We start from the raw sequence: 57671 nt of genomic DNA, 5'->3' as shown, positions 1-57671 counted from the left end.
GCGGGTTGATGTTGTCGACACCTATCCCCGTAAGCGTGGTTTGCAACATTTCCCGAATGGCGGCTACCAGATTGTTGAGCGGCTGGTCATCGCGGTAAAATGGTGCCGCCGTCCGGACGCGCTGATAAAGCCTATCGGTGCCGGGCGCACGGCCGCCTTCGTCAGGCTGCATGTCGTAAGCCTGCGCGGCGCTCATGATCTCGATTGCGAGAATGGTTTCCAGGTTGCCGATAATCGAAAGCGTCTTGTCGGCGGCGGCGGTGGCGTGAGTCAATATATCCTCCTGCAAGGCGGAGGTGATGCCGCCATCGAGGCTGGCGGGGGCGGCGAGGCGGCGGTTTTCCGCGGCAAGCGCTGCGGCGGTGTACTGGATGATCATGAAACCGGAACAGACACCATCACCTTCCGCCAGAAAGGCGGGCAGCCCGCTGACAAGCGGGTTGACGAGCCGGTCGATACGCCGCTCGGAAATCGCCGCGAGTTCGGCTGCGGCCGTTGCCAGCCCATCCATGGCAAGCCCGAGCGACGCACCGACGGCGTGGGCCTGGGAGTGGACCTCGGGCGACTGCGGCGTGCCGCCGACGACCGGGTTGTCCGTGACACTCGCGAGTTCGCGGTCTACGACGTCCGCGATCTGCGCGACGCTGTCGCGAACGGCGCCGTGCACCTGCGGCACGGCGCGCAGGCTAAGCGGATCCTGCGTGCGGGATCCGGCTGACCGGGCAAGCAGCGGGCTTGCCGCCAGAAGCTGGCGCAGGTTTGCGCCGACAGTCTGGATGCCGGGCGAGCTGCGCAGTGCCAGCGGCCCTGCGGCGAAGGGATCGGCCTGCGCGCCAAGGTTTTCATAGCTCATTGCTGCTGCCGCATCGGCCCATTCAAGGAGCGAAGCCGTGCGCGCAAGCGCGAGGCTGGCGAGGCCGGTGGCGCAGGGTGTGCCGTTGACGAGGCTGAGCCCTTCCTTCGCCTGCAGAACCATGGGTTCGAGGCTAAGCTTTGCGAGCCCCTGCCGGCCGCTGATGAGTTCGCCCCCATGGCGGGCCCGGCCTTCGCCGATCAGCACCAGCCCTATGGCCGCGGCATGGGTGAGGTAACCCACCGAGCCCTTTGACGGAATAACGGGAAGAATATCGCCATTCAGCAGGGCGAGCAGCGCTTCGACCGTTTTGACCTGCACGCCGGAATAACCATGCGCGAAGTTGTTGATCTGGGCGGCCATGATGGCCCGTGTTTCTTCGCGCCCGAGCGGTTCGCCGACGCCGCAGGAGTGGCTGAGCAGGATGTTGCGGGAAAGAGCCTGCTGCTGTGGGATGTCTACAATCACATCGCAGAGCGCGCCGACACCTGTGTTGATGCCGTAACCGCGCACCCGTTTTTCGACGAGCGCATCGACGACGGCGCGGGCTTCGGCAATGCGCCGCCACGCTTTGTCCGACAGGGAAAGCGTGGCGCCTTTTGCAACAGCGGCGATCTCTTGCCAGGTGAGGGGACGATCGATGGTGATCGTGTCAGCCATGCTGGCCTTCCCCCGCACCCGCGCGGCGTTCCACGAAACGGGCGACATAATCATTTGCGGGGCTGTTGAGAATCTGATCCGGCGTTCCAACCTGCACCAGTTTGCCGTCCTTCAGGATCGCGATCTGTGCGCCGATGCGGAGCGCCTCGTCGAGATCGTGGGTGATGAAAACGATGGTCTTGTGCAGGTTCTTTTCGAGCTGCAGCAACTGGTCCTGCATGTCGGCGCGGATCAAGGGGTCGAGCGCCGAAAAGGCCTCGTCCATCAGTATGACGTCGGTATCGGCCGCGAGTGCCCGGGCCAGACCGACGCGCTGCTTCATGCCGCCGGAAAGCTGGTGCGGAAACTTGTCCTCATAGCCGGAAAGGCCGACGGTCTCGATCCACTTCATGCCGATGGGCCGTGCGTGGGCCTTGGTCAGCCCGCGCACGCGCTGGCCATAAACGACGTTCTGCAAGACGGTGCGGTGCGGCATCAGACCGAAATTCTGGAACACCATGCTGACGCGTCGGTTGCGGAAGTCGCGCAGGTCTTTGGGCTTCAGTGCTAGAACATTGTCGCCGCCGACGAGAATCTCGCCGCTTGTCGGTTCGATCAGCCGGTTGATGTGGCGCACCAGCGTCGACTTGCCGGAACCAGAGAGGCCCATGATCACGAAAATGCGGCCGGCTTCGATGTCGAGGCTGACATTGTCGAGGCCGACGCTGCATCCCGTTTTTGCCAGGATTTCGCTTTTTTCCGCGCCCTGCTGGGCCATGGTCAGCGCAGCTTTCCAGTTGCCGCCGAATATCTTGGACACGTTGCGGATATGGATATCAGTCATTGCCCATTTCCTTCCGGCTGGATCGACCGAAACCCTGGGTGATGCGATCGAGCACGATTGCGAGAATAACGATGCCGAGACCTGCTTCGAGGCCCTTGCCGACATCGAGCGTCTGGATGCCGTTCAGAACCTGCTCGCCAAGGCCGCGCGCGCCGATCATCGAGGCGACGACGACCATGGAGAGCGCCATCATGATCGTCTGGTTGAGGCCGGCCATGATCGTGGGCGTGGCGAGCGGCAATTCGACGCCGAAGAGGATTTGTCTCGGGCTGCCGCCAAATGCGGTCGCCGCCTCCACCACTTCCCGGTCCACCTGCCGGATGCCGAGATCGGTCAGGCGGATCAGCGGCGGCACGGCATAAACGATGGTGGCCAGTACGGCCGGGACCTTGCCGAGGCCGAAAAGCATGATGGCGGGAATGAGATAGACGAAGCTCGGCATGGTCTGCATGACATCGAGTATCGGCAGGGTGATGCGCCGAGCCCATTCGCTTTTGGCAAGCAGGATACCCATGGGTACCCCGATGACGATGGAAATGAGGCTGGCAATCAGCATCAGCGCCAGCGTCTGCATCGTCAGGTCCCAGAGACCGAGCGCGCCGACGATGAACAGCATCACCGCCACCATGATGACGAGCGAAATCTTCTTCGACGCGAACCAGGCGAGCACCAGGAAGACCAGAAAAATGGCCCACCACGGCAGACCGCGCAGCACCCATTCCACAAAGAGGATCGCCTGCAGGATCGTCTGCGAGATCGCCTTGAAAACGGAGCCGTAATTCACCACCAGCGAGCGCACGATCTCATTGATCGGGCCGCGGATGGAAATATGGAAAACTTCAGGAAACATTGGTGTCGTCCTCGCGCCTGCCGACCCCATGTGCGGTAGCCGGCCCCTGTCCTGACGGGAAAAGGCGCGCCGGAAGCCCGGCGCGCGTGCGATGTTTACTTGACGGCGGCTTCGATACGCGCCTTGGCGTCGGCAGAAACCCAGCTGCCCCAGACATCGCTCTTGGTCTGAAGGAAGGTTTTGGCGGCGGCTGTCGCATCGACCTGCTTGTCGGTCATGTAGGCGAGGCTGGCGTTGATCTCCGTCAACGGGAAGGTCGCCTTTTCAAGGATCGCAATGATCTCCGGTGCTTCCTTCGCAAAGGTGCTGTTCACGCCATAGGCCACCTCGACGGAGGGGAAGGCGCAACCGGCGTCGCGCTTTCCATCGGCGCTCGTCAGTTCCTTCCAGCAAGCGTCGCTATAGGCCGGCTCCTGCAGCTGGATGAGCTTGTATTTGCCCATGATTGCCGTCGGGCTCCAGTAATAGAACAGCATCGGTTCGCCCTGGAGATAGGCGGCGGCAATTGCGGCGTCGAGAGCGGTGCCGGTGCCGGGCCGGAAGTTCACATAGTTTGCTTCCAGCTTGTAGGCCTGCAGCTTTGCGGTGTTGACGCCTTCGCAGGTCCAGCCCGAGGGGCAATTGAGGAAGCGGCCCTTGGCGGGCTCTTCCGGATCCTTGAACAGTTCAACGATCTTCGGGTCGGAAAGCTGGTCGACGTTCTTCAGGTCCGGAGCTTTGGCTTCGATGCCTTTCGCCGGGTCGCCCTTGACCAGATACTCCGGCACGAACCAGCCTTCGGCGGCGCCGACGAAGGTCTTGCCGACCGATGTTACCTGTCCGGCTTCCGCAGCCTTGTTCCAGACGTCGGAGCGGCCGATCCATTCTTCAGCAAAGATCTGCACGTCGTTATTGGCGGTTGCCTGTTCCAGCGTCACGGAGTTACCGGGAATGGAATCGACCTTGCAATCATAGCCCTTGGAGAGGATTTCCTTCATGACTTCGGTGATGAAAGCGCCGCTTTCCCAGTCGATGCCGGCGAAGGTGATGGTCTTTCCAGCGGCGCAATAGCCTTCTGCTCTCGCTGACCCGGCATAGGCTCCCATGATAAGCGCGGTGGTGGCCAGCGCGATTTTCAACTTTGAATTCAGCATTGCATTCCCCTTTTGGTTTGATGATTGGCAAGTTGCTGGCATGCGTTTTGTGATTTCAGCCGGGCGTGCCCTGGGCAGATGTCTACCCCTGAGCGCGGCGGTCATTGGTGCATTTCATGTCCCTGCGAAATCGGCGGTCGGGCGCTCGTCGAATCAACGTGGAATTGGATGTTCGCCTTGAAGCGGTATGCTGGAAGTTCACTATACAACTTTGAAAAATTCGCATGGGACGCGCGTATCGGCGACGTTGGGTCGAACGCGCCTGCGCTGGTTGGTTCTGAAAAGGGTGAGCTTTCAGCACATATTGCCTAGGCGCGCCATCAAATACAGCTTCGCCTTCGGCATGGCAGCCGCTGCCCTTGCGCTGGGCGGGCATTTGAGTATCGCCACGGCCATCGGCGCGAGACCTGCTGTTGCCAGAGATCGAGTCTTCGCTCGCCATTATTTTCCCCTCAAGTTGTATATGTAACTTCACACATTTGCGAAAGACAAGCAAGGCGGGATGTGATAATTTTGTGCTTGTGCGGATTCTGGCTGCGTTTTGTGCAGTCGCCCGATTTTTAGGAGTTTCAATGCTGTCCGTCATCGAAAACGAGTTTCCTGTCTCGGGCGATCGCTCCTCCCTGCCGCTGTATGAGCGAGTGAAAGAACAGATCAAGGAAAAGATCGCCGGCGGAGAGTGGTTGACGAACCACAGGATACCCTCCGAAAACGAAATCGTGGACATGCTGGGTGTCAGTCGGATGACGGCGAACCGAGCGCTGCGGGAGTTGGCAACCGAGGGGGTGATCGTTCGTGTGCAGGGGCGCGGGTCTTTTGTCGCCCCGAAAAAGCGAAGCGCTGGCATGATGGGCGTGCGCAACATTGCCGACGAGATCAAGGAGCGCGGTTCGACGCATCGACCGAGCCTGATCCTTGCCCAGACGGAAGTTTGCGGTCCCGATCTCGCAACGGCGCTGGAGATCGCCGTGGGAGCGAAGGTTTTTCACTCCATCATTGTCCACCACGAAGACGATGTGCCGATCCAGCTTGAAGATCGCTTCGTCAATGCGGAGATCGCTCCAGATTATCTGATGCAGGATTTCAATACGCTCACCCCGAATGCCTATTTGACAGCGGCGGCGCCAATTTCGCGAACAGAGCAATTCATCGAGGCCGCGTCGCCCCAGCCCTGGGAGTGCAAATTGATGGCCATAAGCCGAAACGAGCCTTGCCTTCTCGTGCGCCGCAGAACCTGGTCATCGAGCCGCGCCGTCACATCCGTACGGCTGCTCTACCCCGGTTCCCGATATCGGCTTGAAAGTCAGGAATAGAGGTCCGCGGCCGCGTGCCTTGATGCCTATGCCAGCAGTCCGCGCATAATCAGTTCGAGATGAATCTTGAGAACAGCCTGCCTGTCCAGAATGCGCCGGTCGTTGAAAATCAGCCGAAACACCAACGTTCCAACCATGGGCGACATCACGACCTTGGCGAGTTCGGGGGGATTAGCCCTGAACCTTTTTTTCGCCACGCCCTCCTCCAGGATCGTATCGATGCGCGCAAAGACCGGCGCCATCATCGTGTCATAGTGCTGGTCGATGAGATCCGGGAATTTTGCGCCTTCCGCGACGATTAGACGAAACAGTTCCCGCATTTTTCTGTTGTCGACGAGTGAGTCGAACAGGAATTCGAGCAGCAGGCGAAGCTGCTCGACGGGATCGTCTGACTTATGCGTATAGGCGCTGAACGTCTCCCGGAACGGCATGGAGGCACGTTTTACCATGGCCTCGAAAAGCGCCTCCTTGGTTTCGAAATAGACGTAGACCGTGCCTTTCGTCACTCCCACCCGTTCCGCGATGTCCTCCACCCGGGTCGCGGTAAATCCCCTTTTGGTGAATTCCTCGAATGCTGCATCGAGAATTTGCAGCGGACGTTGTATCTTCTGTTCAGCACGTGTCAGCTTTGCTTTCGGCATGGCCCCGGATCCTTCTGTTTTCGACGCGCGCCCTTCCGTCCGTCGCGATTGGCGGAAGTGAGAGACGGGTTTGCCTATAGCACCGGCGCAAAAACCGGAACGATTTTTGTGAAGGCGCGCACATGCTTCGCTATGCCGGACCATTGCCAATGCGCCCGCAGGTATGTGCCGGACGACGAGGGAATGATCATTCGGGAACCCGTGCGGATGCTCCGCACAGCTCCCCGATCAGCAGCATAAGAATTTCATTGACTATTCAGTCAGTCAAATATTATAGGATGAGGCGAAAATCAAGAGGTCACCATGAGAACCATTCTTATCGCGGCGGCGCTTGGCGGCATTTTCGCCCTGTCGTCCTGCAGCAATGACGAGCCGCCCGCCGAAAAGCCGCTTCGCACCGTCGATGTGGTCGCGGTTGAGAAAAAGCCCGTCGATCGCGGTAGCGTCATCACGGGCGAAGTAAAGGCGCGAGTCCAAACGGATCTATCCTTCCGGGTCAGCGGCAAGATCACCGAGCGGCTGGTGGATGTGGGCGCACGGGTCAAGACCGGGCAATTGCTTGCCCGCATGGATCCCGAAGAGCAAAAGGCCGATCTCGATGTCGCCTTGGCCAACCTGCAATCTGCGGAGGCGCAGCAGACGCAGGCGCAATTGACGTTCGATCGTCAACAAAGCCTTTTCAAGACGCAGGTGACCTCGCGTTCGGCGGTCGACAAGGCCCAGGAAACCCTGCTCACGACGCAGGGTGCGGTAAGATCGGCGCAGGCGCAGCTCGATACGGCGCGGGATGCGTTGTCCTACACCGAACTCAGGGCCGATGCGGACGGCGTTATCACGGCCCGCAATGTCGAGGTCGGCCAGGTCGCGCAGGCCGCCCAGCTTGTCTTCACGCTGGCGCATGACGGGCCGCGCGATGCGGTCTTCGACGTCTACGAATCCCTCTTCCTCGAACGCGATATCGACAATCTCGTCAATGTCAGCCTCCTGTCGAATCCTGCCCAAACGATAGCGGCGCCCGTGCGTGAGATTTCGCCGACGATCGATCCGGACAATGGAACGATCAGGGTCAAGGTCGGTCTCAACGGCGATATGACCATGCCGCTCGGCGCGCCCGTATCCGGCCATTTCCGCTTCAGGCAGATCGATGCGATCGAGCTTCCGTGGTCGGCAATGGCCTCGCAGGATGGCGCCCCCGCTGTCTGGCTGGTCGATCCGCGATCGTCGGAAGTCGCCATGCGACCGGTTCAGGTCGCCGATTACGAGACCGGTCAATTCGTCGTCACGGATGGGCTCAATCCGGGTGATCTCGTCGTCACCGTCGGTACCAAATTTCTTCGCACCGGTGAAAAGGTCGCCTATGAAAAGGGGCAGGCACAATAATGTTCAGGATAAACAGAAGTTTGTTTTTGTTGCTCCCCGTAATCGCGCTCTCGTCCTGCCAGGAAAAGCAGGAGGCGGCGGCTGAAGCGCCACGCCCGGTGCTCTCCGTTGTCGTGGAAGAAAGGCCGGCCGATGCATTGCGGCTGACGGGCACGGTGGAATCGCGTGTTCAGACAGATCTTGGTTTTCGCGTTCTCGGACGCATCATCGCCCGCAACGTCGATGTGGCCGATCTGGTCAAGAAAGGCGACGTGGTGGCCTCAATCGATCCGCTTGCGCTGGAACTGTCAGTGAAAAGCGCGCAGTCCGATCTTTCCAATGCCGAAGCGCAGCTCGCCAATGCGGTGACGACGGAACAGCGCCAGCGTGTGCTGGCCGAAGCCCGCAGCGGCACGGAAGCGGCACTGGAAGAGGCGGAACAGGCCACGCGCACGGCCAACGCATCCGTCGCCAAGGCCCGCGCCAATCTTGACAAGGCCGAGGAGCAGCTGGGTTATGCGCAGCTGCGTGCGGAATTCGACGGTGTGGTGACCGCCACGTCGGGCGAAATCGGCCAGGTCGTTTCCGCCGGCCAGACGGTGGTGACCATCGCCCGCCCGGAAGTGCGCGACGTGGTGGTGGATGTTCCGCAATTTGCGGCGCAGCGGCTGGAAATCGGCTCGACCTTTGAGATCGCCCTGCAACTCGATCCGAAAATCCACACGACCGGTGTGGTGCGCGAGATTGCTCCGGAAGCGGAAACGGCAACGCGCACACGCCGCACAAAGATCAGCCTGCAGGATGCGCCGCAGGCATTCCGGCTCGGATCCGTCGTCACGGCTCTGGCGCTTACCGCCTCCGAACCGCAGATCACGCTTCCCGCTTCTGCGCTGTTGAAAACCGATACCGGCTGGGGCGTCTGGATCGTTAATGCCGATACGGCGACGGTGACCTACCGCCCGGTCACGATAGAAGGCGAGCCGGCCGAGGGCGGCAGCGTGCGCATTACCGGCGGTGTCAAGCCCGGCGAGCGTGTTGCCAGCGCCGGGGTGCACAAGCTTAAGGATGGACAAGCCATCAGGATCGATCAGGAGGTCCGTCAGTGAAGAAATTCAATCTTTCCGACTGGGCGCTCGAACACCGTTCGCTCGTCTGGTACTTCATGCTGGTCTTCGTTCTCGCCGGCGTTTTCTCCTATCTCAATCTTGGTCGCGAGGAAGATCCGAATTTCACCATCAAGACCATGGTGATCAGTGCGCAATGGCCGGGCGCTTCCGCCGAGGAAGTGACCCGTCAAGTGACAGACAGGATCGAGAAGAAGCTCGAGGAACTCGACAATCTCGATCATCTGCGTAGCCAGACGGTGGCCGGCCGCACCACGATCTTTGTGGAACTGGTGCCGGAAACCAAGGCACGCAACGTCGAACCCACCTGGGTGCGGGTGCGCAACATGATCGGCGATATCAAGGGAGAATTTCCGTCCGGTGTCGTCGGCCCCTTCTTCAACGACCGCTTCGGCGACGTCTATGGTAATATCTATGCCTTCACCAGCGACGGTCTCAGCCAGCGGCAATTACGCGATCTTGTCGAGGATGCCCGCGCCAAGGTGCTGACCGTCGAAAATATCGGTAAGGTCGACGTCATCGGCGCGCAGGATGAGGCAATCTATCTGGAGTTTTCCACACGCCAGATCGCGGCTCTCGGCATCGACCAGCAGTCGATCATCAAGACGCTGCAATCCCAGAACGCCGTCACGCAATCCGGCTTCGTTAATGCCGGGCCGGAGCGCGTGGCCCTGCGGGTCAGCGGCCAGTTCACCTCGGAAGACAGCCTGCGGTCCATCAATCTGCGCGTTAACAACCGCTTCTTCCCGCTGACGGAAGTGGCGACGATCCGGCGCGGTTATGTCGATCCGCCATCCTCGCTGTTCCGTTTCAACGGCCAGCCGGCCATCGGCCTTGCGATCGGCATGAAAACCGGCGCGAATCTCCTGCATTTCGGCGAGGCGCTGGATGCGCAGATGAAGCGCGTCGTCGCGGATCTGCCTGTCGGCGTCGATGTACACCGGGTGTCCGACCAGCCGGCCGTCGTTGATGAAGCTGTTTCCGGCTTTACCTCTGCGCTTTTCGAGGCCATCGCCATCGTTCTCGTCATCAGCTTCATCAGCCTTGGTCTCAGGGCTGGCATGGTGGTTGCCGTCTCGATCCCGCTCGTGCTGGCGATTACCTTCGTCTACATGGAATATACGGGCATTTCGCTGCAACGTATCTCGCTGGGTGCGCTCATCATCGCGCTTGGGCTTCTGGTCGATGATGCGATGATCGCGGTGGAGATGATGGTGGCGCGGCTCGAGGTGGGAGACGATCTCAGGAAAGCAGCGACCTATGTCTACACCTCCACCGCCTTTCCGATGCTGACCGGCACGCTGGTCACCGTCGCCGGCTTCATACCCGTTGGCCTGAACAACAGTGCGGCCGGCGAATTCACGTTCACGCTTTTTGTGGTGATCGCCGTTTCCCTGATCGTGTCATGGATCGTCGCAGTTTTGTTCACGCCATTGCTCGGGGTGACGATCCTGCCGAAGACGATGAAGTCTCATCATGAAAAGAAGGGGCGATTTGCCTCGGCCTTTTCCTGGCTTCTTGGTCGGGCGCTGCGCTGGCGCTGGGTGACGATTGTCGCCACGGTGGCGTTGTTTGCCCTGTCCATCGGCGGCATGAGCCTGGTGCAGCAGCAGTTCTTCCCGTCATCCGACCGCGTGGAGCTTATCGTCGACTGGAACCTGCCGCAGAACAGCTCGATTGCCGAAACCAACCGGCAGATGGCCAAGTTCGAGCAGGATATGTTGGCCAAAAATCCGGATGTCGATCACTGGACGACCTATGTCGGTGAGGGCGCGCCGCGTTTCATCCTGTCCTTCGACGTGCAGACGCCGGACGTGACCTTTGGCCAGACGGTCATCGTCACCAAGGGGCTGGATGTGCGTGACAAGGTGCGTGCCGAATTACAGGCTTATCTGGACCGTACATTCATCGGCACCGACGCCTTCGTGAAATTGCTCGATATCGGCCCGCCGGTCGGCAAACCGGTGCAATATCGCCTGAGCGGCCCCGACATCCAGAAAGTCCGCGAGCTCGGGCAGCAATTGTCGGGCATTGTCGGCGAACACCGGCTGCTGTCCAATCTGGTCATGGACTGGAACGAGCCGACACGCGTGGTCAAGGTCGATGTTCTCCAGGATAAGGCCCGCCAGCTCGGGGTTTCCTCGGAAGATATCGCCAATGCCATGAACAGCATTGTCGAGGGTTCCACCGTTACCCAGGTTCGGGATGACATCTATCTCGTTAATGTGGTGGCGCGGGCGCAGCTGGCGGAGCGTGGGTCCATCGAGACCCTGCAGAACCTGCAATTGCCGGCGACGAACGGCAAGGCCGTACCGCTCTCGGCCATTGCCAATTTCCGCTATGAGCTGGAACAGCCGACCATCTGGCGTCGCGACCGAATCCCGACGGTCACCGTCAAGGCCGCCATTATTGGCCCGACCCAGCCTGCGACGATTGTGGAACAGCTGAAGCCGAAACTCGAGGCTTTCGAGAAGATGCTGCCCGTGGGTTATAAGCTGGAGACGGGAGGCTCTGTTGAATCCAGCGCGGATTCGCAAGCGCCGATCGTTGCGGTGGTACCTCTTATGCTGTTTGCAATGGCAACGATCCTCATGGTTCAGCTGCAAAGTTTCAGCCGGTTATTCCTGGTCTTCGCCGTGGCGCCAACGGCCCTCATCGGCGTGGTGGTGGCGCTGCTTTTCTCCAATGCGCCGATGGGGTTCGTCGCCATTCTCGGCGTGCTGGCGTTGATCGGTATTCTCATCCGCAACTCGGTCATCCTCGTGGTGCAGATCGAGCATCTGAGGAGCGAGGGTGTGTCGGCCTGGCACGCCGTCATCGAGGCGACCGAGCACCGCATGCGGCCGATCATGCTGACGGCGGCGGCAGCCACACTTGCCCTCATTCCCATCTCCCGGGAGATTTTCTGGGGGCCGATGGCCTATGCGATGATGGGTGGTATCGTCGTGGGCACGGCGCTGACGCTGCTTTTCCTGCCGGCGCTTTATGTTGCGTGGTTCCGCATTCCGCGTGAGGATGACAAGCCGGAAGGACACGACGTCACGGCCTGATATCGGAAACGGAGTGAGGGCGTCATGCCCTCACTCCCATAAAAATATCCGCCATCGTTGTTCCCATGGGCAGGATGATGTTAGGAAGGTCGGCTTAGCCGCGAGAGCGGCGGCCGTCCTTTCGTTTCTGGACGGTCGCGTGATCTCGCCTATCGAATCTGCTGTGTCGCGCCTTGCAAAATCCTTCAGGATTTCGTGCCGATATTGCCGATCATATTAGGGTGCCGGAGGGTTTGAATATGGGCGGGTTGTCGGATTGGCTAACAGAGGCACAGCCGATCAATCGCAAGAATGCCGCGGAAGCGGTGTTCGATGATATCCGTTCCGCCATCACTTCGGGTCAGCTTGCGGTCGGTACCCGATTGCCTGCCGAGTCCAATCTGGCACTGCGATATGGCGTCAGCCGTCCGATCATCCGCGAGGCGCTGCGCTCGCTTCAGACCCTGGGCCTGACGCAGACCCGCACCGGCAGCGGCACCTATGTGATGACGCCGACACCGCCTTCGGAATTGAGTTACGGTGCCTATTCCGCCCGCGATCTGATCGAGGCCCGGCCCTTCATCGAAGTGCCGGCCGCCGGCTGGGCGGCGGTGAGGCGCACGGATGCGCAACTGGCCGCCCTTCTGGACCTCTGCGACCGGATGGACGCCGAAGAGAGGCCGCATCCCTGGGTGTTGCTCGACGGGCAATTTCACTGCGCCATCGCGGAAGCTTCGGCCAACGGACTATTCGCCAAGGTGGTGGCCGATGCCCGCGAAGCGCTTTCCCAGCAGTCCGAGATGGTCAATCTGATGGCGGGCCGCCGTGTCGCCTCGAATTTCGAGCACCGCCGGATCGTCGAAGCGATCCGGCGGAATTCAGCACCCGAGGCGCGTGAGGCGATGGAGCTTCACCTCGGCCAGGTGAAGCAGGTGGTGACGACGATCATCGGCGAAGATCGGCTTCGCCAGCCGTAACGGTAACCGCGGGCAGGTTGGCAAGATGCCGCGGGCTCAGCGCCTGCTGCAATTGCGCTTCCGTTAGGTAACCCCGTTCCAGAACCACCTGCGGCACGGTACGGCCGCTGGCAAGCGCCTCCTTCGCCACGTCAGTCGCGGCGTAATAACCGATCAGCGGATTGAGTGCGGTGGCGAGACCGATCGATTCTTCCACACGCTGCGCCATGATGCCGGGGTTTGCGACGATGCCCTCGACGCAGCGTTCCGCCAAAGTGCGGCAGGCGGCGCTGAGCTGGCTGATGCTCTGTGACAATGCCCGCACGATGATCGGCTCGAAAGCGTTCAGCTGCAACTGCCCGGCTTCGGCGGCCATGGTGATGGTGATGTCATTGCCGATCACCGCATAGGCCACCTGGTTGACCACTTCGGGAATGACCGGATTGATCTTGCCCGGCATGATGCTGGAACCCGCCTGAACGGAGGGCAGGGTGATCTCACCGATGCCGGCGCGCGGACCGGAGGAGAGCAGGCGAAGGTCGTTGCAGGTCTTCGACAGCTTGACGGCAACGCGTTTCAGCACGCCGGAAAGGTGCACGAAGGCACCGGGGTCCTGTGTGGCTTCGATCAGGTCGGCAGCCGTCACGAGCGGCCTTCCCGTCAGTTCCGCCAGATGCTGGCAGGCGAGCGCTGCATAACCGCGCGGTGCATTCAGCCCGGTGCCGATGGCGGTGGCGCCGAGATTGATTTCGTGCAGGAGTGCTGCGGATTCGATGAGACGCGCCTGATCTTCTCCCAGCATCACCACGAAGGTACGGAATTCCTGGCCGAGCGTCATCGGCACGGCGTCCTGCAATTGGGTGCGGCCGATCTTGATGAAGCCGGCAAATTCCTGCGCCTTGCGGTCGAAAGCGTCCTTCAGAACGCCCATGGAAGCCGCCAGATCATCGATCGCCTCGATCAGGCCGACATTGATCGCGGTCGGATAAGCGTCGTTGGTCGATTGGCTGAGATTGACATGGTCATTCGGGTGAAGCCGGGCATAATCGCCTTTCTCGTGACCAAGCAGCTCAAGCGCGCGGTTGGCGATGACCTCATTGGCGTTCATGTTGGTGGAGGTACCGGCGCCGCCCTGGATTTCATCCACCACGAATTGCTCATGCAGCGAGCCGGCGCGGATTTCGCGGCAGGCTTCCGCGATCGCTTCCATGCGTTCGGCATCGATGAGGCCGAGCTCGTGATTTGCGCGTGCGGCCGCCTCCTTCACATAGGCCAGTCCCCGGACGAGATAAGGGTTGTGGCCTATGGTCACCCCGGTGATCTTGAAGTTTTCCACAGCGCGCGCCGTGTGCACGCCCCAATAGACATCCGCCGGAATTTCCTTCGTCCCGAGCAAATCATGCTCCTTGCGCGTCACGCTCACTCTTTCCTCCACTGGCTTTTAAGTGTTGTAATATCTGTAAAGCTGTCTTACAGATTTTTCGACTTTAAACTTGGTGGAGGAGAAGGTCAATCATGTCGAATACCCTTGACGAGCGGCATTATCTGCCATTATGACGGCAAAAATCTGTCATGCAGCTTTACAGCATGTTTGCATTCGCTGGCATATTTCCAGCATTGGGGACGACGCCAGTTCCACTTTGATTTCCGGCTTATTGCCGACTACAAGCGTTTTATCGGGAGGATAAATCCATGCATTCTGGAAAAACGGCACCCGCCGAACGTGAGGTCTTCGTCGAAGAGGATCTCGGTTATCATAAAGCCCTGAAGCCGCGCCAAATCCAGATGATCGCCATCGGCGGCGCCATCGGCACGGGTCTGTTTCTGGGTGCCGGTGGGCGTCTCGCGCAGGCTGGTCCGGCGCTGGTTTTCGTTTATGCGCTTTGCGGCTTCTTCGCGTTTCTGGTGCTGCGCGCGCTCGGTGAGCTGATCATGCATCGCCCGAGCTCCGGCTCCTTTGTGTCCTATGCGCGCGAGTTCTACGGCGAGAAGATGGCCTTTGCAGCCGGCTGGATGTATTGGCTCAACTGGGCCATGACCTCGGTGGCCGATGTCACCGCTGTTGCGCTTTATATGAATTTCTTCAAGCAATACGTGCCGTGGCTTGCGGGTATCGACCAGTGGGTCTTCGCGATGACGGCGCTGGTGGTCGTGCTGGCGATGAACATGCTGTCGGTGAAGGTGTTCGGCGAACTGGAGTTCTGGTTCAGCCTGATCAAGGTGCTGGCTCTCGCGATCTTCCTCGTCGTCGGCATTTATTTCGTCATTTTCGGTACGCCCATCGAGGGCCACGTCACCGGCTTCAGCCTCATCACTGACAATGGCGGCTTTTTCCCCAACGGTATTCTTCCAGCCTTCGTCATCATTCAGGGTGTGGTTTTTGCCTATGCGTCGATCGAGTTGATTGGTACGGCAGCAGGCGAAACCGAAGACCCGCGCAAGGTCATGCCGCGCGCCATCCGCGCGGTGGTTCTGCGCCTCGTCGTCTTTTACGTCGGCTCCGTGCTGCTGTTCACGCTGCTTCTGCCCTATACCGCCTACAAGGCCGGCGAGAGCCCCTTCGTCACCTTCTTCGGCTCCATCGGTGTAGAGGGCGCTGACGTGATCATGAACCTCGTCGTGCTGACAGCCGTGCTCTCCTCGCTCAATGCCGGCCTGTATTCCACAGGCCGCATTCTCCACTCCATGGCGGTTTCCGGCTCGGCCCCGGCAGCGTTGGCGAAGATGAACAAGAATGGCGTGCCCTATGGGGGCATCGCGGTTACCGCCGTCGTTACCGTATTCGGCGTCGCGCTCAATGCCGTTGTCCCCTCCGCCGCGTTCGAAATCGCACTTAACCTGTCAGCGCTTGGCATCATCTGCGCCTGGGCCGTTATCGTGCTCTGCCAGCTGAAGCTCTGGCAGCTGTCGCAGCGCGGTGAGATCGTGCGTCCGGATTTCTGCATGTTCGGCGCGCCCTATACCGGCATCCTCACACTCATCTTCCTTTTCGGTGTCCTTGTGCTGATGGCGTTTGACTATCCTGTCGGCTCCTGGACCATCGCCTCGCTGATTGTCATCATTCCAGCGCTCGTCATCGGCTGGTATCTGTTGCGTGATCGCATCTACCGCCTCGCGGACGAGCGTGCGGGAGCGATACAGTGAGCGGGCAGGGCGCAACGCCTCTGGTGGCGGTCATCGCCACCGGCGGCACCATCGCTAGCCGGCGTGGCGCCGATGGCGCAAGCCAGCCCAGCCTTTCGGGTGAGGACCTGCTGGCGCTGGTTCCGCAGATCAACGCCCGGCTGAAGCCGGTCGATTTGATGGCGAAGGATTCCTCAAGCCTGACATTGGCGGACATGCAGCGCATCAGTGATGCGGTGGGAATGGAGCTTGATGATCCCGCCGTTGCCGGCATCGTGGTTCTGCATGGCACCGACGCCATGGAGGAATCCTCGCTGCTCGTACATTTGCAGCGGGCCATCACAAAGCCGGTGGTCTTCACCGGCGCGCAGTTTACCGCAGACCATAAGGACGCGGACGGACCGGCCAATCTGGCCAAGGCCATAGAAACAGCGCTCGATCACGCGAATGCCGCAAAAGGTGTGCTCCTTTCCTTCGGCGGCCGCTGTCTGCCGGCCTGGGGGCTTTACAAGCTGAGCGCGGACGAGGCGGATGCCTTCCGCTCGGCCCGGCCAATGGTGGCTGCCGCAACGCTGCGGCTTTCCGCCCCGGTAACCGATCAGCGCGTCGATATCGTCGCCATTCATCCCGGCTGTGACGCCACCCATATCGATGCAAGCCTGCAGGTGGGCGCGAAAGGCATCGTTCTTGCCGCACTTGGTTCCGGCAATGCCAATCCGCGTATCGCCGAAGCCGTGAAGCGCTGCGCAGAACGCGGCGTTCCCGTCATCGTTTCCAGCCGCGTGCCGGAAGGGCGGCTCGTGGCAAGTTACGGCGGCGGTGGCGGCGGGCATGACCTTGTCGCAGCGGGCGCCGTGCATTCATCCACCCTTCGTCCCGGACAGGCCCGCATTTTGCTGGCCGCGCTGCTTGCCAGTAAAAGCCCGGCGGAAACCATCGTTTCCGCTTTCGGTGACAGCCGGCTTGCTTAGAGCACTTCCAGGAAAAGTGGACCCCGGTTTCCCGTCCGGAGATGCGTCAAGACTCTAAGTAGCGGTAGCGATGCCCGCAACCGGCGGGCATAAAATTCCTATAGGATTCCTATTTTATTCCATCTGTGGCCGTCTCGAACCTTTATGCGGTTCGGGTGCATTCTTCTGTTCGGGAAGGGATGGTGTTCCCTTTCCAGCCAGAAAGATTGAAAAGCGACGTCCCACATGACGGCGCTTTTCTTCCTGTACGGCTCCTCGATTAAAAAGGAGTCCCATCGATGATGGATGTTGTTCTGATTGGTGCAGCCACGGTGTTTTTCGCCCTCTGCTTTGCCTATACGCGCGCCTGCGACCGGCTTTAGACGGAGGCTGCGATGACATTCGACTATATCTTGAGCGGTGCTGTCACGGTCTTTATCGCCGCCTATCTCACCTATGCTCTCATTCGCCCCGAACGCTTCTGATCGGGAAGCGGCGGCTATTGAAAGTTAAAGTACCATGACCCTCAATGGATGGTTTCAGATTCTGCTGTTTTGCGGGATCATTTTTGCGCTGGTGAAGCCGCTCGGCTTCTATATGGCGCGTGTCTTTAATGGCGACCGCACCCTGCTGTCGCCGGTTCTCGCACCCGTAGAGCGTGGCCTCTATGCCCTTGCAGGAACAAGCGAGCGCGAGGAACAGCACTGGACGACTTATGCTTTCTCCATGCTTCTCTTCAACCTCTTCGGCTTTGCCCTGCTTTACGCCTTGATGCGCTTTCAGGCCGTGCTGCCCTACAATCCGCAGGCGATGCCGGCCGTCGGGCCTGAATTGTCCTTCAATACGGCGGTCAGCTTCGTCACCAACACCAACTGGCAGAACTATGGCGGGGAAAGCACCCTGTCCTATCTGACCCAGATGGCCGGTCTCACCGTGCAGAACTTCGTCTCTGCCGCAACAGGCATGGCCATAGCCATCGGCCTCATCCGCGCTTTTTCGCGTGCTTCCGGCAAGGCGATCGGCAATTTCTGGGTGGATATGGTCCGCGCGACCCTCTACGTGCTTTTACCCTTCTGCATCGTGCTGACCCTCGTTTACGTCTGGCTCGGCGTGCCACAGACGCTCGGCGCCTATGTTAATGCGCAGACGCTGGAAGGCGCAAAGCAGACCATTGCCGTCGGGCCCGTGGCGTCGCAATTGGCGATCAAGATGTTGGGCACCAATGGCGGCGGCTTCTTCAGTGCCAATTCCGCGCACCCGTTCGAAAACCCCAACGCCATTTCCAACATGATCCAGATGGTGTCGATCTTCGCCATCGGGGCAGCCTTCACCAATGTTTTCGGCCGCATGGTCGGCAACCAGCGTCAGGGCTGGGCGATCCTCGCCGCCATGGGCGTGCTGTTCATCGCCGGCGTCGCCGTCACCTATTGGGCGGAAGCGGCTGGAAATCCGCTGATGCATGGCTTCGGTCTTGCCGGCGGCAATATGGAGGGCAAGGAGGCCCGTTTCGGCGTGGCGCTCTCGTCGCTCTTCGCGGTCATCACCACCGCGGCCTCGTGCGGTGCGGTCAATGCCATGCATGGCAGCTTCACGGCGCTGGGTGGTCTAATCCCGCTTATCAATATGCAACTGGGCGAAGTGATCGTCGGCGGTGTCGGCGCGGGTTTTTACGGCATTCTGCTCTTCATCGTCATCGCCATCTTCGTGGCAGGGCTGATGGTTGGGCGGACGCCGGAATATCTCGGCAAGAAGATCGAGGCCAAGGAAATGAAGATGGCGGTTCTGGCCATTCTCTGCCTGCCGCTCGCCATGCTTTTCTTCACGGCAATGGCCACTGTTCTGCCTTCGGCCGTAGCGTCGATAGGAACGGCGGGGCCGCACGGCTTCTCCGAAATCCTCTATGCCTATACCTCGGCGGCCGCCAATAACGGATCCGCCTTCGGCGGGCTTACCGGCAATACGACCTGGTACAACATCACGCTTGGTTTCGGCATGTTGATGGGCCGTTTTCTGGTTATCATTCCAGCACTCGCCATTGCCGGTTCCTTGGTCGCCAAGAAGACCGTTCCGGCCTCGGCTGGCACCTTCCCGACGGATGGCCCGCTTTTCGTTGGTCTGCTGGTCGGCACGATCCTGATTGTCGGCGGCCTTACCTTCCTGCCTGCGCTAGCGCTCGGCCCCGTTGCCGAACATCTGGCGATGGCGGTAGGCCAGGTCTTCTGAGGTGATGCCATGAACGACGACAAATCCCGAAGTAACCGCGTCGTTTCCATCCGGAAAGGCGCTCCCGGCAGGGGGAGCGCGACGCCCGGCGGCTGGTGCGCTTCCAATGTCATTCTCGCGATGATGGCGGCTCTTGTCGCCGCCGTCGTCGCTCTCGAAGTTATCACGGGCTGATCGATCTTTATCGGTCGCCCCGTTTCAAACGCTGGAGCCTCTTCATGAGCCAGTCCAAACAAGCGAGCATCCTCGATTCTCGCATTCTCGTTCCGGCCATCGCCGCCGCATTCAAAAAACTCAATCCGCGCACATTGGCCCGCAACCCGGTCATGTTCGTGGTCGCGACGGTGTCGGTGCTGACAACAGTGCTGTTCATCCGCGATTTCATCATGGGTGGCGACAATCTCGGGTTTTCCTTCCAGATCAATCTCTGGCTCTGGTTCACCGTATTGTTCGCCAATTTCGCGGAAGCCGTCGCCGAAGGGCGCGGCAAGGCGCAGGCGGATTCACTGCGCCGGACCCGCACCGAAACCCAGGCGAAACTGCTCACCGGCGATGACCGCAGCCAGTATAAGATGGTGGCGGGCGCCGGCCTGAAGGTGAACGATGTCGTTCTCGTCGAGGCCGGCGATATCATTCCCTCCGACGGAGAGGTCATCGAAGGTGTCGCCTCCGTCAACGAGGCGGCAATCACCGGCGAATCCGCTCCCGTCATCCGTGAATCCGGCGGTGATCGCTCTGCCGTCACCGGCGGTACGCAGGTGCTGTCGGACTGGATCAGGGTTCGCATCACGGCCGCCGCGGGCTCCACCTTCCTTGACCGGATGATTTCGCTGGTTGAGGGTGCTGAACGCCAGAAGACGCCGAACGAGATCGCGCTCAACATTCTGCTCGCCGGCATGACGCTGATTTTCGTGCTGGCCACCGCGACCATTCCGAGCTTTGCATCCTATGCCGGCGGTTCCATCCCCATCATCGTGCTGGTGGCGCTGTTCGTGACGCTTATCCCCACCACTATCGGTGCTCTTCTCTCTGCCATCGGCATTGCCGGTATGGACAGGCTGGTGCGTTTCAACGTGCTCGCCATGTCCGGCCGCGCCGTCGAGGCGGCCGGCGATGTGGATACGTTGTTGCTGGACAAGACCGGCACCATCACGCTTGGTAACCGGCAGGCAACCGAATTCCGCCCCGTTGCCGGCGTTTCCGAGCAGGAACTGGCCGATGCAGCGCAGCTTGCCTCCCTTGCCGACGAAACGCCGGAAGGCCGTTCCATCGTGGTTCTCGCCAAGGAAAAATACGGCATCCGCGCCCGTGACATGCAGAAACTGCATGCGAATTTCGTACCCTTCACCGCCCAGACCCGCATGAGCGGTGTCGATTTTGAGGGCTCCTCCATCCGCAAGGGCGCAGTCGACGCCGTTCTCGCCTACGTCAACGGCGGCGCTTCGCAACAGGGCAATGCGGCGGTTGCCGTCAAAACCGAAACGGACGCCGCACGCGGCATCCGGACAATTGCGGAAGAGATCGCCAAGACAGGCGGCACGCCGCTCGCCGTCGTGCGGGATGGAAAGCTGCTCGGCGTCGTGCAGCTGAAGGATATCGTGAAGGGTGGCATTCGCGAGCGTTTCGCGGAGCTTCGGCGCATGGGCATCCGCACCGTGATGATCACCGGCGACAATCCGATGACGGCCGCCGCCATCGCAGCGGAAGCCGGCGTCGATGATTTCCTCGCCCAGGCGACACCGGAAAACAAGCTGGAGCTTATCCGCGAGGAACAGGCCAAGGGCAAGCTTGTCGCCATGTGCGGCGATGGCACCAACGACGCGCCGGCGCTGGCGCAGGCCGATGTCGGCGTTGCCATGAATACCGGCACGGTGGCGGCACGTGAGGCGGGCAATATGGTCGATCTCGACAGCGATCCGACCAAGCTCATCGAGATCGTCGAAATCGGCAAGCAATTGCTGATGACGCGCGGGGCGCTGACGACGTTCTCCATCGCCAACGATATCGCAAAATATTTTGCCATCATCCCGGCAATGTTCCTGGCGCTCTATCCGCAGCTTGGCGTCCTGAACGTCATGGGGCTCTCGACACCGCAGAGCGCCATCCTCTCTGCCATCATCTTCAACGCGCTCATCATTATCGCGTTGATCCCGCTGTCGCTGAAAGGCGTCAAATATCGGCCGATCGGCGCGGGCGCGCTGCTGTCGCGCAATCTGGTCATTTATGGCTTCGGCGGCATCATCGTTCCCTTCATCGGCATCAAGGCCATCGACCTCACTATTACGGCGCTCGGTCTTGCTTGAGGAGTAAAGACAATGTTTAGACAGTTTCGTCCCGCACTGGTGCTGATCCTTGCCACCACGGCCATCACCGGCCTCGCCTATCCGCTGGGCATGACGGGCCTCGCACAGGCGATCTTTCCCGTTCAGGCCAATGGCAGCCTGATCGAGAAGAATGGCACTGTCGTCGGATCGCAATTGATCGGGCAGGCTTTCTCCGGCGAGAAATATTTCCATGGCAGGCCGTCGGCCGCCGGCGACGGCTACAATGCTGCTTCGTCTTCCGGCTCCAACCTCGGTCCGACGAGCGCAAAGCTCATTGACCGGGTGAAGCAGGATTACGAGGCGGCGAAAACCGAAAATCCGACAGCTGAGGTGCCGGCCGATCTGGTGACGGCCTCGGGCAGCGGCCTTGATCCGCATGTTTCGCCAGAGGCCGCCTATTTCCAGGTTCCGCGTGTCGCCAGGGCAAGGGGCATGGATGAGGCCGCACTTCGCGCTATCGTAGAACGCCATGTGGAAGGACCGGAACTCGGATTTATGGGAGAGCCGGTCGTGAATGTGCTGGCGCTCAACATGGCTCTTGACGCAGCCGGCTCATGAACTGAAATGGCTATGGCTTGTTCGCAAGCCATAGCCTCGACCACTGGTGGGTTCAATGCCTGACGATATCAGCAATATGCCAAGCCGACCATCGCCCGATGCGCTGCTGGAACACGCCCGGCGCGAGGCGCGGGGCCGGCTGAAGATTTTTTTAGGGGCGGCGCCCGGCGTCGGCAAGACCTATGAAATGCTGATGTCCGGCCGTGCGAAGCTGGCGGATGGTGTCGACACCGTCATCGGCGTTGTGGAAACGCACGGCCGCAAGGAAACCGAAACGCTGGTGCAGGGCTTCGAGATCGTTGCGCGAAAGCGCATCGATTATCGCGGCCAGACGCTGGAGGAGATGGATCTCGACGCCATTCTCGCCCGTCGTCCCGCCTTGGTTCTGGTCGATGAACTTGCCCACACCAATGCCGCCGGCAGCCGCCACCCCAAGCGCTACATGGACGTTCAGGAAATTCTGGCGCAGGGAATCGACGTCTATACGACGCTGAACATCCAGCATGTCGAAAGCCTGAACGATGTCGTTGCGCAGATCACCCGCATCCGTGTTCGTGAAACGGTGCCCGATAGCATCATCGACCGGGCCGACGATGTCGAAATAATCGATATTACGCCAGACGACCTGATCAAACGGCTGCAGGATGGCAAGGTTTACCTGCCCCGCACCGCCCGGCGTGCCATCGAGAATTATTTCTCGCGCGGCAATCTGACGGCGCTGCGGGAGCTTGCGCTCCGGCGCACCGCGCAACGGGTGGATGAGCAATTGCTCAACCACATGCAGTCCCACGCCATTTCCGGCCCTTGGGCGGCAGGAGACAGGGTTCTGGTCTGCCTTGACCATGGCAGCAACGGCCCGGGGCTGGTGCGTTATGCCCGCCGGCAGGCGGATCGCCTACGCGCGCCCTGGACGGCACTGCATCTCGATACGCCGCGTTCGCAACAATTGTCAGAGTTGGAGAAGGACCGGCTGGCTGGCGCGATGCGGCTTGCCCAGCAGCTCGGCGGCGAGACGGTGACCCTGCCGGCGCTTGATCTCACGCGGGAAATCGTCTCCTACGCCAACGCCAATAATTTCACCCACATCATCATCGGCCGCCCGCGAAAATCCTGGTGGCAGCGGATTTTTCAGCGTTCGCTGACGCATGATCTGATCGACCATGCGGGCGATATCAGCGTTCATGTCATTTCCGGTGATAAAAAAGAAGAGAAACTGGGCCAGGCCGCAAAGCCGGCCTCGGCGCAATCGCATCCTTCTATACGACCATATCTTAACAGCACCCTGTTCGTCGGTTTGGCGATCGTGGCCGGCATCGTGCTGGACCAGACACTCGATGTCAGAAATCTGGCGCTGGTATTCCTGATGGCGGTTCTGGCCGCCGCCGTACGCGGCGGGCTGGGGCCAGCGCTTTATGCTTCCCTGCTCGGCGCTTTTGCATTCAATTTTTTCTTCCTCGAGCCGCGTTACACCCTGACTGTTCGCGATCCGGAAAGTGTCGTGGCGCTGCTGTTTTATCTCGGCGTGGCGCTTGTCGCCTCCAATCTCACGGCGGCCGTGCAAAGACAGGCCGCCGCCGCGCGGGCAAGAGCGCGAACGACGGAAGATTTATATCTGTTCTCCAAGAAGCTTTCGGTGACGGGAACGCTGGACGACGTGCTGTGGGCGGCTGCTTTCCAGATGGCCTCGATGCTGAAGGTTCGGATCGTTCTGCTTTTACCGGAAAACAATACGATCATGGTCAAGGCGGGATATCCGCCGGACGATACGCTGGTGGATGCCGATATTGCCGCCGCGCAATGGGCCTGGGAACATAACAAGGCCGCTGGCAGGGGCGCGGATACGCTTCCTGGCGCCAAGCGGCTTTACCTGCCCCTGCGCACCGGCAGCGGCGCCGTCGGCGTGGTGGGACTGGACGATGACCGGCTCGGTCCGCTTCTGACGCCGGAACAGCAGCGGCTGTTCGATGCCCTGGCCGATCAGGCGGCGCTCGCTATCGAGCGAATCCAGCTTGTCTCGGATGTCGACCGGGCAAGGCTTGCGGCGGAAACCGACCGGCTGCGCACCGCGCTCCTGACGTCCATTTCCCACGACCTTAAAACACCGCTTGCGGCCATTCTGGGTTCGGCCGGAACGTTGAAGGATTTCGCCGAGGACATCCCGCCGGATGCGCGCGCCGAACTGCTTTCGACGATCATTGAGGAATCCGAGCGGCTGAACCGGTTCATCTCCAATCTTCTTGATATGACGCGGATCGGCTCGGGCGCGATGGAGCCGAATTACGGTCTGCATTTCTTGGGCGATATGGTTGGAACCGCGCTGTCGCGCGCCGCCAAAATCGTCGCCAGGCATGAGATTGTTCTGGATATTCCCTCCGACCTGCCGATGCTGAAGGTCGATCCCGTGCTTTTCGAACAGGTCCTGTTCAATCTCATCGACAATGCCGCCAAATACGCTCCCGAACATACCGCCATCGAGATTCGCGGCTGGCGGCAGGGCAAGAATATCTTCCTCTCCGTGGCCGATGCGGGACCGGGTATTCCACCTGACGATACGGAGCGGGTGTTTGACAGCTTCTACCGCGTGCGCAAGGCGGATCATGTGCAGGCCGGAACCGGCCTGGGACTATCCATCTGCAAGGGGTTTATCGAGGCCATGGGCGGTTCGATCCACGCGGAAAACAGGTCAGGCCGTACCGGTGCGCAATTTACCGTCAGTCTGCCGATTTCCTCCGGAGCTCCGGTGATCGATCATGATTAAGGCGCGATTGCCGACGACAAGCGATCATGCCGCTGAAGGAGATCGGGAATGACCAATTCCGCCGTTCGTATTCTGATCGTCGACGACGAACCGCCGATCCGCAAGCTTTTGCGTGTAGGGCTGTCGACCCAAGAATATGCGGTGAGCGAGGCGATGAACGCCAAGGTCGCCATGGAGTTGGTCAGCGAGGACAAGCCCGATCTCGTCGTTCTCGATCTCGGCCTGCCGGATATGTCGGGGCATGATCTTCTGGCGAAATGGCGCGGCGAAGGGCTGGCGCTGCCGGTCATCATCCTCTCCAGCCGCACGGATGAGGCGGGTATCGTCAAGGCGCTGGAGCTGGGGGCCGATGACTACATCACCAAGCCTTTCGGCATGAACGAACTCGTCGCCCGCATCCGTGTCGCCCTGCGCCATCGTCTGCAAAGCCAGGGGGAGAGGCCGGTGTTTCAGACCGGTGATCTTTCTGTCGATCTGGTCAGGCGTATCGTCAAGGTGGAGGACCGGGAGGTGAAGCTCTCACCCAAGGAGTATGACATCCTGCGGGTTCTGGTGCAGCATGCCGGGAAGGTTTTGACCCACCGTTTCCTGCTTGAACATGTGTGGGACGAATTGACCGACGTGCAATATTTGCGCGTCTATGTGCGCCAGCTTCGGCAGAAGATCGAAAAAACCCCGGATCAGCCGCGCTATATCCTGACGGAAACCGGTGTCGGTTACCGGCTGCAGGAGGTGTGAGGGCGCCGCAAGGCGACGCCCTGCGATAGTTTAAACGGCGGCGCAGATCGACAGGAATTCGTCCACATCGGCTTCTGTCGTGGCAAAGCTCGTGACCATGCGGATCAGCACTTCGTCCTTGCCGACATTTTCCGGCATATCGCGCGGCTCCAGCCAGTCATAGAACTTTGCACCCTTTGCCGTGGCGGCTTCTGCGGCGGCCTTTGGAAGAATAGCGAAAACTTCATTGGCCTGAGTCGGCCATGCAAGGCGGGCGCTGTTCAGCGAAGCGAAACCGGCACGCAGACGATTGGCCATGGCGTTGGCGTGGCTGGCGAGACCGAGCCAGAGGTCGTCCTGCAGATAGGCCTCGAATTGCGCGGCGATGAAACGCGATTTCGAGAAAAGCTGGGCGGTGCGCTTGCGCAGGAAGGAGAAATCCCTGGCGAGCGAGGGATCGAAGAAGACGATCGCTTCCGCACACCAGCAGCCATTTTTCGTGCCGCCGAAAGACAGGACGTCGACGCCGCGTTTCCAGGTCATTTCGGCGGGTGTGGTGCCGAGTGCGGCCAGCGCATTGGCGAAACGCGCGCCATCCATATGCAGCGGCAGGCCATTGTCTTTTGCGATTTTGGCGATGGCATCGATTTCATCGAGTGTGTAGACCGTGCCGGCCTCGGTCGCCTGCGTCATGGTGATGGCTGCGGCGCGGCCGTGATGCACGGCATCCTGCGGATAACGCGCAATGCGCTCAATGAGGTTCTCCGGCAGCATCTTGCCGTTCGGTCCCTCGACGGCGACCATGCGCATGCCGGAAAAGAAATCCGGCGCGCCGCACTCGTCCTCGATCACATGCGCTTCGGAGTGGCAGAAGGTCAGGCCGCCGGCGCGGGCGATGCTGGCCAGCGAGAGCGAATTGGCCGCCGTGCCGGTCGCGACGAAAAACACCGCGACTTCGCGTTCGAAAATCTCGTTGAAGCGCTTTTCGATGGAGAGATCGAGTTCGCTGGTGCCATAAGCCGCGGCAAAGCGTGTGGATTCCCGCGAAAGCCGTTCGTTGACGGCCGGATGGGCGCCAGCCCAATTGTCTGAAGCAAAAAACATCTCTGAAGGCTTTCCGATAGCTGAGGTTCTGTTCGGGCTGTTCGAAGCGATAACGGGGAAAGTTCTAGGTCGGAACATTGAGATTGGCAAATCCGGTAATGAAAGCAACGGGTCGACCTGCTTTGCGACAAGAAAGTTTCGCGCAATAGGTCAGTATCGAAACTTCGCTGCGAAATGCGGCTTTCACTAATTGGATTCGCACCCTTGCTAAATCCGCCCGTTTCTGCCAAAATCCTACTGAATTGAGACAGCTTTGCTGTCCTAAATTGACCAAAGCCGGGTTGAATGCGAGTTTTGCGGGAAGCGAAAATTCGTGTCGAGCCGGATCTTCGCATGAAACCATGCAAGTAATTTTGCAGGAGGGACACAAATGACGAACAAGCCGCAGGCGAACATCGCTGCCGCCACCCTGACCACAGACTGTCCCACCGCGGCTGCGGCCGCGCCCGTTTCTGCGAAAGCGCGTTTCGCGGGCGGTTTGCCGGAAAGGCAGGGTCTTTACGATCCGGCTAATGAACATGATGCCTGCGGCGTCGGCTTCGTTGCCCATATGAAGGGCCAAAAGTCGCACCAGATCGTCAAGGACGGCCTGTTCATCCTGGAAAACCTCACGCATCGTGGCGCTGTCGGCGCTGATCCGCTCATGGGTGATGGTGCGGGCATTCTGGTGCAAATTCCTGATCGTTTCTTCCGTGAGGAGATGGCGACGCAGGGCGTGACGTTGCCGAAGGCGGGTGAATACGCCGTCGGCCATATCTTCATGCCGCGCGATCCTTCCCGCATCGAGCACTACAAGAAGGTCATCGTCGACGTTATCGGCGAAGAGGGGCAGCAGTTCCTCGGCTTCCGCGATGTGCCGGTCGATAATTCCTCTCTTTCCAAGGCGCCGGATATCGCCGCGACCGAACCGCACCACGTGCAGGTCTTCATCGGCGCCGGCCGCGACGCCGCGAGCAATGCCGATTTCGAGCGCAAGCTGTTCCTGATCCGCAAGGTTCTCTCCAACCGCATTTATGACGAGGGCGGCGGCAAGGAAACGCAGGATTTCTATCCCGTTTCTCTCTCCTCCTCGACCATCGTCTACAAGGGCATGTTCCTCGCCTATCAGGTGGGCGCCTATTACAAGGATCTCGCCGATCCGCGCTTCGAATCCGCTGTCGCCCTCGTGCACCAGCGTTTTTCGACCAACACCTTCCCGTCCTGGAAACTGGCGCACCCTTACCGAATGGTCGCCCATAACGGCGAAATCAACACGCTGCGCGGCAACGTCAACTGGATGGCGGCGCGTCAGGCGTCGGTTTCCTCCGCGCTGTTCGGCGATGACATCTCCAAGCTCTGGCCGATTTCCTACGAGGGTCAGTCGGATACGGCCTGCTTCGACAACGCGCTCGAGTTCCTCGTGCGCGGCGGTTATTCCATGGCCCATGCCGTGATGATGCTGATCCCGGAAGCCTGGGCCGGCAACCAGTCCATGTCCGCCGAACGCAAGGCGTTCTACGAATATCATGCAGCGCTGATGGAGCCGTGGGACGGTCCGGCTGCCGTCGCCTTCACCGACGGCAAGCAGATCGGCGCGACTCTCGACCGCAACGGTCTGCGCCCGGCGCGTTACCTCGTCACCGATGACGACCGCATCATCATGGCGTCTGAGGCAGGCACGCTGCCCGTGCCGGAAGAGCGCATCGTCAAGAAGTGGCGTCTGCAACCCGGAAAGATGCTGCTGATCGATATGGAAAAGGGCTCCATCGTTTCCGACGAGGAAGTGAAGCACGAGCTCGCCGCCAAGCATCCGTATCGTAGCTGGCTCGACCGCACCCAGCTCATCCTTGAGGATCTGAAGCCGGTGGAGCCGCGCGCGCTGCGCCGCGACGTGTCGCTGCTCGACCGTCAGCAGGCCTTCGGTTACACGAGCGAAGACACCAAGCTCCTGATGTCGCCGATGGCGACGACCGGCCAGGAAGCCATCGGTTCGATGGGTACCGATACGCCGATTTCGGCCATGTCGGACAAGTCGAAGCTGCTTTACACCTATTTCAAGCAGAACTTCGCGCAGGTCACCAACCCGCCGATCGATCCGATTCGCGAAGAGCTCGTCATGAGCCTCGTCTCGTTCATCGGTCCACGCCCGAACCTGCTCGATCACGAAGGGGCAGCCCGCGCCAAGCGTCTGGAAGTGCGCCAGCCGATCCTGACCAATGGCGATCTGGAAAAGATCCGTTCCATCGGCCACACGGAAGACCGCTTCGATACCAAGACGCTCGACTTCACCTATGATGTGGAGCGCGGTGCGGAAGGTATGCCCGAAATGCTCGACCGCCTCTGCGAGCGGGCGGAATCGGCCGTTCGTGGCGGTTACAACATCATCGTTCTTTCCGACCGCCAGCTTGGCCCTGATCGCATCGCGATCCCGGCACTTCTGGCGACGGCCGCCGTGCACCATCACCTGATCCGCAAGGGTCTGCGCACCTCGGTTGGCCTCGTCGTGGAAACCGGTGAGCCACGCGAAGTCCATCATTTCTGCCTGCTTGCCGGTTATGGCGCGGAGGCGATCAACCCCTATCTCGCCTTCGATACCCTGCTCGACATGCACAAGCACGGCGCCTTCCCGAAGGAAGTCTCCGACGACGAAGTCGTTTATCGTTACATCAAGGCTGTCGGTAAGGGCATCCTGAAGGTCATGTCCAAGATGGGCATTTCCACCTACCAGTCCTATTGCGGCGCTCAGATTTTCGACGCCGTCGGCCTGTCGTCGCAATTTGTCGAGCAGTATTTCTTCGGCACCGCTACTTCCATCGAAGGTGTGGGCCTGACGGAAATCGCCGAAGAAACCGTAACGCGCCACACGGCCGCTTTCGGCAAGGATCCGATCCTTGCCAATACGCTCGATATCGGCGGTGAATATGCCTACCGTATGCGCGGCGAAAGCCACGCCTGGACACCAGATGCGGTTGCCTCGCTGCAACATGCGGTGCGCGGCAACAGCCAGGACCGCTACCGCGAATTTGCCGGCATGGTGAATGAGACGGCGTTGCGCATGAATACCATTCGCGGCCTGTTCAACATCAAGTCTGCGGAAGCGCTCGGCCGCAAGCCTGTTTCCATCGATGAAGTCGAGCCGGCGGCTGAGATCGTCAAGCGCTTCTCGACGGGCGCCATGTCCTTCGGCTCGATCAGCCGCGAGGCGCATACCACGCTCGCCATTGCCATGAACCAGATCGGCGGCAAGTCCAACACGGGTGAGGGCGGCGAAGAATCCGACCGTTATCTGCCGTTGCTCAATGGCAAGCCGAACCCGGAACGCTCTGCCATCAAGCAGATCGCGTCTGGTCGTTTCGGTGTGACGACGGAATATCTCGTCAATGCCGATATGCTTCAGATCAAGGTTGCGCAGGGTGCCAAGCCCGGCGAAGGCGGCCAGCTGCCCGGCCACAAGGTGGATGCGACGGTTGCCAAGACCCGCCACTCCACACCGGGCGTCGGTCTCATCTCGCCGCCGCCGCATCACGATATCTATTCCATCGAAGATCTGGCGCAGCTGATCTATGACCTGAAGAACGTCAATCCGGAAGCCGATGTTTCGGTGAAGCTGGTGTCGGAAGTCGGTGTCGGCACGGTTGCGGCCGGTGTCGCCAAGGCGCGCGCCGACCACATCACCGTTTCCGGTTTCGATGGCGGCACGGGTGCTTCGCCGCTGACGTCGCTGAAGCACGCGGGCAGCCCTTGGGAAATCGGCCTTGCCGAAACCCAGCAGACACTGGTGCTGAACGGCCTTCGCTCGCGCGTCGCGCTGCAGGTGGATGGTGGTCTGAAGACCGGCCGTGACGTCATCATCGGCGCGCTTCTGGGTGCTGATGAATTCGGCTTTGCAACCGCGCCGCTCATTGCGGCCGGCTGCATCATGATGCGCAAGTGCCACCTGAACACTTGCCCCGTGGGCGTCGCCACGCAGGACCCGGTTCTGCGCAAGCGCTTCAAGGGCACGCCGGAACACGTCATCAACTACTTCTTCTTCGTTGCCGAAGAAGTGCGCGAAATCCTCGCCTCGCTGGGCGTGACCAAGCTGGACGAGATCATCGGCGCTTCCGAACTGCTCGAAAAGGATGAGATGCTGGCGCACTGGAAGGCAAAGGGGCTGGATTTCAGCCGCATCTTCCACAAGGTCGAGGCTCCCAAGGAAGCGACCTTCTGGACCGAACGCCAGAAGCATCCGATCGACGACATTCTCGACCGCAAGCTGATCGAGAAGTCTCTGCCGTCGCTGGAAAACCGCGAGCCCGTGGTCTTCGAAGTACCGATCAAGAACGTCGATCGTTCCGCCGGTGCCATGCTTTCGGGCGCGTTGGCGAAGCGCTGGGGCCATAAGGGTCTCAAGGACGATACGATCCATGTGACGCTGCGGGGCACGGCGGGCCAGTCCTTCGGCGCGTTCCTTGCCCGTGGCATCACCTTCGATCTAGTGGGTGATGGTAACGACTATGTCGGCAAGGGTTTGTCAGGTGGCCGCATCATCGTGCGCCCGCCGGAAAATACCCGGATTATTGCGGAAAACTCGATCATCGTCGGCAATACCGTGCTTTATGGTGCGATCACCGGCGAGTGTTATTTCCGCGGTGTGGCGGGTGAGCGCTTTGCGGTGCGTAACTCCGGTGCCGTTGCTGTTGTCGAAGGTGTCGGCGATCACGGTTGTGAATACATGACCGGCGGTATCGTCGTCGTTCTCGGTGAAACGGGCCGTAACTTCGCAGCCGGCATGTCCGGCGGCGTGGCTTATGTTCTCGACGAGAAGGGCGACTTTGCCACCCGCTGCAACATGGCCATGGTCGAGCTGGAGCCGGTTCCGGAAGAAGACGACATGCTGGAAAAGCTGCACCATCACGGCGGCGACCTCATGCACAAGGGACGTGTGGACGTTTCCGAGGACATGACGCGTCACGACGAGGAGCGGCTCTACCAGCTGATTTCCAATCACTTCCACTACACCAACTCTGCACGCGCCAAGGATATACTCGACCGCTGGAGCGAGTTCCGTCCGAAATTCCGCAAGGTCATGCCGGTCGAATACCGTCGTGCGCTTGAGGAAATGGAGCGCATGCGCATGGGCGTGGCGGCGGAGTAATCCGCCGCGTGAGGATACTACACCAACTGATCTCGCTGATGATCGCGGTCGCTGTTCCCATGGCGGTCACCTGGACGAGCGGCGAGACCGGATTTGAGTTCATCGTGCTGGGGGCGGCTATGGGTTTCGCTTACTGGTACTGGGGCCCGACAGGCGCTCCGCTTTGACGTGAGGATTTAAACGTGGGCAAGGTTACAGGTTTTCTGGAGATCGACCGTCAGGTGGGCAAGTATCAGCCTGCATCGGATCGTATCCGCCATTTCCGCGAATTCACCATTCCGATGTCGGATGCCGAAGTGCAGAAGCAGGCGGCACGCTGCATGGATTGCGGTATTCCCTACTGTCACGGCCCGACGGGCTGTCCCGTGCATAACCAGATCCCGGACTGGAACGATCTGGTCTATAACAACAATTGGGAAGAGGCGATCCGCAACCTCCATTCCACCAACAACTTCCCGGAGTTCACCGGCCGCGTCTGTCCGGCACCCTGCGAGGAGGCTTGCACGCTGAACCTCGAGGATGCGCCGGTCGCCATCAAGACCGTCGAGCAGGCGATTGCCGACAAGGCCTATGAGCTGGGTTTCATCGTGCCGAAGCCCGCGACGATCCACACCGGCAAGAAGGTCGCCATCATCGGTTCCGGTCCTTCGGGCATGGCGGCTGCGCAGCAGCTGGGCCGCGCCGGCCACGAGGTTCATGTCTATGAGCGCGAATCTAAGCCCGGCGGCCTGCTTCGTTACGGTATTCCGGACTTCAAGATGGAGAAGAACTTCATCGACCGCCGTGTCGAGCAGATCAAGGGCGAAGGCGTCACCTTCCATTGCGGCGTCAATGTCGGCGTCGATGTAACGGTCGAAGCGCTTCTGGCCGACCACGATGCCGTGCTTTATTGCGGCGGTTCGGAAACCCCGCGCCCGGCCGGTATCGGCGGCGCCGATCTGCATGGCGTCTACGATGCCATGCCCTATCTCGTGCAGCAGAACCGCCGCGTCGGTCGCGAAAATATCGACAGCATTGGCTGGCCGGCCGATCCTATCCTTGCCGGCGGCAAGCATGTCGTCGTTGTCGGTGGCGGCGATACCGCATCCGACTGCGTCGGTACGGCTTTCCGTCAGGGTGCCGTGAAGGTCACCCAGCTCGACATCCGCCCGATGCCGCCGGAAAAGGAAGACAAGTTGGCGGTCTGGCCCTTCTGGGCGACGAAAATGCGTACCTCGTCCTCGCAGGCCGAAGGCGCCATCCGCGAGTTCCAGGTGGCGACGCTCGAATTCGTCGGCGAAGACGGCGTGCTGACAGGAGTGAAGTGCTGCCAGGTGGATGACCGCCGCAAGCCGATCGCTGGCACGGAATTCATCATCAAGGCCGATCTTGCGTTCATCGCGATCGGCTTTTCAGGTCCCTTCACGGACAGCGTGCTGAAGGAAATGGACGGCAAGCTGAAGCTCAACACTGACCGTCGCGGTTCCACCAATGTGATCGCCAATGAAACCGACTACAAGACTTCGGTCGACAAGCTTTGGGCGGCGGGCGACGTGCGCCGTGGCCAGTCGCTGGTGGTCTGGGCGATCCGGGAAGGCCGCCAGGCGGCGCGTGCAATCGATGAAGCGCTGATGGGTGCGACCGTCCTTCCGCGCTAAGCACTGACGGTAATACGAGCCGAAAAGGCCTGTTGCAGATGCAACAGGCCTTTTCTTTTGGTTGCGAAAATGAGGACTTTTCTTCAGCAATAAGGAAGGGTGATACGGAAGCAGGCGCCACCGGTGGAAGCATCGCTGATGGTAATTTCCCCACCGTGATAGCGGACGATTTCCTGCACGAGGTTGAGCCCAAGCCCGGTGCCGCGATCTTTCGGTCGCAGGCGGTGGAAGGCATCGAAAACCAGTTCCCGGTCCTCTTCGGGAATGCCATTGCCTTCGTCGGCTATCTCGATCACCCGGTTTGCTGCCACCCTTATCGTGATCGTGCCGCGATTGCCGCCATGTTCGATGGCGTTTTGCACGATGTTCATCAGGGCGCGCTGCAACGAAGCGTGGTCTGCAAGGGCGAGGATCGGCTCTTCCTCCGGTTCGAAGGACAGCGCATATCCCTGTGATATGGCGAGCGGGGCCATGTCAGCGACGACCGATCTGCACAGGTTGACAAGATCAAGCGGGACCAGAGGGGCCTTCTGCCCGCCAAGGCGCTGCAAATCGAGCAATTGTTCGGCCAGCACGGCGACACGGCTGGCATCCGCCAATATTCTGCTGCGAGCCGGGCCGTCCAGCAGCGTTTCAACACGGGTTTGGAGAATGGCGACGGGGGTTCGCAATTCATGGGCGGCATCGAGAATGAAGCGCTTGTGTCGTTCGTAGCCGTCGTCCAGCCGCTTCAACGCGCCGTTGACGGCGTGAACGAGAGGCTGCACTTCCTTCGGAATATCGCCATCCGGCAATCGGTATCCGCGCCTGTCGATATCGATGGTTTCCGCTGTGCGAGCAATGGTGGAAAGGGCGCGAAATTCCCTGCGGATGATCCAGGGGATGGTCACGACCGTCACGATGGACATGAGAATGAGGACAGGCATGATCAAGATGTTCGAAAACAACAAAACCGGTAACGTCATGCTGAACGGCCCGCCTTTGCCGATCATGACGAATTCTCCCGCCGGCCCCGAAGCGCGGCGAACGACGGCGATTCGCACCACGGCGAGGTAGGAATAGGACAGCGCCGCGTCGCGCACGTCTGAGACCCTGATGTCGCTCAATTGCTGATCCATATTGCTGAATGCCTCGGGCACCTGCCCGCCCTGCACGATCTCACCGTTTTCGCTGACCGCGACGAACCAGAAATCGGAGGTATTGTTGCGCAGCTTGACGAATTCGGGCGTCTCTTTGAGAACCAGCCGATTATCTTCATTCCGTATGATCGCGTTGGCGGTTGTCTGGGCCGCCTCCGGGCTGAGCAGCGCGCTGCCTGCGCCGCCGCTCGACATATAGGTGACCATGGCGGCGGTGACGAAGAACAGGCTGCCGATCTGGAACAACAGCAGTTGAAGGGTCAGCCGGCGCTTGAGCGATTTTCTTCTGGCCAGCTTCACGAGGTCGCCCTCAGCAGGTAACCCACGCCGCGAATGCCATGGACCTCAAGGCCCGCATCCGCGGCCGCCAATTTGCGGCGCAAGCGGGAAATATGGGAATCGAGTGCATTGGACTGGATCTCATCGTCGAAATTATAAACGGCTTCCTCGAGCAATGAGCGCAGCACCGTCCTGCCCTGTCGCCGCAACAGGGCTTCGAGGATCAGCAGTTCGCGTCTGGTCAGCGGAAGGAATTCACCCTTGATGCGCACTTCGCGGGTTTCGAAGCAGAATTCCAGCCTGCCCAGTTTTGCCGTCATCGTCACGGCGCCGGCCGGCCGGCGCATCAGGGCGCGGATGCGCGCAAGCAGTTCCTCGACCGCGAATGGTTTGGCCAGATAGTCGTCCGCGCCGAGGTTCAGACCGTTCACCCGATCCACAAGCGCTCCCTGCGCCGTCAGCACGATGACGGGCGGGGTGAGGGGCAGGAGCCGCAAATCTTCGATAAGCTGGATGCCGTCACCATCGGGCAATTGCCGGTCAAGCACGACAAGGTCATGGACGCCGTCCATGATGGCGTGACGGGCAAGATCGAGCGTGCCGACCGTATCCACGATAATATCGAACCGGTGGAGCGCGGCGGACAGGGCTGCTGCCATTTCGCGTTCGTCTTCAACAAGCAGCAGGCGCATGAATTCCATCTCGGTATTGTCCGGTATCCCTTCCGGGAAGGGGCGCGGCGAAAGGCAAAAACGTCGACGCCGCTCGCGCTAAGGACAAGCGAGGCGTCGCCGCTAAATCGATGTCACCATGCAAAAAAAAGGGACTGGGATGGCGGATGACCAACCCCGCATTCCTGCAAAGCTGTACCTATCCTGTCATGTGCGGATTGCCTAAACATTACGCCCGCTGCGGGGCGGTCGGGCCGCTCCGAAAGCCTCTATTGTTTTGTCTGCGCGGTATCGGGCGCCACACGATAGTCATCGATTCGGCCTGCCGGCGCATCGGCCATCTCGCCGCGCTTGGTCAACCTTTCGCGTGGCGATTCCACCACGGAGACGCGTGTCGGCCCGGCGGCCAAAGGCGCATCGCCTAACAGCTTGTCGCCGCCGTCGAGATTGGGATCGGTGAGACTGATAGGCTGGGTGCGCACCTGCCCGGCATCGATGCCGAGTGCGGGCAGGGAGGTAAGTGCCGGTAGATTGCTGCCGTCCAGTTTCACAAGGTCCGGTCCGGCGCTATCGAGGTGTCTGCGCACGAATTTCTCAACGTAAAATGCAAGCTTGCGTTTGCCGGCCTGGGTCATGCCTATGCCATCAGCCTCGCGCAGGCGGGCCTGTTGGCCGTTCATGTCGTAACCGGTAATGACGAATTTTCCCGCCTCATCGACGAAACCGTCCCAGACGTCCACGAATTCACCGCCATATTTTTCGACATGGCTGCGATAAAGCCGGTTGAAACCGACAAGATCGGCCGAAAGCGACGGCGACTGGAAGGCAGGCAGGCCGACCCACAGCAGCGGCGCCTTCTGGCGTCCGGCAAGCGCCAGCAGCTCGTCGATCCGCCGTTCATATTCCTTGAACCAGACCTCCGTGCCGAACTTTTCCCTGGTGTCGCCGATCTGCATCTGCTGGCGATCGTTCGATCCGATCATGATGACAATGGTAGCCGGATTGGTTTCGCTGATAAACTGCGGAAGGTTTTTGAACCAGTCGTAATAATCGGTACGCACGAGGCCGGAGGAGCCGTTGGCACGCACATCGACGGCGATTGCAGGCGAATTGGCAAAGGCATTGACCAGTTCGTCCCCCATGCCGCCGGCGAGAAAATCGCCTATGACCAGAACGCGCCGCGCATTTTCAAGCTTGGCGGCTGGCTCCGGCTTTGCGGTCCGCATCTGAACCACCGAGGGCGCTTTTCTGGCGGGTTGGGGGCGGGTGACCGATCTTTCGCGCGGAGCAGACGGAAAGTCGCGGCGGTTGCGGGGCTGGTAGTCGCGCCCGGATCCGCCGTCGCGGCCCACCGGTTTGCCAAAGAGCATTTCAAACAGTGTACGCCGTTGCTCCTGTGCGAAGCTTTCGGAAGGAACGAGCGGCACGGTAAGGACGGCTGAAAGAAGGACGGCCAAGAAACGCCAGCCGGTTCTTCCGTTTTTCACCTGAGGCTTCCCACTCATCACATCAACCCTTCCGGATATTTCGGCGGCGTTTCTTGATAGCCGCCGAATTCACCGGCACATTATCAATTACGCAAGGCTCTCAGCAACCGCTGCGACGGCTGGCCGTCGGTTTCCATACCCATGCGCGACTGGATGGCGCTGATTGCGGCTTTCGACCCGGAGCCGAAGTTCCCATCGACCTCACCGTTATAATAGCCGAGTTCCTTCATGCGGGTCTGCAGCTCGAATTTTTCGCGAATATCCAGCGTTCCATCGGGGCGTGGCCACTTCTGCTGCATACCGCCATAACCGGCGATCTCATCCGCAAGCAGGCCGACGGCGAGCGCATAGCTGTCGGAGGCGTTGTATTTCTTGATGGTGAAGAAGTTTTTCATCATCAGGAAACCGGGGCCGTTTGCCCCGCCCTGCAACTTCAGCATGGCGCGATCGGATCCGCGGGTGAAGTTCTTGCCGTTCGGGCGGGTGAAGCCAAGCTTCGCCCATTCCGCAATGGTCTTGGTCTGCCCTTCATAACGGGCGCCGCCACGCGGAACGGCGGTTTCATAACCCCAGGTCCGTCCGGGCTGCCAGCCGTTCTTGGAAAGCAGATTGGCCGCGGTCGCCAGCGCGTCCGGAATGGAGCGCCAGATGTCGCGCTTGCCGTTGCCATCCGCATCCACCGCATAAAGCAGGTAGCTGGTCGGGATGAACTGGGTATGACCCATCGCGCCCGCCCAGGAGCCCGTCAGCTGTTTCGGCGTCACATCGCCCGCCTGGAGAATCTTCAAAGCGGCGATCAATTGCGTGCGCGCGAATTTGGCGCGTTTGGGGTCGGAATAGCCGAGTGTTGCCAGCGCCTGCGGAATATTGTGCAGCCGCTCAGGCTTTTCGAGAACCGCACCGTAATTCGATTCCATCGACCAGATGGCCAGAATGATATGCTTGTCGACATTGAAGTTACGCTCGATCCAGTTGAGGGTCGTTGCGTGCTTCATCTTCATCTCGCGGCCGATCCGCACTGTATACGGATTGACGCGGGAATCGAGATAGTCCCAGATTTGCGTGGTGAATTCCGGCTGGAAGGTGGCCTTGCGCAGCGCGTCGGGATCCGGCTCGCTGACACCGGCAAAGGCTTTCTGATATGTCGCTCTGCTTATGCCTTCTTTTGCGGCTGTTGCGTAGAACTGGTTGATCCACTGACGGAATCCTTGATCGGCGCGGGCCGAAACGGGCGCCAGCGAGATTGCCAGGCCTGCAACCACCATGCAGCCGAATTTGCGGACATCGGAAAGGATCATCTTTGTCATCGTCTGTCTTTCGTTCTCTCGAATGTCATTTCGATTGCGAAAACGCATCGGGCGTCATCATGGATAACAAAAGAACGTCAACAAATTCTTTACCATTAATAGATGGTAGCGTCACCCTTTACAAAACGTTGTTATTTTTGAAATAACAACAGCGTGCGGGGATTGTGATCAAGCTTTATCTCTCAGGAGGGATATGTGGTAGAACAGAAGAAAATTCGGAAGGCCGTATTTCCGGTCGCGGGTCTCGGCACGCGTTTCCTGCCCGCAACCAAGGCGGTTCCGAAAGAAATGCTCACCGTCGTCGACAAGCCGGTCATTCAATATGTCGTCGATGAGGCGGCGGAAGCGGGCATTGAGCATTTTGTATTTGTCACCGGCCGCGGCAAGGCGGTGATCGAAGATTATTTTGATATTCAATTTGAACTCGAACAGATGCTGCGCGAGCGCAACAAGAATGCCGAGCTGACATTGCTGGCCGGCCTTCTGCCCAAGGCGGGCACCGCGAGCTTCACCCGCCAGCAGGTGCCGCTTGGTCTCGGCCATGCGGTCTGGTGCGCCCGCGATATCGTCGGCGACGAGCCTTTCGCCGTGCTCTTGCCCGACATGATCATGCATTCGCAGAAAAGCTGCCTGAAGGGCATGGTCGAACTATACGACCAGACCCAGGGCAACGTCATCGCGGTGCAGGAATGCGCTCCCGATCAGACGCATAAATACGGTATCGTCGGCGTGGGTGACGCCGTGGGCGAAGGTTTCAAGATCACGGAAATGGTCGAAAAGCCGGCCAAGGGTACGGCGCCGTCGAATTTCTATATCAACGGCCGTTACATCCTTCAGCCCGAGATTTTCGACATTCTCGAAAATCAGGAGCGTGGCGCCGGCAACGAAATCCAGCTGACGGACGGCATGCTGACGCTTGCCAAATCACAGCAGTTCTCCGGCTATCATTTCCGCGGCCAGACCTTCGACTGCGGTGCCAAGGATGGTTTCATTCTTGCCAACGTCGCTTTCGCGCTGGAGCGTGGCGATATTCGCCCTGCGATCGAAGAGCCGATCAAGGCCCTGATCGACGGGCTGAAGTAATCCACCAGAACAGAAACGGGATCCCGGCCTCAGCGCCGGGATTTCTTTTTGGCCGAAGCCTATCGCTTGAGGACAAGTCCTGCGCCGACACGTAGCTCGCTGCTGTCATAAACCGGTGTCCACTGGTAGCTGACGTCCGCCGTCAGGTCGAGATAGCGGTTCAACCCCCAGGTCAGGCCGGCGCCTGCGGTATATTCAACGGCATTTTCTATGTCTGAAGAGGGGAATGTGCGATGCACGACCTGTCCCGTCAGGCGGGCAACGAGGTTGCTGCGCAATTCGTGGGTCAGGCCGGCATCCAACCGATAGGAAACCCAGCCGCCCTGTGGTCCGCCGGCGAAGTCCTCTATCGTCGTGCGCAGACCGAGATTGACGTTCGTGCCGCGTTGGGGTGACCAGTTGAGCTCGCCATCCAGCGTCAATGCGCCGATCGAGGCAAGGCGATCGTCGTCATATTGCTTGCGCAAATAACCGATGGCGGCCTCGCCGCGGGTCTTCTCGCCAAGATCGACTTCCGCGCCGACCTTCGCCCCATAGGCATTGGAGGAACGGGCATAGCCGGAATTGTCGAGACGCCTGTCATATTTGGTCGTCCCGGCATTCAGTTCCAGGAAGGGGATGAGCGCCGGCGACAACTCATAACCGATGCGTCCACGCAGGTTCGCGCCGTTCTGATCGCGGTCGCTGAGGCTGATCGGCCGGCCGTCGATGCCTTTCGCATCCGTATAGACCGTGCGCGACAGATCGAGCGCCGCCAGGCCGCGCAGCTTGCCGAAATCCCGCTCTATCGACGCGCCGGTGGTGAAGCGGTGCTCACCGCCCTGCACGGCAGCGCCGGTGAGAGCATTGGGGTCCGTCGTGTCCTCGCGGCTGAATTCATAACCTGCCTTGAGATTGGCCGTCGTTTCTTCACCGAGATCGAGGCGTAGATCGGCCTCTATCCTTGCCCGGGGCTCTTCGCCGTCCTTGTCGCTGCCGAAGTTCCTCTCCCAGGCCCCGTCGCCCGTCACCGTCAAAGCGTGACGGGACCAGTCGCTGGTGAGCGTGCCGCGTATGCCTGTCGTCAGATAGTTGCGTCTGGAGGGGCCGCCGGTATTCGTCTGCTTTTCCGTATTGATCGTCTGGCTGATTGACGGTCGCAGCAGGAACGTGCCGAGCCGGATGCCGGGCGTCTGTCCGGGTTCGGTCGCTATCCGTGGGTTTTCGCCACCGTCTACCGTCGGCTCATAGGGGTTTTCGGCCTCGGCAGAGGGTTGGCTTGCGTCGTCCTGCTGTTCGTAAATAGGATCGCCGGGATTGGTGGAGGGACGCCAGAGTTGTGGTGCGGGCGTGGTCGTAGCTGTGGCCGTGACAGCGCCAGTGCTCACCCCGCTGTCCGTTGCCGGTGTGGGTGAAGCTGCTCCGTCGACGGCAGAAGCGGCGCCCGGCAAGACAGGTATGGCTGTCGTTGCAGTCTGCGCGAAGACGCTTCCCTGCGGGTAAAAAATCGTGCAGGCGAGCAGCAGGGTTGCTGCTTTCCGCGACGTCGGCAGACGTGTGGCGGCGCCCTTCACGTTCATTCCTTTTCACCCGGCAAGTTTGGCCGATGCCGGATCGAAGGGCCACCAAGACATCCCCTCAGGCCCGATGAGTAATAGGCCGATGAAATGACGTGAAGAAACCAGGGACCAGACAGGCGACGCAAGTTTTAACATCGCTTTAACAATAGGTTTTTTATGGTTAACAGTTGATAAACATCGCCGGGATTTCGGTGTTATGGTAGGAGCGCAAAGCCAACGGCGCCGATCATCAGGCCCGGTGGGACGATTTCACCCGTCACCATGACTGGAAGAAAATGGTCAAGAATGCAAAATATTCCTAATATGAGAAGATTAAAACGTTTCAATTTGGTGCGGAATCGCCCTATGGTTTATATGGGCTGATCTTCTATTGCCCAACAAGTGGTATTGAATTTTATTTTGTGTGACAGCATCGTTTCATGAATCCGGTTTTGAACACCAAGCAGCTCGGTTTTTATTGTTGGGATATTACCAATGACCGTTTCTATCTAGACGAAGTATGTGCCAAACTCTTTGGGATTCCGCTGCGACAGGCAATGCAGGGGATCAGCATTTTTCAGATGCTTGAAAAAGTAGATATCGATCATCGAAACCGCGTGATCGAATCGGCATTGATCACCCTGAAGGCCGCAAGTTTTTATAATCAGGAATACGCCGTGCGCCGCAGCGACGGCTCGGTCTCATGGGTAAGGACGCTCGGGCGGTATCTGGTCGACGAGGAAAACATCCCCTTCAAACGGCTTGGAACGATGGAGGAGATTTCTCCGCCGGATCGGCGTCATTGACGAGGCGCCGCTTTACCGAAACCGTTGGAGATTTTCGGGCGGTATCTACTAAAACCCTGCGCCCGCCGGTGAAGAGTGGACTTATTTCGGTTGAAAGAGTAACAGTCGGCCATGATTACACGCGCCGTCAAATTGGTCGAAGACAACGCCATCGAATCCGCCGTGCGGACGATCTCAATGGAGCGGGCTGGCCTTGCCGCCCTCGAGGATGCTCTGAGGAACGGTCTTTCTGACCCATTCTGCAAGGCGATCGAGACCATCGGCCAGTCGAATGGCCGTCTCATCATTACCGGGGTCGGGAAAAGCGGCCATATAGGCGCAAAACTTGCCGCCACCTTCGCTTCCACTGGCACGCCCGCCTTTTTTGTGCATGCGGCTGAGGCCAATCACGGCGATCTCGGCATGATCGGCGGCGATGATGTGATACTGGCCATTTCCAAGGGTGGTGAAAGCGCTGAATTGCGCAGCATCATCAATTATTCCCGCCGTTTCTCGATTCCGCTGATCGCGCTCACCTGTTCGGAAAATTCATCGCTGGCGCGGGCTTCAGACATCGTGCTGCTGGTTCCCAATGAGCAGGAAGCCTGCCCGCTCGGCCTTGCGCCGACGACCTCTACGTTGATGCAGCTTGCGCTGGGCGATGCCCTGGCCGTTGCGCTGCTGGAGGCGCGCAATTTCACTGCCGGTGACTTCAAGGTGTTCCATCCCGGCGGCAAGCTGGGGGCAAGCCTGACGCTGGTCGGCGATATCATGCATACGGGCGATCGCGTGCCGCTGGTCAACAAGGGAACGGCCATGCCGGAAGCAGTCGGTGTTCTCTCGCGCAAGCATTTTGGCTGTGTCGGCGTTCTGGACGAGGATGGCCGCCTGTGCGGCATCGTCACCGAGGGCGATATGGCGCGCAACCTGTCGCGCAACCTCGCCGAGATGACGGTCGATGACATCATGACCCGCACGCCGAAAACCGTCAAAAAATCCGTGCTGGCGACCAGTGCGCTGGCGACGCTGGAAAAATTCCACATTGGCGCGCTGATTGTCATTGATGAGGATAACCGGCCCATTGGGCTGGTGCATTTCCACGATCTCTTGAGAATTGGCGTGGCTTGAAGCCGTCGCCGATCTTGAACTTATCGGTCTAGCGGCTCGATTGTCAGCGTGCGTCCGCGTGCGGAAGCTATTCTTACCCGGGTGCCGGCCGGCAGGTCTTCGCCGTTGACCGGCCACCATGTGTCGTCCAGCCTGATCCGGCCACGCCCTTCGACAATAGGTTCCTGAAGGGTCGCGGTGCGTCCGACAAGGCTTGCCTCCCGCTGGTTGAGGAAGGGTTCGTCGCTTGCAGCCCGGTTTCTTCCGAAATATTTCCGGCCGAGCAGGGCGAAAACGATGGAGAGCGCGGCAAACAGCACCAACTGCAATTGCCAGGCCCAGAATGCAGCATCCCACAAAAGCAGCGAGACCGCGCCGATAACCAGCGCGGCGAGGCCGATCCAGATCAAGAACACGCCGGGAGCGATGAGTTCGGCGGCCAGAAGCACGAAGGCGACGATCCACCAGCTCCACGGCCCCAGCTCAGTGGCAAGCTGTTGTAACATCGTCATTTCTCCGACGAAGAACCGAATGGATTACCAGGGATCGTGACGTTGATGCTCTGGCCGGAGGGTCGCGTCGGCGGCACGGAGCGGGACGCCGTGGAGGTGGCAGGCGCAGTCGGTGCGTCGCCCCTTTCGCCGAAAACCTCTTTCGCAATCGTGCCGATACCGCCGAGGGAACCGATCAGCGCCGAAGCCTCCATCGGCATCAGCACGATTTTGGAATTCTTCGCGGTGCCGATCTCGGCGAGCGCCTCGGTGTATTTCTGGGCGACAAAATAGTTGATGGCGTGGACATTGCCGGCGGCAATGGCTTCCGAGACCATGCGGGTGGCGTTGGCCTCGGCCTCGGCCAGACGTTCGCGCGCCTCGGCGTCGCGGAACGCCGCCTCGCGTTGGCCTTCGGCCTCAAGAATGGCGGATTGCTTTGCGCCTTCCGCGCGCAGAATCTGGGCGTTGCGGGCGCCTTCGGCTTCCAGCACCTGTGCGCGTTTTTCGCGCTCCGCCTTCATCTGCCGCGCCATGGAATCGACGAGATCCTTCGGCGGCGCGATGTCCTTGATTTCGATGCGGGTGACCTTGATACCCCATGGCCCGACGGCCTCATCGACCACGCGCAGCAGGCGATCGTTGATGGCGTCACGGTTCGACAGCAACTCGTCGAGGTCCATCGAGCCCATCACCGAGCGGATATTGGTCATGGTAAGGTTCTGGATGGCGTTTTCCAGATTGGCGATCTGATAGGCGGCCTGCGCGGCGTTCAAAACCTGGTAGAAGGCCACCGCATCGGCAGAAACGCTGGCATTGTCGCGGGTAATGACTTCCTGGGTGGCGATATCCAGCACCTGTTCCATCACATTCATGCGGGCGCCGATACGCTCGAAGAAGGGTATGATCAGGTTAAGGCCCGGTTCGAGCGTGCGGGTATAACGCCCGAAACGTTCAACCGTGTAGCGATATCCCTGCGGCACGGTCTTGATGCCGGCAAACAGCACCAGAATGACCAGAACCACTGCCGCCAGCACGACGATATCGAAACCGCCCAATGCAATCATCACTTTTCCTCCAGATCAGAACCATGCGGGTTTTAGCCCGGCATCGTTATGGCAAGATTACACCCACCCTTGCAACTCCCGTCTCACAACCTTTTCGAGAACATTCATGCCCTCGGCACTGTCGTTCAGGCAGGGAATATGGGTAAATTTCTCTCCGCCATTATGCAGGAAAATCTCGCCCGCTTCACCGGCGATTTCTTCCAGTGTCTCAAGACAATCCGAAACGAAGCCGGGATTCATCACGGCGATGCGCTTGACGCCTTCCGACGCCAGCTTTTCCACGGTCTTGTCGGTATAGGGCTGCAACCATTCCTCCGGCCCGAAACGCGACTGGAAGGTGATCATGAAATTTTTCTCTGTACGCCCCAGCGCCTCGCGCAGCAGCCGGGCGGTTTTCTGGCAGTGACAATAATAAGGATCGCCTTTTTTGAAATAGGATTGCGGAATGCCGTGGAATGACGTGATCAGCATTTCCGGTTCCCAGTCCAGCGTCGCCAGATGGTTTTTCACCGAGGCGGCAAGCGCCTCGATATAGGCCGGATCGTCATGATATGGCGGGACGGTGCGGATGGCTGGCTGCCAGCGCAGCTTCATCAGGTGTTCGAAAGCCTTGTCGTTCACAGTTGCCGTCGTCGACGCAGCATATTGCGGATAAAGCGGGAAGAGCAGGATTTTTTCGCAGCCCAGTTCCTTCAGCGCGTCGATCCTCGAGGCGATGGAGGGCTGGCCGTAACGCATGCCCCAGTCGACCACAACATTTGGCAGGTCTTTCAGCGCTTCCGCCAGCAACTCGCCCTGGCTGCGTGTATAGGTGCGCAGATAGCTTTCGTTGCGCTCGTGGTTCCAGATTTCCTCATAGGCCTTGCCGACTTTCTGCGGGCGCTTGTTGAGGACAATACCGTAAAGTATCGGATACCAGTAGAGACGCGACCATTCGATTACCCGCTTGTCGCTCAGGAATTCCGCCAGATAACGGCGCATCGACCAATAATCCGTACCGTCAGGCGTGCCGAGATTGACCAGCAGGACGCCGACCTTGCCAAATGCCGTGCGGGGATGGTTTGCGGGGAGTGCGGATAGTTCTGTCGCCATGAATGACACCCTGAAACTCTGACTGTTTGCGTGAGGAGCGGTTCGTTCCGGATAAGGGCTGAAACGCTCCATCTTCTGTTGATGCGCGCCGAACGCCAACCGCGGCGGGGTTTGGGCCGACGATGCCCGAGCTATACGCTCGTGCGGTCAATTCGTTCACGTGTTCTAGACGAAATTTTTCAGGATTAAACTACCGGTGAAGGCTATTTCCCGGGGGGAGAAAGCCACGCGCGGTCCCTTGCAAAAATTTGATCCGTAACGGTTTGTTTTAAAAGGAAAATAGGAAGCCGGCCCCGATATCCGAGGGCCGGCTTCCTGTCTGCGGCAAATTGCCCTGTCTGTTCCCGTTCGGCTTATTGAGCCGGCAGTTCCAGTTCCTCACCGATCTCGATGTGGTTCGGCTGCTTCAGCGTGTTTGCCTTGGCAATTCTGCTCCAGAGAGCGCCGTCGCCATATTTCTCTGCTGCGATCTTCCAGAGCGAGTCGCCCTTTTCAACGACATATTTGCTGGCGGCTGCTTGTGCAGTTGCAGGCGCTGCCGGGGCCGTCGCAGCGGGCGCCGGTGCAGCAGCGGTGGTTGCGGCGGGCGCGGCGGCGGCGGGGGCTGATGCCGGCGGTGCTGGCTGTTTTGCAGGCGCCACGTAATCCGCAGGAGTTGCGTCGGTGATGCGGCCATCCATATGCGGCTTGTAGGGGCTGTTGGCACTGATATAGGCCGCAACCGCGTCTTCAAGGCTTGGGCCGAAGTCATAGGGGTTTATCGCCTTGGTCGCGAAGACCTTGTAGCCGTCACCACCCGAGCGCATGTAGTTGTTGGAGACGACGCCATAGGTCTTGTTGGGGTCGAGCGGCACGAAGCTTTCGCCTTCCTTGACCTCGACGGAAACAACGCGGCTACCTGGCGGTTTGGAGCGGTCGAACGAATATTTGAGGCCGGCGACCTGCGCAAAACGGCCGGCGCCTTCTTCGATCTGGCTTGCGCCGTTCTCAAGAGCCGCGACCAGATCCGAACCTTTCAGCTGAAACGTGGCAATGGAATTCTGGAACGGCAGGACCGTCAGGACTTCACCCATCGTTACCGTTCCGGCATCGATGGAAGCGCGCAAACCGCCGCCGTTCTGGATGGCGATGGTCACGCCCTGATCCTTGACGCGATCCAGCAGCGCGTCGGAAACGAGATTGCCCATCGTGCATTCCTTGGCGCGGCAAACTTCACGCGAACCGTCGATCACACTTTCGGAGGAGCCGATTTCCTTTTTCTTCATCTCCTCGAGCGGGCCGGCAAGCTCCGTCACGCGTTTGGTGAATGCATCGTCCGGCGTAACCGAGACATCGAGAAGTTTCGGTGCGCCTTCGGCGGATTTGACGACGCCATTGTCATCGAAGGTCACGGCGAGGTCGCCGAGATATTTCGAATAGGCGTAGGCCGTTACGATTGGAACATCGATCCCCGACGGGTTCTTGACGAGTGTGGGATAAGGACCGGCGGCCTTGGGGTCGGTGCTGGAAAGCAGGGTGTGGCTATGACCGCCGACAATGACATCGATACCGTCCACCGCCTGCGCTATTTCCTGATCCCGGACGTAACCGACATGCGAAAGCAGCACGATCTTGTTGACACCCTGATCCTGAATTTCCTTTACGGCGCCTTTCAGATAGGCGATCTCGTCTTCGAAGCTGATCTTGTCGCCCGGCGAGGAGGTCTCGTTGGTGTCGGTCGCAAGCACCGAAACCACGGCGACCTTCTGACCGCCCAGATCCTTGATGACGTAGCCCTTGTACTTATCGGCCAGAATGGAGCCTGCGGCCGCCTTGGTGTTTCCGGAAATGATCGGGAACTTCAGCGCGTTGATGAATTTCAGCAGCTCTTCCGGACCGTCATCGAATTCATGATTGCCGATTGCCATGGCATCGAAGCCGATGCCGTTCATGAATTCAGCAATCGGTTCGCTCTTGTACTGCGTGTAGAACAGCGAGCCCTGGAACTGATCACCGGCATCGAGAACGAGGAGGTTGGCGTTGCTGCCAAGCTCTCCGCGGCGCGCGTCGATCGCGCCTTTCACACGGGCGATACCGCCGAAGCATTCCTTCTTTTCCGTTTCGGCAGGTGAGCAGGTCGAATCGAATTTGTTGATCGCCTCGATACGTGAGTGAAGGTCATTGATGTGAAGAATGTTAAGTTTGTAGTCGGCCAGAGCGACCCCGGCTGAAAGCGTCATTACCGAAACGCTCAGCATACCCAGCGCCAAAATTTTCCTCATCGTCCCTCTCTCTTGTTCAAAGCGGAAGTACAGGCCGGCTGATCATCCTCCGACCGAACTCATTTTTTAATCCGAAAACATGTCAGTCTTTCGAACGCCGGATGTTTCCATTTAGCGGCAGCCGCCGCAAGCGAAATTATGACAGGCGCGCAATAAAGAAAAACGCACGCTGAAGGCGTGCGTTTCAGAAGGTCATCCCATTAAAAAACGGTGTTATCAGCCCTGGCGCGTCAGCGAGAACTGGCTGTTCGTATCCGTCGTGCAGTTCAATTGTGACGGGGAGACGAGGGCGCAGTTTACGCGCGACTGCGTGTTGCGCACCAGCGAGGTCATGTTGATTTCGTAAAGCGTCGGCGAAATCGTGACATAGGTGCCGGAGGCCAGAAGCGTGTTGGTGTCGGTCGAACGGGTGGAGAAGGCGCCGTTCTGGAAGGTCGATACGATGCCGTTACGGTCGATCCAGCGGCCATCGACGGCCGGGCCGCGGGAAAGCGAAGGCGCCATCGAGGACTGCTGCGAGGGTCCCGGCGCGACGCATGAAGACACCGCTATGGCGGCTGAAAGCAAAGCAGCGCTTGTCTTGAAGTTCATGAGCCTGTTCTCCTGCGATTCGATGAAACTTTCTATGCTTCGACCATGCCGTGAAGCGTTTCTTATTTCAAGGCAACGTTGCTCGCTCTCCCCGGTTCCTGACGTCATTCAGGAAAGCCTCTGCGTGACAAATATGAGACTCCGTCCCGTCAGCGCACGAGGATGTTGCGAAACTGCCAGGGGTCAGACGTATCGATGTTGTCGGGAAACAGGCCGGGGCGACCATCGGTCGGTTTCCAGTCGGTATAATGGCCCTCCACGGGTCCGAGATAGGGGCGCTGCACCTCGAGACAACGGCGGTAATCCATTTCATCCGCCTCGACGATGCCGGCTTCAGGATTTTCGATTGCCCAGACCATGCCGGCCAGAACCGCGGAACTGACCTGCAATCCGGTGGCATTCTGGCTGGGCGCAAGCAAACGCGCCTCCTGCAGGCTCAACCGCGACCCATACCAATAGGCATTCCTGTCATGGCCATAAAGAAGAACGCCGAGTTCATCAGCGCCGTCGACAAGCTCGTCTTCGGTAAGCACATGCTGGATGGGCTGAGGGGTGCCGCCATTGCCGAAAAGTTCATGCAGGGAAAGAATGGCGTCGTTGCAGGGATGATAGGCATAATGGCAGGTCGGCCGATACGTCACGTCGCCATCATCGTTGCGGACGGTGAAATAGTCGGAAATCGAAATCGCTTCGTTATGCGTTACGAGAAATCCATATTGCGGACCCAGACCCGGACACCATGTCCGCACCCGCGTATTGGCGCCGGGCTGGTCGAGATAGATCGCCGCCTTGCTTCCCTTTTTCTGTTTTTTCGCGTTTTTCGGCATCCAGTTTTCATGTGTTCCCCAGCCGAGTTCGGCGGGCTGAAAACCCTCCGCGATAAAACCTTCAACGGACCATGTGTTCCAGAAAGCGCCGAAGGGCTTGGGTTCCTTCGCCCGCTGGGTGTCGCGTTCGGCCACGTGAACGCCTTTGACGCCAAGCCGCTTCATCAGCTTTGACCAGCCCTCCCGGTCATGTGGCTGTGGCTCCTCGATGTCGTGGCCGGTATCCTTGGCGAGATTGACGAGCGCCTGTTTCACGAACCAGGACACCATGCCCGGATTGGCGCCGCAGGTGGAAACCGCCGTCGTGCCGCCCGGCTTGCGCGCCCTTTCCTTCAACATGGTCTCGCGTAGCGAATAGTTGGTACGGGACGCATTGTCGGCATCGGCGTCGAAATAAAACCCGGGCCAGGGTTCGACGACCGTGTCGATGTAAAGCATGCCATGCTTGCGGCAAATCCGCATCAGATCGACGGAGGCGGCATCGACCGAAAGATTGACGCAGAAGCCCTGGCCCTGAACGCCCTTGAGGAGCGGCTTCAAAATCTCGCGGTAATTTTCCTTGGTCAGATGCGTCTGGATATGGCGGATGTTCCTTTCGGCCAGAAAGGCCGCGATGTCCTCGCGCGGGTCGATGACGACGAGCCGGGTCCTGTCGAAATTGAAATGACGTTCGATCAACGGAAGAGTACCGCGCCCGATGGAGCCGAAGCCGATCATGATGATGGGGCCGTCAATATCGCCGTAAATCGGGTGGTTTGCATCCGTCATTCGTCAATTTTCCTTTTTTAGCCAATAAGTAAGCTAGATCACAAAAGCGTGCCACAATAAAGGGCAGGTGGATGACGGACATATGACGATGGTTATGACAGGACGGGTTCGGGCAGCCTTTTCACCGCATTCTGCCTCTTCGCATTTTAGAGAGTGCGTTTATAATTAAGTTCTCCTTTTCCTCTCTATGTCCAAAGGCTTGGGGGCTTTGGCCGGATGACGACGGGGGAGTTTTCGCCATCGCAGGGGAGTTGCCCGTTGAATAATCTTATCGAGCGTGTCGCAGCGCTTCAGAGCGCCACCCCCGTTCTTATTGCCCTTTACGATTCCGAGGATCGGTTGCGCCATGCCAATCCGTCGTTTCGGGAAAGCTTTCAGCTTGCTGCCGGCGATTTTCCGACCTGGGCGGACATCATGCGGTTGAACCATCGGCTGCGCAGCGGCGTCGTCGTCCGCAACAGTGATTTCGAGGGGTGGCTGTTGTCGGCGCAATCCCGACGCGGCAAGCTGCCTTATCGCGCCTTTGAGATGGACATGTATGACGGCCGCTGGTTCTGGATGACGGAAACGGTGCAGCAGGATGGCTGGATGCTGTGTGTCGCAAGCGACGTTACCGAATTGCGCCAAGGTTACAGGACGCTAAGACAGGACAGGGATCTGGCGGTGCGCGCCTCGCAGACGGATGAATTGACCGGGACCGCAAACCGCCGCTTCGTCTTCGCCAAGCTGGCTCTGCAGGTGGAGCGGGTTACCAAGGGGCTGGAAACGCCCTTTTGCCTGTGCACGCTCGATATCGATTTCTTCAAGCAGATCAACGATCGTTTCGGCCATAAATGCGGGGATGCGGTGCTTCGCGATTTCGTCGGCATCGCCCATTCCGTCATCCGGCGGGTGGATTGTTTCGGCAGGATCGGCGGCGAGGAATTCATGCTCATCCTGCCGCGCAGCACGGTGGCCGAGGGCCGGGAGATCGTTGAACAGCTGCTGCAGAAGGTGCGTCTTTCGAGACCCCTCTCTGAATTCCCGGATTTTTCCTATAGCTGCTCGGCCGGGCTGACGGTGTATCGCGCACCGGAAAGCACGGATGATGTTTTCATGCGGGCGGATCAGGCTCTTTATGCGGCCAAGGACAAAGGCCGCGACCGGCTTCTAGCGGTGACTGTTTAGACGAGTTCCGCCGCAATCAATCCATGCAGCGAATTGCCGACGAAGAGTTTCCGGCCGGCAATGTCGTCCGGTTTCAGCGACTGTCCGCGCGCCCTGCGGTCGCGGATCAGATCGGCGCGCAGCACACCCGGCAGAATGCCGCTGTCGAGCGGCGGCGTCAGCAATTGCCCATCCGGCATTTCGACGAAAATGCTGGTCGACGATCCCTCGCACAACTCGCCGCGCTCGTTGAGGAGCAGAACCTCGTCGGCCTCTCCGGCTGAAAATTCGGCCCGGGCGGCGTCATAGGGCTCGCGGCGTGAGGACTTGTGACGATAGAAGGTGTCGGAAGAATCGAGCGTGGTCTGCCGGGCGATGCGAACCCGCCAGACGGTATCCTGCCGCAAGGGCTGGAAGTCGGCGGTTTCGACGTCGAGTTCGCCCTTGTAGTTCATGACCAGCCTGACGCAGAGCGGCTTTTCTCCGCCCACCTTCTTTTCCAGTACCTGAAGCGCATTGACCGGCGCGCGAAAACCGAGCGCGTCGGCCGAGCGCAGCAATCGGCGCATATGCTGGTCGATGCGCTGAAAGCCGGTCTGCGGCTCCCAGCGCAAGGTTTCCCTCAAGGTCAGATCGGCGGGTTTGCGTTTCATTACCTGTGCTCGTCGCCTGAATTGTTTACCGGTGTTTCCGCCGGCAATATCAACCGGCAAAGCTTGTCCGAAATAGGATAGCCCTGCCGGCGGAAGAGATTAAGCCTGTTTGTTATCCAGCGCTTCCAGCTCGTCGATCAGCCCTTCGATCATCGAAAGCCCCTTGTCCCAGAACGAGGGATCGGTCGCGTCGAGGCCGAAGGGTTTCAGAAGCTCCGAATGGTGTTTGGTGCCGCCCGCCTTCAGAAGCTCGAAATATTTCTCCTGAAAGCCCGTCTCTGCCTTCTGATAAACCGCATAGAGCGAGTTCACCAGGCAGTCGCCGAAGGCGTAGGCATAAACATAAAAGGGCGAGTGAATGAAATGGGGGATGTAGGTCCACCATGTCTCGTAGCCTTCGGAAATCCGGATCGCCGGACCAAGGCTCTCGGCCTGAACGGACAGCCACAATTCGCCGATCTGCCCGGAAGTCAGCTCGCCCTGCTTGCGGGCGGTATGCAGCTTGCGCTCGAATTCATAAAAAGCGATCTGGCGCACGACCGTGTTGATCATATCCTCGACCTTGCGGGCGAGCATGGCCTTGCGTTCCCTGATGTCTCTGGTGTCGTCAAGCAGCTTGCGGAAGGTCAGCATTTCCCCGAAAACGGAGGCTGTCTCGGCAAGCGTCAGCGGCGTGGCGCACATCAAGGCGCCCTGTTCGCCGGCCAGAACCTGATGAACGCCGTGACCAAGCTCATGGGCAAGCGTCATCACGTCACGCGGTTTACCGAGATAGTTGACCAGCACATAGGGATGGGCCGAAGGCACGGTCGGATGCGCGAAGGCGCCCGGCGCCTTGCCGGCGCGCGCGGGGGCGTCGATCCACTCTTCATCGAAGAAACGACGAGCAATATCGGCCATCTCGGGGGCGAAACTACCATAGGCGGAAAGCACCGTGTCCTTTGCCTCATCCCAAGGGATGATCGTGTTCGACGTATCGGGAAGCGGCGCGTTGCGGTCCCAATAATTCATCTGCTCCATGCCGAGCCATTTCGCCTTCATGGCGTAATAACGATGAGAGAGGCGCGGATAGGCTTTCTTGACCGCCGCGGCCAAAGCATCGACCACTTCGCGCTCGACGCGGTTGGCGAGATGACGGCTATCGGCAATATCCTCGAATTTGCGCCAGCGGTCGGAAATATCCTTGTCCTTGGCGAGCGTGTTGGTGATGAGCGTGAAGACGCGCAGATTGTCCTTGAAGGTGGCGCTCAGCGCCTGAGCCGCCTTCTTGCGGGTTTCCGGCTCCGGCTCCTGCAGCATGTTGAGCGTCACTTCCAGCGGCAGGCTCGCACCGTCTATGTCGAAACGCAGATCGGCCATCGTTTCATCGAACAGGCGGTTGAAGGCCGCTGCGCTGGTCATCGATTTTTCGAGGAAAAGCTGTTCAAGCTGATCGTCGAGCTGGTGCGGCTTGTCCTTGCGCAAATCCACCAGCCAGGGGCGGTAGTGACCCGCTACTGCGTCATTCGCCATGCAGGCGTCCATTGTGGCGTCATCGATGCGGTTGAGCTCAAGGGTGAAGAACAGGAGGTGGGAGGAAATATCCGTCAGCTTCGCCTGGGCATCGCCGTAAAGCTTGCCGTTTGCCGGGTTCGACGTATCGGAAAAATAGGTGAGCCCGGCAAAGGAGCCGATGCGGCCGATGAGATCATCCAGCGCTTCATATTCCTTGAGCGCCGCGCCGATGCCCTTGTCGCCCGTCGCCTTTGCAGCAGCTTCAAGCCTGCCCTTCCATTTCTCCTCGAAAGCCGCCGCCATCGACGCCGCCTTGTCGAGATCGCCCTTGTATTCCGGCGAATCCCCCGATGGATAGAGGTCCGAGAGCTTCCAGCCGGGAAGGTCGCCAAGTGCCGGACCGGCGGTTTCGGCAAGGGAGAAGACGGGTTGCGGGGTCGGGCGGTTGAGGGTCATCGAACGTGTCCTTCTGATTATGCGTGCGAAGCATATGGGGACCTTGTTTCCCGCGGCAATGGATAAAATGCAAGCAATTCTCAAAACTGGATGTTCAAGTCTCCCATGCCAGAGTGCGGAATAAGGGACCGCATGAAGCAGGTCCATAAACCGGAAACCGGAGCTAAAAATGACCGCGCATGTTCTCGTGATAGACGATGATCCCGTCCAGCGCCGCCTGCTCAAAAATGCGGTGGAACGTTATGGGCATCTCGCCTTGCTTGCCGAAAACGGCAAGGCGGGGCTGGAACTGCTCAAGCAATATAGCGGCGAGATCAACGTCATTGTCCTCGACCTCATGATGCCTGAAATGGACGGGCTTACCTTTCTCAAAGCTATCGGCGAAGTCGGCACCGATGTTCCTGTCATCGTTCAGACCGGTCAGGGCGGCATCGATACCGTCGTACAGGCCATGCGCGCCGGCGCTTTCGATTTCGTCGTCAAGCCGGTTTCGCCGGAAAGGATCGGCGCTGCCATCTCCAATGCGCTCAAGCTCGACAGGAGAGAGGCAAAAGCCCGCACGGGAAGGCGCGGACGGAGCAATGCAGTGAATTTTACCGATATCGTTTCCGCAAGCCCGGCAATGCTGAGGGTTATCGAACTCGCGCAGCGCGCTGCCCAGTCCAGCATTCCCGTGGTGCTGGAAGGCGAATCCGGTGTGGGCAAGGAAATGGTCGCCCGCGCCATCCAGTCGGCCGGAGACAGGGCGAATAAGGCCTTCATCACCGTCAATTGCGGCGCCATTCCCCATAATCTCGTGGAAAGTATCCTCTTCGGCCATGAAAAGGGAGCCTTCACGGGCGCGACGGAAAAACATGTCGGCAAATTCATGGAGGCGGACGGCGGCACGCTGTTCCTCGATGAAATCGGCGATCTGCCGCTGGATGTGCAGGTGAAGCTGCTGCGCGCGGTCCAGCAAGGCGAAATCGAAACCGTCGGCTCCGCACGGGTGCAGAAGGTGAATGTGCGGCTGATTTCCGCCACCAACAAGAACCTCATCGAAGAGGTGAAGGAAGGCCGATTCCGCGAGGACCTTTATTATCGCCTCAACGTCTTCCCGATCACCATTCCGGCGCTACGCCGCCGCAAGGAAGATATTCCCCATCTGGCGCGCGTTTTCGCCGAGCGCTTTTCGGCGGAACAGAAATTGCCCAATCCTGTTGGCCTTGACGCCAGCGCGCTGGCGCTGCTCACGGCCTATGACTGGCCGGGTAATATCCGTCAGCTCGAAAACGCCGTCTTCCGCGCCGTGGTGCTGTCGCAGGGTGAGGAACTGTCAGATTCCGATTTTCCGCAGATCGCCCTGCAACTGCCGGAATTTTCGACCGGCGACGACGCGGACGATGTCATTCGCTCGCCTTCAGGGGCATCGCTGAAGCTTGCGGCCTATTCACCGCCCCCTCCGGCGGTTGCTGAAAGCCATGCCGTCATCGAGGAGCCGTCGGATATTTCCACCACCATCTACCGGGGCGGAAACCTGATCTCCAGCATGGATGAATCGGGCAACATCCGCAAACTGGCAGAAATCGAGGAAGAACTCATCCGTTTCGCTCTGCGCTTCTATCGCGGCCAGATGAGCCAGGTCGCCAGAAAGCTCGGCATTGGCCGCTCGACGCTTTATCGCAAGCTGAAGGATTATGGCATCGATCCCGACGATCCCCTTCGAGATGCAGCCTAACGGCACAAACCCCGCATTTGGAGGCAGATCGCAAAATTCGTTAACTTCTGAGCAAGGATATCCGCTTACCGTCTATAAACCTCTTGTTAGTGGCTGATTCACTATATAGAGGAAGGTTGTATGTGTGTGGCAATTTTGCCATCGTGTCACCGTATTTGACGTTCATTTGAGGCAATGTGACAGAAATTGTCTTCCAGGCGGGGATCGAATTGCCATATCTGCATCGGAATAACGCGCTTTCGACCAAGGTCGCGCGCGGCTTGATCAAGGATATATGCACGAAGCTGTCGGCGCGCGCTGTCACCTTTGCCTGCCTGATGCTCGCCGCAATGCCTTTCGTCGGTGTTTCGGCGACGGAAGCCGCCGCCGAAACACGCAGCCTCAAACTGTATTATATTCATACACGCGAGAAGGCGGTCATCACCTTCAAGCGCAATGGAAAATATGACCAGAAAGGTCTGCAGGAGCTGAACCGATTCCTGCGCGACTGGCGTCGCAACCAGCCGACACGCATGGATCCGCGCCTTTTCGATCTCGTCTGGGAAGTTTATCGCCGCAGTGGCGCGACTGACTATATCAACGTTGTTTCGGCCTTCCGTTCGCCCGAGACCAATGGTCTGCTGCGCTCACGCACGAAGGGCGTTGCGGAAAAAAGCCAGCATATGCTCGGCAAGGCCATGGACTTTTATATCCCCGGTGTGAAGCTTGCCCGTCTTCGCGAAATCGGCATGCAGATGCAGATCGGCGGCGTCGGCTTTTATCCGACCTCAGGCTCTCCCTTCGTGCACATGGATGTCGGCGGCGTTCGCGCCTGGCCGCGCATGAGCCGCCAAGAACTCGTCCGCATCTTCCCGAACGGCAATACGCTGCATCTTCCTTCCGACGGCAAGCCGCTTCCCGGTTATGAGCAGGCGCTTGCCGATTACAAGAAGCGCGTCAGCTCCTCCTCCATTCAGGTTGCTTCCAGCGCCGGTGCAGGCCCTGCCTCATCTGGCGGCGGCAAGCGCAAGACGCTGTTGCAGGCCCTCTTTGGCGGCGGTGACGAGGATGAAGATCCAGATAGCATCGCAGCGCCGGCGCCCGCAGAGCGCCCCGCCGTTGCTCGCCCGGCGGCTCCGGAGCCTGAACCCACGATTGCAGTTGCTTCGGCACAGACGCTTCCGGGTGTAAACGATGCGCCGCTGCCGACGGCCCGACCCGCCTTCGGCAATCAGCCGCCTGCCAATACCGGCCTTGCGACGGCGCTTTATTCTCCGGCTCGCAATGCCGCGCAGGATGCCCTGCAGGCGGCGACCACGCCGACGCCGGCTTCCGCGCCTGCCGAGCGCCAGCAATTTGCCGATCTGGCTGAGGTATCCGTTCCGGTGCCCACGCTTCTCGGCCCGCGCGGCATGAGAGGTGATGCGGAAGGATCGATCCTGACGGCTTCTGTAGAGGGTGCGACACCGGTTGCAACCGGCGAACTCGCCTCTGTTCCGGTTCCCGCCAATCGTCCGGCCGTGGCGGAAGCCCTGCTGGCGGCGGCCAATGCCGACGCTGAAGGTGAGGACGATCTCGCCGAGGCGCAACAGGGTACGCTTTCGCCCACGGTGGTTGCCGCTCTTGAACAGAGCAGTCAGGCCGCCCGGTCGCAGGTCCAGTCGGCCGCGATGCCAACAGCTGCGCCATTCCCGGCCGCCGTCAACCACAAGGTTACCGTTGCGCCCGTCGAAACGGCCAAGGCCGAACCGCAGGCTGGCTTCGGTGATGCTTTCGACCTGAAGCCTGCCATCAATGGCGGCCTCAGCGCCGGCCTTCCGACCAAGGGTTCGCGCCCGAGCAAACAGGATGCCGCCGTTTCCCAGCAGGCCATGGTGGGCGGTGGACGCCTGACGCAGGATCTTATTTCGGATTGGGCGCTCAACCAGAACAAGGGTACGACCGGACGCTCGGTAAAGGCGCCGCGTGTTGTCGCCAATCGCATGCTCAGCAACGATATGTCGGCTTCCGCGACCTCCGCGAGCTTCAAGCCCGGTGCCGCGGCCATCGAATCCAGCCGCTTCAGCACGCCGGTGAAGATGCACTGAGCCAACTTTCATAAGGAAGACGGCCGAGAGGCCAACAAAAAACCCGCCGTTACCGGCGGGCTCAGACTGCTGACAAACCCCTGGCGTGAGCTGGGGGTTTATGATTCATTGGGACATGTTGAAGAAACCTGCTCCTGAACAGACCGCTCTCGAGATNGGCTCAGACTGCTGACAAACCCCTGGCGTGAGCTGGGGGTTTATGATTCATTGGGACATGTTGAAGAAACCTGCTCCTGAACAGACCGCTCTCGAGATGGTGACGCTCGATAGCCTGGTCCCGAAAGATCACCTGCTTCGCAAGATCGACGCGGTGGTCGACTTCTCATTTATCCATGATCGTGTTGCCGGTCTTTACTGTGCCGACAACGGCCGTCCGCCGCTCGATCCCACACGCA

Annotated in this window: 44 protein-coding genes (1 of these 44 running past the window's edge); 24 read left to right on the top strand and 20 right to left on the bottom strand. The window is 59.7% G+C overall.

Annotation, left to right across the window (positions count from 1 at the left end; genetic code table 11):
• From BS627_RS12375 to BS627_RS12360, 4 genes are all read right to left on the bottom strand, one after another.
• Positions 1-1513 carry the 5' portion of an HAL/PAL/TAL family ammonia-lyase gene (locus tag BS627_RS12375; protein WP_077983532.1) on the bottom strand. The gene continues 32 nt to the left of window position 1, outside the view, so the window shows 1513 of its 1545 coding nt (coding positions 1-1513); the start codon lies at positions 1511-1513; its stop codon lies beyond the left edge, outside the window.
• A complete protein-coding gene (locus BS627_RS12370) occupies positions 1506-2336 on the bottom strand; it encodes a quaternary amine ABC transporter ATP-binding protein (protein WP_077983531.1) in 831 nt (276 codons plus the stop codon). Before BS627_RS12370 ends, BS627_RS12375 begins: the two co-directional genes overlap by 8 nt.
• Entirely contained in the window at positions 2329-3186 is an 858-nt protein-coding gene (locus BS627_RS12365; RefSeq protein WP_077983530.1) for an ABC transporter permease, read from the bottom strand. The genes BS627_RS12370 and BS627_RS12365 overlap by 8 nt, the downstream gene beginning before the upstream one ends.
• Positions 3187-3281: 95 nt before the next feature.
• Positions 3282-4319 (bottom strand): ABC transporter substrate-binding protein, encoded by a 1038-nt coding sequence (locus BS627_RS12360; RefSeq protein ID WP_077983529.1) that lies wholly within the window; start codon positions 4317-4319, stop codon positions 3282-3284.
• 572 nt (positions 4320-4891) lie between these two features.
• Here BS627_RS12360 and hutC point away from each other — a divergent pair.
• Positions 4892-5632 (top strand): histidine utilization repressor, encoded by a 741-nt coding sequence (gene hutC, locus BS627_RS12350; RefSeq protein WP_077983528.1) that lies wholly within the window; start codon positions 4892-4894, stop codon positions 5630-5632.
• A 26-nt stretch (positions 5633-5658) separates the two neighbouring features.
• Here the strand turns inward: hutC and BS627_RS12345 are convergent, their stop codons facing one another.
• The gene (locus tag BS627_RS12345; protein ID WP_077983527.1) at positions 5659-6273 is read right to left on the bottom strand and encodes a TetR/AcrR family transcriptional regulator; all 615 of its coding nucleotides are present in this window, start codon (positions 6271-6273) and stop codon (positions 5659-5661) included.
• A gap of 303 nt (positions 6274-6576) precedes the next feature.
• Here BS627_RS12345 and BS627_RS12340 point away from each other — a divergent pair, with 303 nt between their 5' ends.
• The 4 genes from BS627_RS12340 to BS627_RS12325 all read left to right on the top strand — a co-directional run bounded on the left by BS627_RS12340 (position 6577) and on the right by BS627_RS12325 (position 12762).
• Entirely contained in the window at positions 6577-7653 is a 1077-nt protein-coding gene (locus BS627_RS12340; protein WP_077983526.1) for an efflux RND transporter periplasmic adaptor subunit, read from the top strand.
• Positions 7653-8738 (top strand): efflux RND transporter periplasmic adaptor subunit, encoded by a 1086-nt coding sequence (locus tag BS627_RS12335; protein ID WP_077983525.1) that lies wholly within the window; start codon positions 7653-7655, stop codon positions 8736-8738. Before BS627_RS12340 ends, BS627_RS12335 begins: the two co-directional genes overlap by 1 nt.
• Entirely contained in the window at positions 8735-11806 is a 3072-nt protein-coding gene (locus BS627_RS12330) for an efflux RND transporter permease subunit (protein ID WP_077983524.1), read from the top strand. Before BS627_RS12335 ends, BS627_RS12330 begins: the two co-directional genes overlap by 4 nt.
• Positions 11807-12045: 239 nt before the next feature.
• Positions 12046-12762 (top strand): FadR/GntR family transcriptional regulator, encoded by a 717-nt coding sequence (locus BS627_RS12325; RefSeq protein WP_077983523.1) that lies wholly within the window; start codon positions 12046-12048, stop codon positions 12760-12762.
• Here BS627_RS12325 and BS627_RS12320 read toward each other — a convergent pair.
• Positions 12731-14164, bottom strand: coding sequence for an aspartate ammonia-lyase (locus BS627_RS12320; RefSeq protein WP_245307106.1), 1434 nt, complete (start codon positions 14162-14164; stop codon positions 12731-12733). The genes BS627_RS12325 and BS627_RS12320 overlap by 32 nt on opposite strands.
• A gap of 269 nt (positions 14165-14433) precedes the next feature.
• On the opposite strand from BS627_RS12320, the gene BS627_RS12315 reads away from it, so the two are divergent.
• The 9 genes from BS627_RS12315 to BS627_RS12280 all read left to right on the top strand — a co-directional run bounded on the left by BS627_RS12315 (position 14434) and on the right by BS627_RS12280 (position 25415).
• Positions 14434-15885: an amino acid permease gene (locus BS627_RS12315; protein WP_077983521.1), complete on the top strand. Its 1452-nt coding sequence runs from the start codon at positions 14434-14436 to the stop codon at positions 15883-15885.
• On the top strand, positions 15882-16835 hold the full coding sequence (locus BS627_RS12310; protein WP_077983520.1) for an asparaginase: 954 nt from the start codon (positions 15882-15884) through the stop codon (positions 16833-16835). Before BS627_RS12315 ends, BS627_RS12310 begins: the two co-directional genes overlap by 4 nt.
• A 374-nt stretch (positions 16836-17209) precedes the next feature.
• On the top strand, positions 17210-17299 hold the full coding sequence (gene kdpF / locus BS627_RS12305; RefSeq protein WP_003506089.1) for a K(+)-transporting ATPase subunit F: 90 nt from the start codon (positions 17210-17212) through the stop codon (positions 17297-17299).
• 34 nt (positions 17300-17333) lie between these two features.
• Positions 17334-19037, top strand: a complete 1704-nt coding sequence (kdpA, locus tag BS627_RS12300; RefSeq protein ID WP_077983519.1) for a potassium-transporting ATPase subunit KdpA — start codon at positions 17334-17336, stop codon at positions 19035-19037.
• A gap of 9 nt (positions 19038-19046) precedes the next feature.
• Positions 19047-19211, top strand: a complete 165-nt coding sequence (locus BS627_RS24550; RefSeq protein ID WP_162854292.1) for a hypothetical protein — start codon at positions 19047-19049, stop codon at positions 19209-19211.
• A gap of 44 nt (positions 19212-19255) precedes the next feature.
• Complete coding sequence (gene kdpB, locus BS627_RS12295) at positions 19256-21340, top strand: potassium-transporting ATPase subunit KdpB (protein ID WP_077983518.1); 2085 nt, start codon at positions 19256-19258, stop codon at positions 21338-21340.
• 12 nt (positions 21341-21352) lie between these two features.
• The gene (gene kdpC, locus BS627_RS12290; protein WP_077983517.1) at positions 21353-21919 is read left to right on the top strand and encodes a potassium-transporting ATPase subunit KdpC; all 567 of its coding nucleotides are present in this window, start codon (positions 21353-21355) and stop codon (positions 21917-21919) included.
• Between the two features lie 55 nt (positions 21920-21974).
• Positions 21975-24677 carry a sensor histidine kinase gene (locus tag BS627_RS12285; protein WP_077983516.1) on the top strand — a complete coding sequence of 901 codons (2703 nt, stop codon included), beginning with the start codon at positions 21975-21977 and terminating at the stop codon, positions 24675-24677.
• A 48-nt stretch (positions 24678-24725) separates the two neighbouring features.
• A complete protein-coding gene (locus tag BS627_RS12280) occupies positions 24726-25415 on the top strand; it encodes a response regulator transcription factor (protein WP_077983515.1) in 690 nt (229 codons plus the stop codon).
• 30 nt (positions 25416-25445) lie between these two features.
• Here BS627_RS12280 and BS627_RS12275 read toward each other — a convergent pair whose 3' ends face one another.
• Positions 25446-26498, bottom strand: coding sequence for a threonine aldolase family protein (locus tag BS627_RS12275; protein WP_077983514.1), 1053 nt, complete (start codon positions 26496-26498; stop codon positions 25446-25448).
• 370 nt (positions 26499-26868) lie between these two features.
• On the opposite strand from BS627_RS12275, the gene gltB reads away from it, so the two are divergent.
• From gltB to BS627_RS12265, 3 genes are read left to right on the top strand one after another with little or no spacing between them, the layout of a single operon-like run.
• Positions 26869-31614, top strand: a complete 4746-nt coding sequence (gene gltB / locus BS627_RS12270) for a glutamate synthase large subunit (RefSeq protein WP_077983513.1) — start codon at positions 26869-26871, stop codon at positions 31612-31614.
• A gap of 8 nt (positions 31615-31622) precedes the next feature.
• A complete protein-coding gene (locus BS627_RS24545) occupies positions 31623-31781 on the top strand; it encodes a hypothetical protein (protein ID WP_165691235.1) in 159 nt (52 codons plus the stop codon).
• Positions 31782-31796: 15 nt separating this feature from the next.
• Complete coding sequence (locus BS627_RS12265; protein ID WP_077983512.1) at positions 31797-33251, top strand: glutamate synthase subunit beta; 1455 nt, start codon at positions 31797-31799, stop codon at positions 33249-33251.
• Positions 33252-33334: 83 nt separating this feature from the next.
• On the opposite strand, the gene BS627_RS12260 is transcribed toward BS627_RS12265, so the two are convergent.
• The 4 genes from BS627_RS12260 to BS627_RS12245 all read right to left on the bottom strand — a co-directional run bounded on the left by BS627_RS12260 (position 33335) and on the right by BS627_RS12245 (position 38134).
• Positions 33335-34690 carry a sensor histidine kinase gene (locus BS627_RS12260; RefSeq protein WP_077983511.1) on the bottom strand — a complete coding sequence of 452 codons (1356 nt, stop codon included), beginning with the start codon at positions 34688-34690 and terminating at the stop codon, positions 33335-33337.
• Positions 34687-35361, bottom strand: a complete 675-nt coding sequence (locus BS627_RS12255) for a response regulator transcription factor (protein WP_077983614.1) — start codon at positions 35359-35361, stop codon at positions 34687-34689. Before BS627_RS12255 ends, BS627_RS12260 begins: the two co-directional genes overlap by 4 nt.
• Before the next feature lie 248 nt (positions 35362-35609).
• Positions 35610-36845, bottom strand: coding sequence for an SGNH/GDSL hydrolase family protein (locus BS627_RS12250; protein WP_077983510.1), 1236 nt, complete (start codon positions 36843-36845; stop codon positions 35610-35612).
• A 65-nt stretch (positions 36846-36910) separates the two neighbouring features.
• On the bottom strand, positions 36911-38134 hold the full coding sequence (locus BS627_RS12245) for a lytic murein transglycosylase (RefSeq protein ID WP_077983613.1): 1224 nt from the start codon (positions 38132-38134) through the stop codon (positions 36911-36913).
• Positions 38135-38329: 195 nt separating this feature from the next.
• Here BS627_RS12245 and galU point away from each other — a divergent pair, with 195 nt between their 5' ends.
• Positions 38330-39217 (top strand): UTP--glucose-1-phosphate uridylyltransferase GalU, encoded by an 888-nt coding sequence (gene galU, locus BS627_RS12240; protein ID WP_077983509.1) that lies wholly within the window; start codon positions 38330-38332, stop codon positions 39215-39217.
• Between the two features lie 59 nt (positions 39218-39276).
• Here galU and uppP read toward each other — a convergent pair whose 3' ends face one another.
• Positions 39277-40776, bottom strand: coding sequence for a polysaccharide biosynthesis protein UppP (uppP, locus tag BS627_RS12235; protein ID WP_077983508.1), 1500 nt, complete (start codon positions 40774-40776; stop codon positions 39277-39279).
• Positions 40777-41195: 419 nt separating this feature from the next.
• Here uppP and BS627_RS12225 point away from each other — a divergent pair, with 419 nt between their 5' ends.
• Both BS627_RS12225 and BS627_RS12220 read left to right on the top strand, forming a co-directional pair.
• The gene (locus BS627_RS12225) at positions 41196-41561 is read left to right on the top strand and encodes a PAS domain-containing protein (protein WP_077983507.1); all 366 of its coding nucleotides are present in this window, start codon (positions 41196-41198) and stop codon (positions 41559-41561) included.
• Between the two features lie 111 nt (positions 41562-41672).
• The gene (locus tag BS627_RS12220) at positions 41673-42668 is read left to right on the top strand and encodes a KpsF/GutQ family sugar-phosphate isomerase (protein WP_077983506.1); all 996 of its coding nucleotides are present in this window, start codon (positions 41673-41675) and stop codon (positions 42666-42668) included.
• A gap of 20 nt (positions 42669-42688) precedes the next feature.
• On the opposite strand, the gene BS627_RS12215 is transcribed toward BS627_RS12220, so the two are convergent.
• From BS627_RS12215 to BS627_RS12190, 6 genes are all read right to left on the bottom strand, one after another.
• Complete coding sequence (locus BS627_RS12215; RefSeq protein ID WP_077983505.1) at positions 42689-43153, bottom strand: NfeD family protein; 465 nt, start codon at positions 43151-43153, stop codon at positions 42689-42691.
• Between the two features lie 2 nt (positions 43154-43155).
• On the bottom strand, positions 43156-44205 hold the full coding sequence (locus BS627_RS12210) for an SPFH domain-containing protein (RefSeq protein ID WP_077983504.1): 1050 nt from the start codon (positions 44203-44205) through the stop codon (positions 43156-43158).
• A 57-nt stretch (positions 44206-44262) separates the two neighbouring features.
• The gene (hemH, locus tag BS627_RS12205; protein WP_077983503.1) at positions 44263-45297 is read right to left on the bottom strand and encodes a ferrochelatase; all 1035 of its coding nucleotides are present in this window, start codon (positions 45295-45297) and stop codon (positions 44263-44265) included.
• 353 nt (positions 45298-45650) lie between these two features.
• Positions 45651-47558, bottom strand: a complete 1908-nt coding sequence (locus tag BS627_RS12200; protein ID WP_077983502.1) for a 5'-nucleotidase C-terminal domain-containing protein — start codon at positions 47556-47558, stop codon at positions 45651-45653.
• 216 nt (positions 47559-47774) lie between these two features.
• Positions 47775-48149 carry an outer membrane lipoprotein Omp10 gene (gene omp10, locus BS627_RS12195; RefSeq protein WP_077983501.1) on the bottom strand — a complete coding sequence of 125 codons (375 nt, stop codon included), beginning with the start codon at positions 48147-48149 and terminating at the stop codon, positions 47775-47777.
• Positions 48150-48298: 149 nt separating this feature from the next.
• Positions 48299-49744, bottom strand: coding sequence for a homospermidine synthase (locus tag BS627_RS12190; RefSeq protein WP_077983500.1), 1446 nt, complete (start codon positions 49742-49744; stop codon positions 48299-48301).
• A 258-nt stretch (positions 49745-50002) separates the two neighbouring features.
• Here BS627_RS12190 and BS627_RS12185 point away from each other — a divergent pair, with 258 nt between their 5' ends.
• On the top strand, positions 50003-50911 hold the full coding sequence (locus BS627_RS12185; protein ID WP_077983499.1) for a sensor domain-containing diguanylate cyclase: 909 nt from the start codon (positions 50003-50005) through the stop codon (positions 50909-50911).
• On the opposite strand, the gene BS627_RS12180 is transcribed toward BS627_RS12185, so the two are convergent.
• A complete protein-coding gene (locus BS627_RS12180) occupies positions 50908-51543 on the bottom strand; it encodes an aminotransferase class IV family protein (RefSeq protein ID WP_077983498.1) in 636 nt (211 codons plus the stop codon). The genes BS627_RS12185 and BS627_RS12180 overlap by 4 nt on opposite strands.
• 99 nt (positions 51544-51642) lie before the next feature.
• Complete coding sequence (locus BS627_RS12175) at positions 51643-53493, bottom strand: M3 family oligoendopeptidase (RefSeq protein WP_077983497.1); 1851 nt, start codon at positions 53491-53493, stop codon at positions 51643-51645.
• A 169-nt stretch (positions 53494-53662) separates the two neighbouring features.
• On the opposite strand from BS627_RS12175, the gene BS627_RS12170 reads away from it, so the two are divergent.
• The 3 genes from BS627_RS12170 to BS627_RS12160 all read left to right on the top strand — a co-directional run.
• Positions 53663-55210, top strand: a complete 1548-nt coding sequence (locus BS627_RS12170; protein ID WP_077983496.1) for a sigma-54-dependent transcriptional regulator — start codon at positions 53663-53665, stop codon at positions 55208-55210.
• A 176-nt stretch (positions 55211-55386) separates the two neighbouring features.
• Entirely contained in the window at positions 55387-57276 is a 1890-nt protein-coding gene (locus tag BS627_RS12165) for a peptidoglycan L,D-endopeptidase MepK (protein WP_165691236.1), read from the top strand.
• 214 nt (positions 57277-57490) lie between these two features.
• A partial coding sequence (locus tag BS627_RS12160; RefSeq protein ID WP_476726632.1) for a transposase occupies positions 57491-57671 on the top strand: 181 nt, incomplete at its 3' end.

This window comes from Agrobacterium salinitolerans (genome assembly GCF_002008225.1).
In the GTDB taxonomy this organism is placed as follows: domain Bacteria; phylum Pseudomonadota; class Alphaproteobacteria; order Rhizobiales; family Rhizobiaceae; genus Agrobacterium; species Agrobacterium salinitolerans.
The sequence above is the reverse complement of the archived record's forward strand: the minus strand, read 5'-3'. Positions and strand labels throughout refer to the sequence as shown.

What these genes read in the sequence shown, in the direction of transcription:
- BS627_RS12370 (WP_077983531.1), bottom strand. Translation starts at nt 2,336, where the DNA reads ATGACTGATATCCATATCCGCAACGTGTCCAAGATATTCGGCGGCAAC.
- BS627_RS12365 (WP_077983530.1), bottom strand. Translation starts at nt 3,186, where the DNA reads ATGTTTCCTGAAGTTTTCCATATTTCCATCCGCGGCCCGATCAATGAG.
- BS627_RS12360 (WP_077983529.1), bottom strand. Translation starts at nt 4,319, where the DNA reads ATGCTGAATTCAAAGTTGAAAATCGCGCTGGCCACCACCGCGCTTATC.
- hutC (WP_077983528.1), top strand. Translation starts at nt 4,892, where the DNA reads ATGCTGTCCGTCATCGAAAACGAGTTTCCTGTCTCGGGCGATCGCTCC.
- BS627_RS12345 (WP_077983527.1), bottom strand. Translation starts at nt 6,273, where the DNA reads ATGCCGAAAGCAAAGCTGACACGTGCTGAACAGAAGATACAACGTCCG.
- BS627_RS12340 (WP_077983526.1), top strand. Translation starts at nt 6,577, where the DNA reads ATGAGAACCATTCTTATCGCGGCGGCGCTTGGCGGCATTTTCGCCCTG.
- BS627_RS12335 (WP_077983525.1), top strand. Translation starts at nt 7,653, where the DNA reads ATGTTCAGGATAAACAGAAGTTTGTTTTTGTTGCTCCCCGTAATCGCG.
- BS627_RS12325 (WP_077983523.1), top strand. Translation starts at nt 12,046, where the DNA reads ATGGGCGGGTTGTCGGATTGGCTAACAGAGGCACAGCCGATCAATCGC.
- BS627_RS12315 (WP_077983521.1), top strand. Translation starts at nt 14,434, where the DNA reads ATGCATTCTGGAAAAACGGCACCCGCCGAACGTGAGGTCTTCGTCGAA.
- kdpF (WP_003506089.1), top strand. Translation starts at nt 17,210, where the DNA reads ATGACATTCGACTATATCTTGAGCGGTGCTGTCACGGTCTTTATCGCC.
- kdpA (WP_077983519.1), top strand. Translation starts at nt 17,334, where the DNA reads ATGACCCTCAATGGATGGTTTCAGATTCTGCTGTTTTGCGGGATCATT.
- BS627_RS24550 (WP_162854292.1), top strand. Translation starts at nt 19,047, where the DNA reads ATGAACGACGACAAATCCCGAAGTAACCGCGTCGTTTCCATCCGGAAA.
- kdpB (WP_077983518.1), top strand. Translation starts at nt 19,256, where the DNA reads ATGAGCCAGTCCAAACAAGCGAGCATCCTCGATTCTCGCATTCTCGTT.
- kdpC (WP_077983517.1), top strand. Translation starts at nt 21,353, where the DNA reads ATGTTTAGACAGTTTCGTCCCGCACTGGTGCTGATCCTTGCCACCACG.
- BS627_RS12285 (WP_077983516.1), top strand. Translation starts at nt 21,975, where the DNA reads ATGCCTGACGATATCAGCAATATGCCAAGCCGACCATCGCCCGATGCG.
- BS627_RS12280 (WP_077983515.1), top strand. Translation starts at nt 24,726, where the DNA reads ATGACCAATTCCGCCGTTCGTATTCTGATCGTCGACGACGAACCGCCG.
- BS627_RS12275 (WP_077983514.1), bottom strand. Translation starts at nt 26,498, where the DNA reads ATGTTTTTTGCTTCAGACAATTGGGCTGGCGCCCATCCGGCCGTCAAC.
- gltB (WP_077983513.1), top strand. Translation starts at nt 26,869, where the DNA reads ATGACGAACAAGCCGCAGGCGAACATCGCTGCCGCCACCCTGACCACA.
- BS627_RS12255 (WP_077983614.1), bottom strand. Translation starts at nt 35,361, where the DNA reads ATGCGCCTGCTGCTTGTTGAAGACGAACGCGAAATGGCAGCAGCCCTG.
- BS627_RS12250 (WP_077983510.1), bottom strand. Translation starts at nt 36,845, where the DNA reads ATGAGTGGGAAGCCTCAGGTGAAAAACGGAAGAACCGGCTGGCGTTTC.
- BS627_RS12245 (WP_077983613.1), bottom strand. Translation starts at nt 38,134, where the DNA reads ATGACAAAGATGATCCTTTCCGATGTCCGCAAATTCGGCTGCATGGTG.
- uppP (WP_077983508.1), bottom strand. Translation starts at nt 40,776, where the DNA reads ATGAACGTGAAGGGCGCCGCCACACGTCTGCCGACGTCGCGGAAAGCA.
- BS627_RS12225 (WP_077983507.1), top strand. Translation starts at nt 41,196, where the DNA reads ATGAATCCGGTTTTGAACACCAAGCAGCTCGGTTTTTATTGTTGGGAT.
- BS627_RS12220 (WP_077983506.1), top strand. Translation starts at nt 41,673, where the DNA reads ATGATTACACGCGCCGTCAAATTGGTCGAAGACAACGCCATCGAATCC.
- BS627_RS12215 (WP_077983505.1), bottom strand. Translation starts at nt 43,153, where the DNA reads ATGTTACAACAGCTTGCCACTGAGCTGGGGCCGTGGAGCTGGTGGATC.
- BS627_RS12210 (WP_077983504.1), bottom strand. Translation starts at nt 44,205, where the DNA reads ATGATTGCATTGGGCGGTTTCGATATCGTCGTGCTGGCGGCAGTGGTT.
- hemH (WP_077983503.1), bottom strand. Translation starts at nt 45,297, where the DNA reads ATGGCGACAGAACTATCCGCACTCCCCGCAAACCATCCCCGCACGGCA.
- BS627_RS12200 (WP_077983502.1), bottom strand. Translation starts at nt 47,558, where the DNA reads ATGAGGAAAATTTTGGCGCTGGGTATGCTGAGCGTTTCGGTAATGACG.
- omp10 (WP_077983501.1), bottom strand. Translation starts at nt 48,149, where the DNA reads ATGAACTTCAAGACAAGCGCTGCTTTGCTTTCAGCCGCCATAGCGGTG.
- BS627_RS12190 (WP_077983500.1), bottom strand. Translation starts at nt 49,744, where the DNA reads ATGACGGATGCAAACCACCCGATTTACGGCGATATTGACGGCCCCATC.
- BS627_RS12180 (WP_077983498.1), bottom strand. Translation starts at nt 51,543, where the DNA reads ATGAAACGCAAACCCGCCGATCTGACCTTGAGGGAAACCTTGCGCTGG.
- BS627_RS12175 (WP_077983497.1), bottom strand. Translation starts at nt 53,493, where the DNA reads ATGACCCTCAACCGCCCGACCCCGCAACCCGTCTTCTCCCTTGCCGAA.
- BS627_RS12170 (WP_077983496.1), top strand. Translation starts at nt 53,663, where the DNA reads ATGACCGCGCATGTTCTCGTGATAGACGATGATCCCGTCCAGCGCCGC.